The following is a 41,632-nucleotide window of genomic DNA, read 5'->3' as shown; positions in this document are numbered from 1 at the left end:
CGATTTTTCGGGGGGATTACCCTGTCCTTTTCAAAGTACAGGGCTTTTTGTTATTTATGTTTGTTATTAGTAATTAAAATGATAGAGGTGTGAACAGCATTTTTTCCGGTGTCAAAATAAACAACCAGGGCAGAGAAGCGTTGTCATATTGCGGTGAGATACGGCCACACTTACCACTATACCATTCATTTTTGGGGGAATACTTTTGGACAAACCGCCATTGCCAATCATCCATCGTTTACCCCATATTCACCGCTGGTCATCAGAGTCACCCGTAACCCTGATCATTCGTGAGGCAACTGAGGCTGCATCGGCTTTAGATGAAATTATCTTTGAATTGCTGGACGGGCAAGGGGAGAGCTGTCTGTTAGTCGCGAGTGCCGATGAGGCGAGTGTCAATTGCTGTCTGAAAAATAACGGTGTCGCGATTACCGAAAATTTCGCACGGCGCTAAACAGGTTCTGCAGAAATAAAAAAACGCTACTCATGGCAGCGTTTTTGTCTGGCTAAAGACTTTAAAGACTTAATGACATTAACTCTGAACGTTGTTACTTAAAACCCGTCTTGCTTCGCGATAGCGAGTTTTCCAGTAACTGTCATTAAGATTTGAAATCATTACCCCGCTGCTGGTTGATGCATGGACAAAGTTATTGTTGCCCAAATAAATCCCTACATGGCGACCGGTAGAACCTGCGCGGAACAAGACCAGATCACCCGGACGTAATTTATTACGTGCAATCTTAGAACCGGTATCCTGCTGACCTGAGGTCGAGCGCGGTAAGTCCAAACCAAACTGTTCGCGGAAGGTACGCTGTACAAACGCAGAACAGTCTATACCGCGTTTAGTATCACCACCCATCCGGTAACGTACACCTTTCCAGTCAGCGTACTGATCCATAATTTTGGTTTTAACATCCACATTACGGACCATCTGTGCAAATTCATCCTGAGACGCCTGAAGTAAAAAACCGCTTTGGTTTTTAACTTCATGCTTCTCTACTCTGGCCGTATTATTGCCAGGCGTACTACAGGCTGAAAGTAACGTTGCTAATGCAATTGCGGGCACAACCCGCCAGATATATCTCAGAGTCGGTTGAGATTTGACCATTATAGATAGTTTCCTTCAAAGTCCTTACGGCACAATGCCGCTAGCCAGATAACAGAACAGAAAGAGAAAAATCAGTGGGGATAATAAACATTATTCATTCAACTGCAGGCCAGATACAGCAACCCACGGGAAGATTAAGCGTTTATGTAAATGCAACCCCTGATATAAAAAGCAGATTACCGCATAAAATGACAACTGGCGAGAGCTTTTAAGCAATTTTTTGATATAGATTAATTCGAAAAATTCGCTAAATGACATTTTTCGTAATTTAACCGCTAAATCGGCCTTCAGCCTAGCCGGAATCTGGAGTGTTTTCCCGCCATAAAAATCACTTTTTTAGGTAAGAGTGTCAAAAAATAGTCGAAAATTCATGGGTGTATTCAGGATTACTTGTTCCGGTTATTCTCAGGGGGTTGCATTATCACGAAACGGGTAAATGTCTCAGAATGTAAAATTCGATAATATTTTCTGACTCAGGTCGCATCATGGTGCAATAAGCACTATAACAGCCCACAACAATGGGTCATTAAAGGTTTCTGCTGCAGGGGTTTCAGTCAGAAAAAATGGCTACCTGTAGTGGAGATATTGCAGTGTATTGTTCGGAAATTGACCATGCAGTCTTCTTAATTATATTTCTGGCATACAAAATGCTTTAGTTAATGAGGTGAGCTGAAAGAAAATAACTAAAGCATTGCTAACCAGACTTTATGTCGGGATACAACATTAAGAGGTATGTATGGCAAAGGGCGCATTTAAACAAAAATTAGGGCTGGTGGACCTGAGCCTGCTGGGGATAGGTTCAATGATTGGGTCAGGGTGGCTTTATGCCGCGCTGACCAGTTCAGGATATGCCGGCGCTCAGACAGGGTGGGCGTGGATCCTTGGGGCTATCATTGTATTACTGATCGGTCTGGTATTTGCCGAGCTTTCTGCGGCAATCCCACGGGCGGGCGGATTTGTCCGCTATCCAAATTTCTCACACGGTAATGTGGTAGGTTTTGTTATCGGTGTAAGTTCGTTGCTGGCTTATACCAGTACCGCGGGTGTAGAAGTGGAGGCAGTACGTCAGTATGCACAATACTGGTGGCCGGCAATCAGTAATCCCGACGGCAGTCCGACCGGACTGGGTTTTCTGGTACAAATTCTGCTTCTGGTAGGTTTTTTCCTGCTTAACTACTGGAGTGTGAGTGTCTTTGGTCGGGTAAATACCATTGTCACGACCTTTAAATTTATTGTGCCATTATTAACGATTGGTACGTTATTTATGTATTACCACGGGGCAAACCTCGATGTGCCCCCTCCCCCCCCCGGCGGAGCACACGGTATCTTCACCTCGCTGACCGGTGCCGGGATCGTCTTTGCCTATCTGGGATTCCGTCAGGCGGTAGACTTCGCCAGTGAAGCTAAAAATCCTCAGCGTAACGTTCCACTGTCGATTATGATCGCTATTGCTGTCAGCTTCGTTATCTATATCGCCTTACAATACGCTTTTATGGGAGCAGTGCCTTCTGAAGCATTAACTGCCCACGGTTGGGATGGACTGAAGCAAATCTTCCAGTCACCTTATGCCGATCTGGCTCGTAGTCTGGGGATTACCTGGCTTATCAACTTAATCCTGGTCGATGCTGTTATTTCTCCGGCAGGAACAGGGAATATTTATCTGGCGGGTGCCAGCCGGGTGTTATTTGCCTGGGCACGTAACGGACATTTATTTAAAGTTTTCGGTCAGGTGGATGCAAAATCAGGGGTACCTCGCGGAGCCTTGTGGTTGTCACTGATTCTGTCAATTGCCTGGACGTTACCGTCAGAATTCCAGGTATGGGGCGGTTTGATTGGCGCTGTGACATCGGCCACGGTGTTTACTTATATGCCCGGTCCTGTCACGCTCGGCGCGTTCCGTCGTCATCTGCCGGACATGGCACGCCCGTTCCGTCTACCGATCGCGGCAATTCTGAGTCCGCTGGCATTTGTGGCCAGTACGCTACTGATTTACTGGAGCGGCTGGTCAGTTAACGAATTACTGATTCCTATCCTGATCCTTGCCTGGCTGGGTTATGCCATCTTCGGTAAGAAAACAGTGACCTCGGCTCGTGACCTGAAATGTTCCTGGTGGCTGCTGGTCTATTATGTGCTGGTCTTGTTGGTGTCTTATCTGGGTACCTTTGGAGGTACCAATGCAATCAGCGCACCTATGGATATGATCCTGGTCGCGATTATTGCGCTGGCTTGTTATTACTGGGGTGTGATGACTAGTCTTCCGGTGCCGGAAATTGTTGACCATGAAGAACTGGCGGACTAACGGTTTATCACTGAGTTTACTGGCTGTTTATCGGTAATGAAAAGCGCCCGACAGGGCGCTTTTTTGTATCCAGAAAACCCCCGCCCAGGCTGGAGGTTTTGTGAAGCTTTCATCTTTGGGTCGTATATAAAAACCCCTTTTGATTTGTTAAAACACAATGCGATCTGGCAGCTGCAAAGGTTCCAGAGGAAATCAAAAGGGGGTCCCAATGAGGGACGAAAAGAGCTAAGCGCATACCCGATGGAACTGTAAATATCACATAGTTTTCGCACCTAAGTACCGAAGACAGGTCTTTTATGGAGAGCGGCGAAGGGCAATAGGGGGCATTTTAAGAAAGCTGTGTGAATGGAAAAATGTGAATATCCTGGAAGCAGAATGTTGTGCTGATCATATTCATATGCTTTTGGAGATCCCGCCGAAGATGAGTGTATCGGGCTTTATGGGGTATCTGAAGGGCAAAAGCAGTCTGATGCTGTATGAACAGTTCGGGGATTTGAAATTTAAGTATAGAAACAGAGAGTTCTGGTGCCGGGGATACTATGTAGACACGGTAGGCAAGAACACGACAAAGATACAGGAATATATAAAGCACCAGCTCGAAGCGGATAAAATGGGAGAGCAGTTGTCGATCCCATATCCGGGAAGCCCGTTTACGGGCCGTAAGTAATCCAAAATGCAAATGTCAGATTGCGACGCGCCTGTTAGGGCGCTGCTGGTAAGAGAGCCTTACAGGCGCATTTGAAAAACCTCCGGCTATGCCGGAGGATATTTATTTTACTAATAGAATTACTGGCGACGGCCTGGTAATTTCCTGTCGAGAAAATTCACCAGCCAGTCACTTCCTGATGTTAACAGCCACCAGCTCATCCCTACCAACACGACAGAAAGAGAGCCAACCGCAATATCGGTAAACCAGTGAGCACCGGCCATAACCCGTGGCAGTGCAAATACGAAGAAAATAATAGCGGCTTTAATAAAGGCGCGGCCACCAAAGTAGCGCCACATAAAACAGGCAAAAATCATCAGCATCATGCCATGATCGCCGGGAAAACTGTCTGATGAAGCATCTTTGGTCGGAATACCGGTGAGTTCACCCACGCGCTGAACATTTTTGAAGAATAATGTCGGGCTGGAATGAACCACAGGGATCTGATGCCCCAGTTGGTTCAAAACTACGGCGCTCAATAGCATAGTGACACCAATAGCCAGCATGCGATGGCGGCCTGCAATGGTATTTTTTTTCCAGTATGAGTAATACAGCAGGCCCATGGCGATGAGCGAGACCAGGTCAAATCCACGGAAATTAGTAATTGCTACAAATTTCGCGAACCACGGATGAGTCACCATACGGTTGTTAAAGTCGAAAAATATCGATTTATCAATGGCAAACCAAAAACCGTGGTGTTGTGGCAAAAACCACGAAAAGAACAGAGCAAAACCCAGAGCATTCAGCAACAGGATAGTCATCAGACGTGAAGTGCGCATTTTTTTAACTCGAATTGAAAAAATAACTTAGTAGATTATTACAGAAAAATTAAATGAATCTTCAACATTGTGAGATTATAACCGGAGAATTATCCTATACCGGCATCTCATTGCGGGAAGATAACTCCCGAAGCACGGCGATTATACCGGTTAATCAACAGAGGCATTGATCGAATCAGGTGATCGACTAATTAAAACTGTAACTGTATAACAACAGGGCGCAGAAAAGGAGTGGGCTTAAATATGGGAGCTTCCGGGCCATGAGTTTTGAATAGCGAAAAGTGGCCGGGAAAAAGTATTTACCGGTCCGAAGAACCGTTAAGCAGCCTTCCGCGGGATGGACAGGATGTCCGGCCCATCCCGGAATATAACAAATTAATCTGCTCTTCCCATATAACGACGTTCAGGAATGTGAATTTTGATTTTATCGCCATTGCTGAGGTACTCAGGAACCTGAATCACCAGCCCTGTGATCATTCCTGCCGGTTTGGTACGTGCACTGGCAGAGGCACCTTTAATACCCGGAGAAGTATCTGTGATTTCCATGTCTACCGTCTGGGGGAGTTCCAGAGCCAGAATTTGCCCGTCCATCGTCAGAACATGAATCCCCGGAATACCGTTTTCCGGGATAAAGAGCAGTTCTTCTTCGATCTGCTCTTTATTGAAGTGGTAAGGGGTATAGTCCTCATCATCCATAAACACATACTCTTCACCATCAATATAAGAGAAGGTGACAGCACGGCGGCTCAGGGAAATGGCATCTAGGATATCATCGCCTTTGAAGCGCTCTTCCACTTTCAAACCAGTACGGATATCGGTAAAGCGCATTTTGTACAGAGTTGCTGCGCCACGTGCACTAGGGCTCTGGACATCAATATCTTTCACCAACAGTAACTTTCCGTTCCAGGTCACTGCCATGCCACGTTTTATTTCATTCGCCTTTGGCATTGAATCTCTCTCTATGTAAGCAATACAGGTTTATGCGCGCAACGTTACCCGTGCAACCGGCGGCAGGCAATAGGGTAACAGAGAAATTATTTCATCGCGGCTGCCGGCACAAAGAATTAATGTTACTCTGACGGTTATTATCCTGCCTTGCCTGACCCGGAGTTCTGAGTGGAATGTCGTTCTCACTGTGGCGCTTGCTGTACTGCACCCTCCATCTCTTCAGCTATCCCGGGAATGCCCGCCGGTAAACCGGCAAATACTCCCTGCATACAGCTGGACGAAGCTTTACGCTGTCGAATTTTCGGCTCCCCCCTCCGCCCGAAAGTCTGTGCCAGTCTGCGGCCTTCAGCAGAGATGTGTGGTAATTCACGGCAACAAGCCCTGGTCTGGTTGCTGGATTTGGAACAGGCAACCACTCCCTGAACCGGTTTGCTGAAGCAATGCTGACACTCTCCCCCTGAATAATCGCTATCCGCAACACTTCAGCCCGGGGTCCGATTCACCGGTCAAAAAAATTATAAATTGTGCGTAGCCTCAAAATTTTGCGGCATAATTTCGCTTATTTGTTGCGGCTTAAATTTTTGCGGAGCACTATAACTGATACGTTTCAGCCTCATCCGGATCCCTGCGACTGTGCCATGGGATTTTTTTTATCACTGACAGCTGAAACGATTCATCAAAAGATAGCGAGGAGTCCTATGTTCCAGCTCGATGTTAAGGCGATACACACCGGCGCCAGCGCCAGTGATAAAACCGATGCTATTCGTCAGGTAGCTGCTGCGTTAGCGGCTGCCGGTAACGTGTCTGAAGCGTATGTCAGCGGTATGCTGGCGCGTGAGCAGCAAACTTCTACTTTCCTGGGCAACGGAATCGCGATCCCCCACGGAACAACAGACACGCGTGATCTGGTGCTGAATACCGGGGTTCAGGTATTTCAGTTTCCACAAGGTGTTAGTTGGGGGGATGAACAGCTGGCCTATGTGGTGATTGGCATTGCAGCGAAATCAGATGAACACCTGACTCTGTTACGTCAACTGACGCATGTATTAAGTGATGACAGTGTGGCTGAAACGCTGAAAACTGCGTCAGCAGAAGAGCTGCGAGCCATCCTGATGGGTGAGAAGCAGTCCGCTGAGTTTCGTTTTGATGCATCGATGATAGCCACCGGCGTTGCAGCGGAAGAACTGATGACTCTGCAGGCATTAAATGCGGGCAGGTTGAAATCAGCCGGCGCTGTGGATACATCCTTTGTCAGTCAGGTGATTTCCGAACGACCGTTGAATCTGGGGCAGGGGATCTGGCTGAATGATAGTGCCAGCGGAAATCTGTTCAGTGCCATTGCTGTCAGCCGACCGGCGACCGCCTTCACCACACCGGATAATGAGCCGGTAGCCATGCTTATCACCGTGGCGGCTGTTGATGATCAGCCACTGAGCGCACTGGGTTATTTGCATCAGTTACTGGTGAATAATAAGGCTGAACGGCTTTTGTCTGAAGATGCGGCCGGTATTCTGACACTGCTGACCAGTGAATATACCGAGGTCAGTGAGTCCGTCACCGCTGAGTTTGTGATCCGTAATGAACATGGGCTACATGCCAGACCCAGTACTGCGCTGGTCACCGTCATCAAGAGCTTTAACTGTGAAATCACCGTCACCAATCTGGATGGAAGTGGTAAGCCCGCCAATGGTCGTAGCCTGATGAAAGTTGTTGCCCTTGGCGTTAAAAAGGGTCACCGACTTCGTTTCACAGCCAGCGGCGAAGATGCAGCCGCGGCGATTGAAGCCATCAGACAGGCTATCGACAGCGGACTCGGGGAGGGCGCAGCATGAGCCGCCGGGTCGCAACAATTACGCTGAATCCTGCTTATGATTTAGTCGGCTTCACACCGGCTATCGAACGCGGAGAAGTGAATCTGGTAAAAACCGCGGGTCTGCATGCTGCGGGTAAAGGGATTAATGTGGCACGGGTCCTGAAAGATCTGGGGATCGATGTGACGGTGGGTGGATTTCTGGGCAAAGAAAATCAGGATGGTTTTCAGCAGCTGTTCAGCGAACTGGGTATTGCGAACCGTTTTCAGGTAGTGCAGGGGCGTACCCGGATTAACGTTAAACTCACCGAGCAGGACGGAGAAGTGACGGATTTTAACTTCTCCGGTTTTAATGTCACAGCCCAGGACTGGGAGCGTTTCAGCACCGACTCTCTGAGCTGGCTGGGACAGTTTGATATGGTCTGTGTGAGTGGCAGTCTGCCGGAAGGTGTAGAGCCCGCGGCATTCACTGAGTGGATGAAGGCACTCCGCCTGTTATGTCCATGCATCATCTTTGACAGCAGCCGCGCTGCGCTGGAAGCGGGACTGAAGGCTGCGCCCTGGCTGGTTAAACCTAACCGCCGTGAGCTTGAAATCTGGGCAGGCAAACCGCTGCCGACGTTGCCGGATGTGATAGCCAGTGCCCACCATTTACGCGAAGAAGGCATCGCCCATGTCGTGATTTCTCTGGGAGCAGAAGGTGCTTTATGGGTCAATGCCTCCGGAGAATGGCTGGCAAAACCACCGGCCTGTGAAGTGGTTAGCACTGTGGGGGCGGGAGATTCAATGGTGGGTGGGCTGATTTACGGGTTGCTGATGCGCGAGTCAAGTGAACATACCTTACGACTGGCAACCGCGGTGGCAGCTCTGGCGGTAAGTCAGAGTAATGTAGGCGTCGCTGACAGAACACAACTGGCAGCCATGATGGCACGTGTCGATTTACAACCCGTGCAATAACAGCAGAAGAGGAATAAATGATGAAAACGCTGCTGATAACTGATGCGTCACTGGGCAAAGCCAGTGCATTCATCGCCGGCAAAGCGGCACAGAGCGCTGCCGAAAAATGCGGACTGATATTCACAACTTCCCCGCAGGATGCTGAACTGGTGATTGTTGCCGGTGGAGCAGTGCCTTCAGACAATACACTATCAGGAAAAAAAATCTGGCGGGGTGAGTTACAGGCATTGCTGAATGATGCTGAAGCTTTTCTGAATCATGCGAAAGAACAGGCAGAATTTTGGCAGGCATCACAGGCGATAACCCCTGCCGTGGCTGATGCTGCTGCCAGCAATACCAGCGCAATACGCATTGTGGCTGTGACGGCCTGTCCGACCGGGGTCGCCCATACCTTTATGGCTGCTGAAGCCATTGAGGCCGAAGCGAAAAAACGTGGCTGGTGGTACAAAGTTGAGACCCGTGGATCCGTGGGTGCCGGCAATGCTATCACCCCGGAAGAAGTGGCTGCGGCGGATCTGGTGATTGTTGCTGCCGATATTGAGGTTGACCTGGCAAAATTTTCCGGAAAACCGATGTATCGTACCTCAACCAGTCTGGCCCTGAAAAAGACCGCTCAGGAATTTGATAAAGCACTGAGTGAAGCCAAAACATTCTCACCCGCGGGTAACAGCCAGGCGGCAGCGAACAGTGACAGCAATAAAGAAAAATCAGGGGCTTACCGCCACCTGCTGACCGGGGTTTCTTATATGTTACCTATGGTCGTCGCAGGCGGTTTATGTATCGCCTTATCCTTTGCCTTTGGCATTAACGCTTTTAAAGAGGCCGGGACTCTGCCCGCAGCCCTGATGCAAATCGGGGGGACCACTGCTTTTGCCCTGATGGTGCCAGTATTGGCAGGGTATATTGCTTTCTCGATTGCTGACCGCCCGGGGTTAACACCAGGACTGATTGGCGGGATGCTGGCGAGCAGCACCAATGCTGGTTTCCTTGGCGGAATTATCGCCGGTTTTATTGCCGGTTATGTCGCCAGATTTATTAGTACCCGGTTGAAATTGCCACAAAGTATGGAAGCTCTGAAGCCGATTTTGATCATTCCGTTGCTGGCCAGTCTGGTGACGGGTTTGTTGATGATCTATGTGGTGGGCAAACCCGTTGCTGCCATTATGGAATGGCTGACCCACTGGCTGGGTAACATGGGTACGACGAATGCCATTCTGCTGGGCGCGGTATTAGGCGGAATGATGTGTACTGATATGGGCGGGCCGGTTAACAAAGTGGCCTATGCCTTTGGGGTTGGGTTGTTAAGTACCAAAACCTATGGGCCGATGGCGGCGATTATGGCGGCAGGAATGGTCCCGCCGTTGGCGATGGGTCTGGCGACCTTACTGGCGCGTAGTAAGTTTACTAAAGGGCAGCAGGAAGGAGGCAAGGCCGCGTTGGTTCTGGGGCTATGCTTTATCTCTGAAGGTGCTATTCCGTTTGCTGCCCGTGACCCTATGCGGGTTATCCCATGCTGTCTGGTGGGCGGTGCGGTGACCGGAGCTATTTCGATGGCTATCGGTGCTCAACTGATGGCTCCTCATGGTGGGTTATTTGTGTTATTGATCCCCGGAGCCATTACGCCGGTACTGGGGTATTTGCTAGCTATCATTGTCGGTACTGTGCTGGCAGGTGTTGCCTATGCCATGCTGAAACGGCCGGAAACAGCCACTGCCTGACAGGCGCTGTGTGAAAAGGAAAAAGGGCGCCTGGCGCCCTTTTTTATACTCAGGCTGTCTGTTGTGCTTTCAGCCAGGCAATCTCGTCTTTCCAGATCTCCGGATCAACGGTCTCCAGAATTAAAGGGATGCCGTCAAAACGTGAGTCTTTCATTAACCAGCTAAAGACTGTTTCACCAATATTTCCCTGGCCCAGACTATGGTGCCGATCGACCCGGCTGCCAAATTCACTTTTGGCATCGTTGAGGTGCATGCCGCGTAGATAGTTAAAACCGACAATCCGTTCAAATTCACGGAATGTGGCTTCGCACTGTTCGACGCTGCGTAAATCATACCCTGCGGCAAAGGCATGGCAGGTATCAATACAGACACCCACCCGGCTTTTATCTTCGACATGATGAATAATCTCGGCCAGATGTTCGAAACGGAATCCGAGATTGCTACCCTGACCGGCAGTATTTTCAATAACTGCTGTTACACCCTGAGTCTGATCAAGGGCAATATTTATCGACTCCGCAATCAGCTTCAGACACTCTGATTCTGATATCTGTTGCAGGTGGCTGCCGGGGTGAAAGTTAAGCAGAGACAGGCCGAGCTGTTCAGCTCGTTGCATTTCATCAATAAACGCTAGCCGGGATTTCTCCAGGGCTTCATTCACCGGATGCCCGAGGTTAATCAGGTAGCTGTCGTGGGGTAAAATTTGTGCAGAGCTGAAATTGTATTTTTCACAGGCCTGGCGAAACGCGCTGATGGTCTCCTGCGTGAGTGCGGCGGCGCGCCATTGCCGTTGATTTTTGGTAAACAGAGCAAAAGCGGTTGCTTCCAATTCATGTGCACGCAGGACCGCATTCTCGACCCCGCCAGCAGCGCTGACATGCGCACCAATAAACTTCATAGCCGTTTCTCCTCAGTTTCGGGCTTCGTGACGATTTATAACACTATAATACCTGAGGAATTCATTCATAACATGCCATCAGAGCAGAATCCCGGGGGGTGCCGGACATGAACTGGCGTCTGACAACGCTATTTCCGGAAATTTAGACTGTAACGCCCCGTAACAGTCGTATGTTACGGGGCAGAGTGACGGGTTTAATTCGTTAGTTCATCAACCGCCATAACCCAAGATTGACCAGACCTCCACCGACAATCAGCCAGATAAACACCATTAAGCCCAGTAACAGTGGTTTCAGGCCGGCTTGTTTCAGTTGTCCTGCTTTGGTAGTCAGCCCCAGGGCGGCCATTGCCATCGCCAGCATCAGATTATCGGCCTGATGGATGACTGTCAGCAGGCGGTCAGGTAGCAGATGAAAAGAGTTAACACAGGCAACCAGGATAAAAATCAAAGCAAACCAGGGGAAAGTCACCTTGCCTTTCTCGCCTGCCTGGTAAGGTGAGCTTCTTCTCATCCACTGACCCAGTAGTAACAGGAAGGGGGCCAGCATCATTACCCGCAGCATCTTGGCAATTACCGCATTGTTTTCCGCATCAGTGCTGATGGAGTGGCCGGCAGCCACTACCTGCGCGACTTCATGAATAGTCGAACCGGTATATATACCAAACTGCGCGGCGCTCAGGCCCGGCAGCAGCGGGTGAACAATCTCCCAGATTAACGGGTAGATAAAGATAGCCGCTGTGCCAAAGATCACCACTGTCGCGACAGCAACCGACACATTTCCGGCATGAGCTTTTACCACCGGTCCGGTAGCCAGTACGGCGGCGGCACCACATATACTGCTGCCGGCACCAATCAACCAGACGGTTTGACGGTCCAGCTTCAGCCAGTAAATACCCGCTATACAGGTCAGAAAAAAAGTACTACTCAGCATAATGATATCGGTGAGCAAACCCTGATAACCAATATTACTGATTTGCTGGAAGGTCAGGTTGAAGCCGTAAAGGATAATCCCGCCACGTAACAGATAGTGTTTACTGAAGGTGATTCCGGCAGCACAGTGCTCAGTGAAAGATTCCGGCAGCAGATTGCCAATAATAATTCCTGCCAGGATAGCCAGCGTCAGGGCACCCAGCCCCAAACCGGATACCAGATGAAATTGTGACAGCAGGATAGTACCGGTAGCGATAGCCGTGGTCAGCAGAATTCCGCTCAGTTGTCGGAATCCGGTGTCAGGGAAAAATACAGGGTGTTGTGTGCTCATAGCCGTGCTCTCCTTGGGGGGACTGATGTCTATGGTGCAGCGATTTCCTTTAAAAGAGAAATCGATTATAATTTTATAACCAACCATTATAAGTGGTAAGTGAGATCAGCAACGGGCAGGAGAGAGGGACGATGCATATTACATTGCGGCAGTTGGATGTGTTCTGTGGGATAGTCAGATGGGGTTCTACCACCCAGGCAGCCCGACAACTGGCGCTGTCACAGTCAGCGGTCAGTGCTGCTCTGGCAGATCTGGAGAATCAGCTGGATGTACAACTGTTTGACCGGGCCGGAAAGCGGCTAATTGTTAACGAACACGGCCGGCTGTTATATCCGAAAGCAGTGTCATTGCTGGAACAGGCAAAAGAGGCGGAACAGTTATTCAGGGATGATGACGGGGCGATTCGTATTGGCGCCAGCAGTACTATCGGCAATTACCTGCTGCCGCAGATGATGGCAAATTATCGTCATGATTTTCCACAGGCTCCCCTGGAACTCACCGTAGGAAACAGCCTGGAGGTCATTCAGGCGGTCGCTGATTTTCGGGTGGATGTCGGGCTGATTGAAGGGCCATGTCACGTGGCTGGGATTGTTAGTGAGAACTGGCTGGAGGATGAGCTGGTCGTATTTGCCGCCCCCCGGTCAGAGATCTTCAGCCAGCCAGTGACCCTGCACAGTCTGGCCATGTCACCATGGATTTTGCGGGAGAGGGGGTCGGGGACCCGCGAGATTGTCGACTACCTGCTGTTATCCCATCTGCCAAATTTCAGTGTTGCGATGGAACTGGGAAATTCCGAAGCGATTAAGCACGCAGTCCGTCATGGGATGGGGACCAGTTGTTTGTCGCGGCGGGTGATTGCCGATCAGCTGGAGAATGGCACCCTGCGTCAGGTAGATATCCCCTTACCTTCACTGACGCGAACACTGTATCGCATTCATCATCAGCAGAAGCATTTATCCCGTTCACTGCTGCGGTTTCTGAGGTACTGCCATGAATAAATATCAGTGAAGAACCATAACCCGGGGCTGCTTCCGTGGCAGGCTCAGGCAGGTTTGCTAATAATTCCCGACGAATCATGAAGGTAACTAATAACACAAGTGGTAATGCTATACAGTGATGGCTTTGCTGGTACAATCGCGCCTCATTTTTATCCAGCATAGTGTTTACTGATGAATAATAATTCAAATACCACAGATAAGCCTGCCCTGAAGCGTGTACTAAAAGCCCGCCATCTGACGATGATTGCCATTGGCGGTTCAATAGGTACCGGTCTGTTTGTTGCCTCGGGTGCCAGTATTTCTCAGGCCGGTCCGGGCGGTGCGCTCCTCTCTTACGCGATTATCGGTTTGATGGTCTATTTTCTGATGACCAGTCTGGGTGAACTGGCGGCTTATATGCCGGTGTCCGGTTCATTTGCCACTTATGGTGCTAAATATGTCGAAGAGGGTTTCGGATTCGCGCTTGGCTGGAACTACTGGTACAACTGGGCGGTGACGATAGCCGTCGATCTGGTGGCCGCTCAACTGGTGATGGGCTACTGGTTGCCGGAAGTGCCTGGTTGGATATGGAGTTGCCTGTTCCTGGCAGTGATTTTTCTGCTGAATGTCATTTCGGTAAAAGGCTTTGGGGAAGCTGAGTATTGGTTTTCTCTGATTAAAGTCGTTACCGTGGTGATCTTCATTATTGTCGGCCTGCTGATGGTGACCGGGATTATGCGGGGTACCGACAGCGGGGGATGGCATAACTGGACGATTGGTGGCGCACCGTTTGCCGGTGGTTTTTCGGCCATGATTGGTGTGGCGATGATTGTCGGCTTCTCTTTCCAGGGCACAGAACTTATCGGCATTGCGGCGGGTGAATCGGAAAATCCGGGTAAAAACGTCCCACGGGCGGTTAGGCAGGTGTTCTGGCGTATCCTGCTGTTTTATGTCCTGGCGATCTTAATCATCAGTCTGTTACTTCCGTATACCGATCCCCGGTTGCTGCACAATGATGTGAAAGATATCAGTGTCAGCCCGTTTACCCTGGTGTTTCAGAATGCCGGTCTGTTGTCTGCCGCTGCGGTAATGAATGCCGTGATCCTGACTGCGGTGCTGTCTGCCGGTAACTCAGGGATGTACGCTTCGACCAGAATGCTGTTCACTCTGGCTCAGGAAGGGAAAGCCCCAAAAGTTTTCGCGCGTCTGACAGAGAATGGTGTGCCACGTAATGCGTTGATTGCCACCACCGTCGTTGCGGCATTGTGTTTCCTCTCCTCGAAGTTTGGAAATCAGACGGTGTATATGTGGTTGCTAAATACCTCAGGTATGACCGGCTTTATTGCCTGGCTGGGTATTGCGGTCAGCCACTATCGGTTCCGCCGTGGCTACATCGCCAACGGGCTGGATCTGTCCGCCTTGCCTTACCGTTCAGGGTTATTCCCTCTGGGGCCGGTGTTTGCTTTTGTCCTGTGCCTGTTAATTACCCTGGGGCAGAACTACCAGGCCTTTATGGCCGATACCATTGACTGGTATGGGGTGGCGGCAACCTACATTGGTATCCCGCTATTCCTGGTGATCTGGCTCGGATACAAGTGGACCCGTGGCACCCGGTTTGTACGATATCAGGACATGGAATTTCCGGCGGTCGAAAAAAATAATTACTGATTGTCTCGGACCACCCTGTTATGACAAAAACCCATGCTCAGCATGGGTTTTTATATGGGAAAACCGTCAGACTTCTGTCCGGAACGATTTTACTCAGAGGCTTATTCTTCCGGCAGACTGACCAGAAGATGACGGGCATGAAAACGCACGTGATCTTCAATCACGCTGGCGATAAAGAAATAACTGTGGTCATATCCCTGTTGCCAGCGCAGGGTAAAATCAAACTGTTGCTGGTGGGCAATCTCTTCCAGCACTCCCGGCTGCAACTGTTCAGGCAGAAAAGAATCTGCGCTGCCCTGGTCTATCAGAACAGGCAGGCGGTGTGCTGCCTGCTGCATCAGGACACTGGCATCATATTGATGCCAGTCTGCCGCATTTTCTCCAAGGTAGGCGGTGAATGCCTTCTGGCCCCAGGGCACCGAGCCCGGGTTAACAATCGGAGCGAAGGCAGAGACTGAAGTAAATCGTCCGGCTTCCCGTAATGCCAGCACCAGAGCGCCATGGCCCCCCATAGAGTGCCCCATGATGGCCTGTCGATCGCTGAAGGAGAAGTGTTCTGCCAGCAGAGCGGGCAGTTCGCTGGTCAGATAGTCATACATCCGGTAATGCTTATCCCAGGGGGCACGGGTTGCATTCAGATAAAACCCCGCCCCCTGGCCGAGATCGTACGCCGGGTCATCGGCCACATCCTCACCGCGCGGGCTGGTATCCGGCATAATCAGGGCAATACCGGCTTCTGCCGCCAGACGCTGGGCGCCGGATTTTACCGAAAAGTTCTCATCGGTACAGGTCAGGCCTGCCAGACACCAAATCAGGGGAACCGGCTGCTCACCGGCCTGAGGGGGCAGAAACACGCTGAATTTCATCGGGCATCCCAGTACCCCGGAGGTATGTTGCCAACGTTGCTGGCGACCGCCAAACATCAGATGTTCTTCACAGAGTGTCAGTTCAGACATGATAGCTCCTGTCATAGTTATCGAATGCAGATCTGCCCTTCACTGGCTGACAGTGCTGCGTATTGTAAGTGTAGTGCCCTTAAAGCGCTGTGACGTCAGGAGACTGAGATGTCGCCTGCTGCAGGCTGAGCGAAATATGTCAGCATGAGCTGTTTCATAGCATCGACATTTGGGGTGAATGCATCCCGCCGCCAAATCAGACAGGTGGATACCTTACCATATTGCGGGGGCAGGGCATGGGTTCGGATGCGGGTTCGGTCACTGATTTGTGCCAGAACCGAGGCCGGTGTAATCGCCAGCCCGGCACCGCCGGCAACACAGGCAATCATTGCATGATAAGAGTGGATTTCCATAATACTGCCAGGCTGAGCACCGCCGTCCCTGAACCAGTCCTCAAGTTTCATCCGGTAAGAACAACTGTTGCGGAAGGCAAAAAAAGTCTTACCCTGCACATCCTGAGGACAGGTGACGGTTTGGTGTTCGCTGCTGGTGATCAATACCAACTCTTCATCAAACGCGACACAACTTTCCAGTTCATCATAGCCTTCCGGGCTGTCGGCCAGTGCAGCTGCAACCGTACCTTCCCGGACATGATCGATAATCTCACCGGAAGTCCCGGTAATCAGTGACAAAGAGACGGCCGGATAGCGTTGGTGAAATGCCGAAAGTAGGCCTGGCAGCCGGGTCGCGGCCGTGCTTTCCATGGTGCCCAGCGCAAAATTACCGGCGGGTTCCCCCTGGCGGGTCATATTCAGTGCTTCTTCACTTAAGGCCAGGATTCGCCGGGCATAGCTGAGAAAATTATGCCCCATCGGTGACAGGCGAACCCGTTGCTTTTCACGGATCAACAGGTCAGCTCCCAGCTCTTCTTCCAGCTGTCTAAGCCGGGTGGTCAGATTGGAAGGCACCCGGTGCAGTAACTCAGCCGCACGGGCGACAGAACCGGTTTCGGCCACTGCACAAAACATCCGAAGCTGCACCAAATCCATAATGATTCTCTTTAGGTAATTCAGATAATGCGGGTCTTTCACCCGGATTGGGATTGTATGCGCTGTTACAGAGCCAGGCAACCGTGATATTTCCGCGGGGGACGGTGAAAAATTTTTTAGCAATGAACGATGATGATCATCGTAAGAGACTGGATAATCCGTGCCGACTGCTTCACAATATGCACTGTTTATGATGCTCCGTCCATGTAAGGGCAGAGAATTCACCTGCCGGAGAATAATGAATGTCCCCTTTTAGTCAGGAAGCGGTGCTGGTCCATGAAGCCCTGGTGGCACGCGGTCTTGAAACCCCGTTACGCAAACCTGCCCGTGAACTGGATGATCAGGCTCGTAAAACCCTTATCGCGGGTCATATGACCGAAATTATGCAACTGCTCAATCTGGATTTGCAGGATGATAGTCTGACTGAAACTCCGCATCGCATTGCCAAAATGTATGTCGATGAGATTTTTTCAGGGCTGGACTATGCTAATTTCCCGAAAATCACGGTCATCGAAAACAAGATGAAGGTCGATGAAATGGTGACAGTACGTGACATTTCTCTGACCAGTACCTGTGAACACCATTTTGTCACTATCGACGGCAAAGCCACCGTGGCGTATATCCCGAAAGATAAAGTGATTGGTTTATCTAAAATTAACCGCATCGTGCAGTTTTTTGCCCGCCGTCCTCAGGTTCAGGAACGTCTGACCCAACAGGTTCTGGTGGCACTGCAAACCTTGCTTGGCACCAATAATGTGGCTGTGTGTATTGATGCCGTTCATTACTGTGTGAAAGCGCGCGGTGTTCAGGATGCGACCAGTGCGACAACTACGACCTCACTGGGTGGGTTGTTCAAGTCGAGCCAGAATACCCGTCAGGAATTTTTACGCTCAGTCAGACATAACTGATTTTCCTGCCTGTGGAGACTGCTGAACTAACGACAGTCTCCTGTTTACTGATCCCCGTCAGGATACCTCATGCCGCGTTACCCTCAACTGGACTTTATTCGTGGTGTAGCCATCGCCGGAATTCTGTTGCTCAATATTGTCAGTTTTGCCCTGCCGTCAGCCGCGTATCTCAATCCCGCATGGTCGGGCAACATCAGCCTGCCTGACACCGTTAGTTGGGTGCTGACCGAAATCTTTGCCCGGCTGAAGTTTCTTAACCTGTTCGCCTTGTTGTTTGGTGCCGGTCTGGTGTTTCAGATACCCAAAGGAGGAGGATGGATCCAGTCACGGCTGGGATGGCTGATTGCTTTTGGGGTACTGCATGCTTTACTGCTGTGGGAAGGCGATATTCTGGTCGCCTGGGGGCTGGCGGGCATGCTGAGCTGGCGACTGATACGTGATGCCCGTTCAGCAGAACTACTATTGCGTACCGGGATGCTTCTGTATGCTTTTGGCTGTCTGATGTTACTGGTCTTTGGTCTGATTTCCAACGGGACGGGGGGCAGTGACTGGCTGCCTGGCCAGTCCGAAATTATCTATGAGCAGCAGATTAAGCTGCATGGCGGTATGCTGGCCTTTGATTACCGGCTTGATCATCTGGGCTCAATGCTGGTGTCTTTTTTTTGTCAGTACGGCTGGGAGTTATCGGGGCTGATGCTGGTGGGTGCGGCACTGGTGCACAATGGCTGGTTAATTGGCAAACGTAGTCAGGCTGACTATTTCCGTGACGCCAGACGGCTGCTGATCCCGGGACTGTTGCTGGAGTGTGCGGGCGCCCTGGCACAATGGCTGACCGGATGGTCATTCCGCTGGAGCGGTTTTTATCTGCAATTGCCAGGTGAAATTGCCAGTCCCCTGGTCAGTCTTGGCTACGCAGCACTGGTACTGGGCGGCTGGAAAAAAATATCCACGACCAGATTAAATACTGTGTTTTCTGCTATCGGTCGGTTGGCTCTGAGTAACTATCTGCTTCAGACACTGGTATGCACACTGATTTTTTCGGTCGGTGGTTTATTTATGCATTTTAGCCGCTGGCAACTGCTGATGATAGTACCCCTGATATGGCTGATTAACGGGATGTTTTCAGTTGGCTGGTTGCACTATTTCCGTCAGGGGCCAATGGAAAGATTGTGGCGCTGGCTGACACAAAAAACGGCCTGAGGTTGTGATTTACCCATCAAGTGTAATCGCTTCCATTCTTCTCCGTTGAAATCTGCGTTTCATTACTGCTTTAAGAGGCTTTCCTGTCCTGACAGAGGGGGGGGATTGTGACTGCGTGGCAAGCTGAATCGCCATGTATCCTGCTGTAATCCCCGTAAAATGTGTAGTGGATCACCCTTCATGATTCTGCCTGATGTAAACGGTTTCAATTTGTGACTAATTTCACATTAAGGCAACATCGCACCCCCTAGTATAAGCTCATTACCTGCATCAGTTGTCATGGCGCAGGGCTGTCAGCTATTACCTTATAAAACTGTACCGATATTTCACCCGGAATACAGGTAATAGACTGACCCTTTGGGCGGGGAACCGCAATATTTTTCAAGCCTTTAAGCATCGTCATTATTAATGATGCTGGCCTGTCGTTAACCGGAGTTGTTATGAAAACAAAGGTACTTGCTCTGACAGTATTAATGGCAGGAATGATGGCATCTTTTGCCAGTCATGCTGCTGACGCGCGTATTGGTGTGACGATTTATAAATATGACGATAATTTTATGTCAATGGTCCGCAAGGATATTGAGAAAGAAGCCAAAGCGGTCGGTGGTGTGCAGTTATTAATGAATGACTCGCAGAATGACCAGTCCAAACAGAATGACCAGATTGATGTATTAATGGCGAAAGGGGTTAAAGTGTTGGCAGTTAACCTTGTTGATCCGGCAGCCGCACCTACGGTGATTGATAAGGCCCGCAGTAATGATGTCCCCGTGGTGTTTTTTAACAAAGAACCAACGGCAAAAGCACTCGCCAGTTATGACAAGGCCTATTATGTAGGTACAGATTCTAAAGAGTCCGGCGTTATTCAGGGGCAGCTGATTGAAAAACACTGGAAGGCTAATCCTGGCTGGGATTTAAATAAAGACGGTGTATTACAGTATGTATTACTGAAGGGCGAACCGGGGCATCCTGATGCTGAAGCTCGTACCCGCTATGTTATCGAAACACTTAATAAAGACGGCGTAAAAACCCAACAGCTGGCGTTGGATACCGCTATGTGGGATACCGCGCAGGCGAAAGATAAGATGGATGCCTGGTTGTCTGGACCGAATGCCAACAAGATTGAAGTCGTTATCGCTAACAACGATGCGATGGCAATGGGGGCTGTTGAAGCCCTGAAGGCACACAATAAAGCGTCTGTTCCGGTGTTCGGCGTCGATGCATTACCTGAAGCCCTGGCACTGGTTAAATCGGGTCAGATGGAAGGAACGGTATTGAATGATGCGGAAAACCAGGCTAAAGCCGTAGTGGATATGTCTAAAAATCTGGCTGAGGGTAAACCTGCCACGGAAGGAACCGCATTTACTCTGAAAGATAAAATCGTCCGTGTCCCCTACGTAGCGGTTGACCGCGATAATTTATCTAAATTCGTAAAATAATCATCAGCAGGGCGCAGTCTCAGACTGCGCCCTTATTTTGTCTGTTGTCTGATAGCCGGAGATGAACTGGTGAGTGAACCCGATAATAACCATGGTGATTTTTTGCTGCAAATGCAGGACATCAGCAAAAGCTTCCCCGGCGTTAAAGCGCTTGACCATGTCAATTTAGATGTCCGGCCTTATTCTATCCATGCATTAATGGGCGAGAACGGTGCCGGAAAATCGACATTATTAAAATGTCTGTTTGGTATTTACAGCAAAGACAGCGGAAAAATATTATTCCGTGGCAAAGAAGTTAATTTTAAAAGCGCTAAAGAAGCCCTGGAAAATGGTGTTTCAATGGTACATCAGGAATTAAACCTGGTGACGCAGCGCAGCGTGATGGACAATATGTGGCTCGGCCGTTATCCGTTAAAAGGAATATTTGTCGACCAACATAAAATGTACCAGGACACGAAACAGATTTTTGATGAACTGGATATTAATATCGATCCACGGGATAAAGTCTCCACGTTATCTGTTTCTCAGATGCAGATGGTAGAAATCGCCAAAGCAGTCTCCTATGATGCACGGATCGTTATTATGGATGAACCCACTTCATCCCTGACAGAAAAAGAAGTTAATCATCTGTTTACTATTATCCGTAAGCTAAAAGATCGTGGCTGCGGAATTGTCTATATCTCTCACAAAATGGAAGAAATATTCCAGTTGTGTGACGACATTACGGTATTACGTGATGGCCAGTGGATTGCGACCCAACCACTGGCCGGGATGAATATGGAACAGATCATCGCCATGATGGTGGGGCGATCTCTGACTCAACGTTTTCCAGACAAACAAAATCATCCCGGCAATGTAATCCTCGAAGTGAGAAATCTGACTTCGCTGCGTCAGCCTTCGATCCGTGATATCTCCTTTGACCTGCATGAGGGGGAAATCCTCGGAATTGCCGGTTTGGTGGGCGCTAAGCGTACCGATATCGTGGAGACACTGTTCGGACTCCGGGAAAAATCGGGTGGCACAATCCGTTTGCATGGACGACCGATTAAAAATCACAGTGCTAATGAAGCCATTAATCATGGGTTCGCGCTGGTCACCGAAGAGCGGCGGACAACCGGCATCTATGCCTATCTGGATATTGGATTTAACTCGCTGATATCGAATATTAAAAAGTACAAAAACAGCCTTGGACTTCTGGATAACAGCCGGATGAAGAGTGATACGCAGTGGGTTATTGATGCGATGCGGGTAAAAACACCCGGCCATCATACCTCCATTGGTTCTCTCTCCGGGGGGAATCAACAAAAGGTCATCATTGGGAGGTGGCTGCTGACTCAGCCTGAGATTTTGATGCTGGATGAGCCCACCCGTGGCATTGATGTTGGCGCAAAGTTTGAAATTTACCAGCTCATTTCTGAGCTGGCTAAAAGAGGCAAGGGCATCATTATTATCTCTTCGGAGATGCCGGAGCTATTGGGGATCACTGACCGTATCCTGGTCATGAGCAATGGCAGGGTTGCAGGCATTGTCGATACAAAAACCGCGACACAGAACGAGATCATCCGTCTGGCATCGTTGCATCTTTAATGAAGTAAGGGCTGTGATAATGAAAGCAACCACTAAAAAAAATCTGCTGACATGGGTTAAGGAAGGGGGAATCTATATTGTCCTGCTGCTGTTGCTGGGCATTATCATTTTCCAGGACCCGACGTTTTTGAGCCTGATGAACCTCAGTAACATTCTGACTCAGTCTTCTGTCAGAATTATTATTGCTTTGGGGGTTGCGGGACTGATAGTCACTCAGGGAACTGACTTATCTGCCGGACGTCAGGTAGGGCTGGCGGCGGTGGTGGCTGCCACGCTGCTTCAGGCAATGGACAATGCCAATAAAGTCTTTCCCCATATGGCGGCATTACCCATTCCTTTGGTTATCCTGATCGTCTGTGCTATTGGCGCAGTCATAGGGTTAGTTAACGGAATTATCATCGCCTACCTCAAAGTCACCCCTTTTATTACTACGCTGGGAACCATGATTATCGTCTACGGAGTTAACTCTCTCTATTACGATTATGTGGGGGCATCACCCGTCGCCGGATTTGAGCATAATTTTTCACAGTTTGCTCAGGGCTTTATGCGATTTGGCGATTTCAAACTTTCCTATATCACTTTCTATGCGGTAGTGGCGATTGTCCTGGTATGGATCCTGTGGAATAAAACCCGTTTCGGAAAGAACATCTTTGCCATCGGTGGTAATCCTGAAGCGGCGAGAGTTTCAGGGGTCAATGTGCCGTTAAACCTGATACTGATTTATGCTTTATCCGGGGTATTTTATGCCTTCGGCGGTATGCTGGAAGCAGGACGAATTGGTAGTGCGACCAACAATCTGGGTTTTATGTACGAACTGGATGCGATTGCAGCTTGTGTCGTCGGAGGAGTCTCCTTCGCCGGAGGGGTCGGAACTGTCGCCGGGGTGGTGACTGGGGTAATTATCTTTACGGTGATCAACTATGGGCTGACTTACATCGGGGTCAATCCCTACTGGCAGTACATTATTAAAGGCGCAATCATTATTTTTGCGGTGGCACTGGATTCTCTGAAGTATTCCCGGAAGAAGTAGCAGAAATGGCCGGAGTTTCGGCCGGATCCTGCTTATCCGCGGCGGACGGTATCTGAGGGGTATCGTCCGCCGTTGATTTTTCTGTCGCTGCAGGCGGGTGGTCTTTATCATTCACCGTCACAGTTGCAGATTTACGGCTCAACTCATCCAATTGCTGAGGGGTAATTGCCGGATAACCCGGGCCATTTTCCGGGATTTCAGGCACTGCCGGAATAGGCACCAGTGGACCCAGGAAACGCGGCTCACTGCGGAAAATGTACAGGTCAGCCAGAGCAGCCAGCCGGGCTCCGACTTCGCGGATCCGGATACCCAGCATATTTTTTGGCGACGGAACGGCGTAGCACTGGGCCTGAATTCCCTGGTGCATCGCAATAAACAGCGCACGTTCGCAGTGAAAACGCTGGGTGATAATAATAAAATCGTTAGTATCAAATACCTTACGGGTGCGGATGATCGAATCCAGCGTACGGAAGCCGGCATAGTCCAGCACGATATCGGACGGGTCGACACCTTCCTTAATCAAATCTTTGCGCATGGTGCGGGGTTCATTATAACTTTGTAGCGCATTATCCCCGCTTAATAGCAGGTAATTCACCTTTCCGCTATTATAGGCATTCAGTGCGCCCTGAATACGATACAGATAATACTGATTCGGCTCACCTCCGCGGTAATACTTGGAGGTGCCGAGTACCACGCCCACTTCACGATGGGGTAAGTCACTGATGTTTTCGTAAATATAAGGCGCAGTTTTCCAGCTGATCCATCGATCAAGACCCAATGCAGTGATCCCTGCCAGCAGGATCAGGCAACAGATAATGGTTAAGATGCGTTTCAGCATGCGGCCTTATGACTCACTGGTTGATAGTTGAAAGTGACCCAAGGGTACTTGAGCCACTTGCGACAGGCAAGACTGATGTGTGACCCGACGAAAGACACGCGCTATTACCGGGTCACGGACATCAGATGGATGTACGGCGGTAATGGCGGTACTGAGGTTTCCAGAAATTATCTTCTACTGCCTGAGTCAGGACTTCTTCAGAGGTTTCTATAGCAACGCCTGCCGCCTGGGCGGCTTTAGCCACCTCAATGGCAATGTAGCGGGATACCTGCTGAATATCTTTCAGTTCCGGTAAGACCGGGCCTTCACCTTTGGTAGCCAGTGGAGAACAATCTGCCAGTGCACGGCTGGCGCTCATAAGCATGGAGTCGGTGATCCGGCTGGCTTTTGAGGCGATAACACCCAGTCCGATACCCGGGAAGATATAGGCATTATTACACTGGGCAATCGGGTAGGTTTTATCTTTCCAGCTGACCGGCGCGAACGGGCTTCCGGTAGCGACCAGTGCGGCACCTTCCGTCCAGGCGATCAGGTCTGCCGGGACTGCTTCAACACGGGATGTCGGGTTAGACAACGGCATAATGATAGGGCGAGGGCAGTGGCTGTGCATTTCACGGATAATTTCTTCTGTGAACAGTCCCGGCTGACCAGAAACCCCGACTAATACCGTCGGCTTCGCATTGCGGACTACATCCAGCAGCGAAATTGCGTCATTTTCTACCTGCCAGCCAGCCACATCCTCAGATGCCTGGATCAGACGGGTCTGGAAAGGCAACAGATTAGGTAGCTTATCGGTCAGTAAACCATAACGGTCGACCATCATCACCCGGCGACGGGCTTCAGCATCGCTAAGACCTTCGGCTTTCATTTCAATTATGATCTGCTCGGCAATCCCACACCCGGCAGAACCAGCGCCCAGGAAAACCACAGTCTGGTCAGAAATCTTGCCACCTGCAGCACGACTGGCGGCGATCAGCGTTCCCACAGCGACTGCTGCGGTGCCCTGAATATCATCGTTAAAACAGCACAGTTCATCACGGTATTGTTCCAGCAACGGCATGGCATTTTTCTGAGCAAAATCTTCAAACTGCAGCAGAACATTGGGCCAGCGACGTTTTACCGCAGAGATAAATTCATGAATAAATTCTGCATATTCCTCGCCCCCAATCCTTGGGTTGCGCCAGCCCATATACAACGGATCGTTTAGCAACTGCTGGTTATTGGTTCCGACATCCAGCGCGACAGGCAGCGTGTATGCCGGGCTGATACCCCCACAGGCGGTATACAGAGATAATTTGCCGATAGGGATCCCCATTCCGCCGATCCCCAGGTCACCCAGTCCGAGGATCCTTTCTCCATCGGTAACAACAATGACTTTGACGTTCTGTTTGGTCGCATTTTGCAGCATATCTTCGATATGCTCACGGTTGGGATAAGAAATAAATACCCCACGGGCGCGGCGGTAGATCTCGGAAAAGTGTTCGCAAGCGGCGCCTACCGTCGGGGTATAAATGATAGGCATGACTTCTTCAAGGTGGTCATCCAGCAGGCGGTAAAACAGGGTTTCATTCGTGTCCTGAATATTTCGCAGATAAACGTGCTTATCGTTGTTATTCTTGAACTCCTGAAACTGATGCCAGGCACGCTCAGCCTGTTCCTCGATGGTTTCCACGGTTTCCGGCAGCAGACCATTAAGATTAAATTCGTTACGCTCTTCCCGTGTAAAGGCACTGCCTTTGTTAAGTAACGGAAATTCCAGAAGAATAGGACCCGCGTAAGGGATGTATAACGGGCGTTTGCTTTCGTAGTCGAGTTCCATGTCGTGCATGCTCCTCAGAATAGACTCCGGTGACCGCACAGTGTCACCAAAGGTGTCAGTGTCTGACAAAAATATAGCGTTAACCGCCGAATGATAAGTATAAAAGATCAATAAATTGTTAATGATGACGCAAATTTAACCAACAACATTCAGGGCGCTGTCTGCAGAGCGACCACCAGCAGCTGGTGGCAACCCAGATCCTCGAGTGTTGCACGGGTAGCTCTGTGCTGACTCAGTTTGGCTCCGGCGTTTTCAGCCAGTACGGCCTGACGAATGGCAAGACAATCTCCGCCCTGTAAATTCATTAAAATCAGTGCAGATTGTAGCGGCGGTAACGACGGGTTATAGGCGGCATTTTCGGCGTAGCGTCCGGCGTAAACGGTACCTTCATCACTTAACAGAGCAACGCCACTGTAAGCGCCGGAATAGGGGGCATAGCTGGCAGCAGCTGCCTGAATCGCGGCATTGATCAGGGGATCCTGATGGCCGACAAAAGATTGTGTATCTTCATCCATCAGTACCTGACTAATTTGCAAATCAGCAGGACCGAAGGCTTCCGGCAGATATTCAGCCAGAGTCCGCGGCGGCCGGCCGGGCAGACATACCTGCAGCAATCCTCCGCTGTTAAGTTCGTTCATAAATTGCCGGCAATGCCCGCAGGGGGTGTAGTTGACCGTAATGGCGTTCAGTCGCTTTTCTCCGGAGAGCCAGGCATGAGTCACTGCACACTGTTCTGCATGAATGGTTTGTTGTAAAGGAGCGCCGCTAAACTCCATATTGGCCCCAAAGTACCAGTGACCACTAATGCCGCGTGCGATGGCCCCGACATTGAATTCAGATAACGGCGTCAGCGCACAACTGGCGGCCAGAGGCAACAGCGCAAGAGCCAGTGCATTTTCATCTAAGTCGCTGCGAGCCATGAGCCGTGAGATAGTTTGCGGATCAAGGGTAGCCTTAAATTGTGGGCTGTCGATGAGCGGCAATAATTCCTGCTGCAAGGTGGCATCGAGGTTCGCAAAAGCGGATCTGTATCGTGGGTGCATACCATGCCTCATTCAATGAACCTAAGTTGGGTAGGTTTTTATATGTGATCTCTGTCAAATGTACAATGTAACCGTCAGTTTTGATTACAACTATGCGGGACCTGTCGCAAAGTTACCCGCTGGTCAACCTGGCCTGAGGTAACAATAAAAATCTCAAAGAAAAAAAGCCGGCGAAGACCGGCTTTTAATCAACAGATGAGGCTGGTTGGGTTAGCGTACCGGCATTCCCGGTTGAGCGCCGCTGTCAGCAGAGAGGATAAACAGATCTTTGCCACCCTGACCGGCTGACAGTACCATCCCTTCGGAAACACCAAAGCGCATTTTACGTGGTGCGAGGTTGGCCACGATAATGGTCAGTCGTCCCACCAGAACTGACGGGTCAGGATAGGCTGCACGAATTCCGGAGAAAATCTGCCGTTTCTCACCTCCGACATCCAGCATCAGACGTAAGAGTTTATCAGACCCTTCGACCAGTTCTGCTTGTTCAATCAGAGCAACACGCATATCCACTTTGGAAAAATCATCAATGCCTATCACGCCTTCCGTCTGCTCTTCAGCCTTTTTAGCCGCTTTTTCGGTGGCGACTGAAGCTTTTTTATCCGCCTTAGCGGTGACCGGGGCAGGTGTCTGTGCGGCGTCTTCTTTCGATGCATCCACCAGGGCTGCCACCTTCGCCATTTCGATACGCTGGTAGAGCGCTTTAAATGGCGCAACGGTATGACCTGTCAGTGGTTGTGCCACGCTGTCCCAGGTCAGTTCACTGTTCAGGAAGGCTTCAGTCCGCTGAGCCAGTTCCGGCAACACCGGTTTGAGCCAGGTCATCAGAATACGGAACAGGTGAATACCCATTGAGCAGATAGCCTGCAGATCAGCCTCACGGCCTTCCTGTTTGGCGACGACCCACGGGGCCTGCTCATCCACATAGCGGTTTGCCAGGTCTGCCAGGGACATAATTTCGCGGATAGCGCGGCTATACTCACGGCTTTCCCAGGCATCGCCAATTTTTTCACTGGCATCAACAAAGGTCTGGTACAGCGCCGGGTCGGCCAGATGATCAGACAGTTTTCCGTTAAAACGTTTAGTAATAAATCCGGCATTACGAGACGCCAGGTTAACGACTTTATTGACAATATCTGCATTAACCCGCTGTACGAAATCTTCCAGATTCAGGTCAATATCATCAATACGTGAAGAGAGCTTGGCGGCATAGTAGTAACGCAGGCTGTCGGCGTCCAGGTGTCGTAACCAGGTACTGGCTTTAATAAATGTCCCGCGGGATTTAGACATTTTGGCACCGTTTACCGTAACGTAACCATGAACAAACAGGTTGTCAGGTTTACGGTACCCGCTGCCTTCCAGCATCGCCGGCCAGAACAGGCTATGGAAATAGACGATATCCTTTCCGATAAAGTGATACAGCTCAGTCGTCGAGTCTTTTTTCCAGTACTCCTCGAAATCGATATCACCCCGTTTGTCACACAGATTCTTAAACGATCCCATATAACCGATAGGCGCATCCAGCCAGACATAGAAATACTTGCCCGGAGCATCCGGAATCTCGAAACCGAAATACGGCGCATCACGCGAAATATCCCATTGTTGCAGACCGGAGTCGAACCACTCCTGCATCTTATTCGCGACCTGTTCCTGCAATGCCCCGGAGCGGGTCCAGGTCTGCAACATGGCGGAAAATGAGGGCAAATCAAAGAAGAAATGCTCAGAATCACGCATTACCGGAGTCGAACCGGAAATCACTGACTTAGGTTCAATCAGTTCAGTCGGGCTGTACGTTGCCCCGCAGACTTCGCAATTATCGCCGTACTGGTCAGGTGTTTTACACTTCGGACAGGTTCCTTTGACAAAACGGTCCGGCAAAAACATCCCTTTTTCCGGGTCATAAAGCTGAGAAATGGTACGGTTTTTAATAAAACCGTTTTGTTTTAGGCGACCATAAATTTGTTCAGACAGTACGCGGTTTTCTTCACTGTGAGTAGAGTGATAATTGTCATAACTGATGTTAAACCCGGCGAAATCTGTCTGATGTTCCCGGCTCATCTCACCAATCATTTGCTCCGGGGTAACCCCGAGTTGCTGTGCTTTCAGCATGATAGGTGTACCGTGGGCGTCGTCAGCACAAATAAACCACAGGGTATTGCCACGCATTCGCTGGTAACGTACCCAGATATCTGCCTGGATGTGTTCCAGCATATGCCCGAGATGGATTGATCCATTGGCGTACGGCAGAGCGCACGTTACCATTATTTTTTTAGCGAGCTGATTCATAGTTTGCGTAGCTTTCTGTTGGTTTGAAAATGAGTTCTGAATGGTAACCGAAGGCACCGTTAACGTAAACAAGCGCTGGGGGATAATGGCAGGATCGCAGGCCACAGGAGCGATCTGTTACACTAGCGGTTGAACAGCGGTTTATTGTGCGTTGTGGTTACCACGTAATCTGTCAGAAGGAGAAGGGATGATGTCAGATTCCCGTCAGCAATATTCACCGGAAGCCCTGTATCAGCAGGTGAGCGCCGTCGTACAACGCTTTGTACATCCGACCCTGCAACAGGATCTGGTCCGGCTGAATGCTGTGCATCATGTGGCGCTGCTGGACAACGTATTACATATCGAACTGGTGATGCCGTTTGCCTGGCAGTCCGGGTTTGAGGCATTACAGCAGGCGGTGAACGCCGAATTGCAACAGCTGTCAGGAGCCTCTCGCGTCGAGTGGCGACTGACCCACGACATCGCCACCCTGAAGCGGGTGAAAAATCTTCCTTCGGGGCACGGCGTAAAAAATATTATTGCAGTCAGCTCAGGCAAAGGGGGGGTAGGAAAGTCCTCGACAGCCATCAATCTGGCGCTGGCGCTGATGGCTGAAGGGGCCCGTGTGGGATTACTGGATGCCGATATTTATGGGCCATCAATACCTTTAATGATTGGGACGGAAGAGAGGCGGCCTTCCTCACCTGACGGCAAACATATGGCTCCTGTTATGGCTCACGGGCTGGCCACCAACTCGATAGGTTATCTGGTCACCGAAGATAATGCGATGGTCTGGCGCGGGCCGATGGCCAGTAAAGCATTGTTGCAATTACTTAACGAAACCCTGTGGCCCGAACTCGATTATCTGGTTATTGATATGCCTCCCGGCACAGGGGATATCCAGCTGACACTGGCGCAGAATATACCGGTAACGGCGGCGATGGTGGTGACCACGCCCCAGGATGTGGCACTGCTCGATGCCCGTAAAGGCATCGTGATGTTTAATAAAGTCGATGTCCCGGTACTGGGTGTGGTGGAAAATATGAGTGTTCATATTTGTAGCCAGTGTGGTTTTCATGAGCCAATTTTTGGCACCGGCGGTGCGGAAAAACTGTCTGAAGATTACGGTATCGAATTGTTGGGACAGATCCCGCTGCATATTTCATTACGTGAAGATCTGGATGCCGGAGAACCCACAGTCATCCGGCAACCGGACAGTGAATTTACTCAACTTTATCGCCGGATGGCTTCGACGGTGGCGGCGAAACTCTACTGGCAGGGTAAAGTGATCCCCGCGGATATCAGTTTCCGCGCCCTGTAATTCTGGTGTCTGCGTCATCATTGTCAACGCGGTGATGACGCGGATAGTGCATCAGAATATAGGGACCTTCTTCCGATTCTCCGCAGGCAATGTCCTCCCAGCCATGTTGCAGGTAAAACTGGTGGGCAGCATGATTTTTGGCCATGCATTTCAGACTGCCGGTCGTTGTAAACTGTTGCTGTACCTGTTGCAATAGTGCCGAACCTACACCGCCTCGCTGGTAATCCGGGCTGACAAATAAACTGTGCAGAAAATTATTGACCGGCGACCAGGCCGCGAAACCGGCACGCTCCTGATCTGCCATGGCAACGAACACCTGCTCACCGAGAATCAACGGGTCAAAATCCTCCAGCTGCCAGTTATCGCCGGTCAGCCAGTGCCAGTTACTCCGGCGACTGGACAGATACAGTGTTCTGAGAAACGGGCGATCGGCTTCGCAGTAAGGGCGTATGATAAAGCTCAGGGACTTTTCCATGGGCAAACTCTATACCGGATAACGGGTTAAATGAAACAGTCCAGCATATTATTCATCCACCGTTTAATAGATTTTAGTTATTAAATTGATAACGACAGAGTATTGGTGCTCTCTGAGCCGGCAGGGTACTTTAGAACTCAACTTTTTACGGAGGGCAACGAATGTCTATTATCAATACTAAAATCAAACCGTTTAAAAACAATGCGTTTAAAGATGGCCAGTTCGTCGAACTGACAGAGAAAGACACCGAAGGTAAATGGAGCGTTTTCTTCTTCTATCCTGCTGATTTTACTTTTGTCTGCCCGACTGAATTAGGTGATGTTGCTGACCATTACGACGAATTCCAGAAACTGGGAGTAGATATTTACTCTGTTTCTACCGATACCCATTTCACCCACAAAGCATGGCATGGCAGCTCAGAAACCATTGCTAAAATCCGTTATGCGATGATTGGCGACCCGACCGGTGCACTGACCCGTAATTTCGAAATCATGCGTGAAGACCAGGGTCTGGCTGACCGTGGAACCTTTATCGTTGACCCGGAAGGCGTCATCCAGGCAATCGAAATTACTGCTGAAGGTATCGGCCGTGATGCCTCTGACCTGCTGCGTAAAGTGAAAGCGGCTCAGTATGTGGCGACTCACCCTGGTGAAGTGTGCCCTGCAAAATGGAAAGAGGGTGAAGCGACTCTGTCTCCTTCACTGGACCTGGTGGGTAAAATCTAACCTTCCTGCCAGCCAATATTCTGTTTTATTCGGGTGCTACGGCACCCGTTTTTCTGCCAGGAGATCGATATGCTTGATACCACATTAAAAAACCAACTCAGTATTTATCTTGAAAAACTGACCCGTCCGGTGGAGTTAATCGCGACTCTGGATGACAGTAAGGCTTCCGGTGAAGTGCAGGAACTGCTGAATGAAATTACCGGACTGTCCGACAAGTTAACTCTGACGCTGGATAACAGCCTGGCAGTACGTAAACCCTCATTTATGATTTCTCAGCCAGGCCAGAACCATGGTCCGCGTTTTGCAGGATCGCCACTGGGGCATGAATTTACATCCCTGGTGCTGGCGTTGCTTCAGACCGGCGGCCATCCGTCGAAAGAGAGTCAGGAACTGTTATCTCAGGTTGCCGAACTGGACGGTGAACTGAACTTTGAAACTTATTACTCCTTGTCCTGCCACAACTGTCCTGACGTAGTACAGGCGCTGAACCTGATGGCTATCCTTAATCCTCAGGTCACTCATACGGCTATTGATGGCGGTATATTCCAGAACGAAATCGAACAACGCGAGATTATGGGTGTCCCGGCGGTGTTCCTGAATGGTAAGAGCTTTGCTCAGGGCCGTCTGACACTGAGTGAAATCGTCACTAAAGTGGATACCCGTGCCGGTCAAAAAGCCGCTGAGTCACTAAACCAGCGTGAGCCCTATGATGTTCTGATTGTCGGTAGCGGCCCTGCCGGTGTTGCGGCGGCCATCTATGCGGCACGTAAAGGTATTCGGACCGGGTTGATGGGCGAACGTTTTGGTGGTCAGGTGCTGGATACAGTAGATATCGAAAACTATATTTCGGTACCAAAAACCGAAGGCAGCAAACTGGCCGGAGCATTACGCCAGCATGTGTCAGATTATCAGATAGATGTTATTGAAGCTCAGACCGCCAGCCAGCTGCTGCCGGCTCAGGTTACTGGTGGATTGCATTCTGTGGCTACCGCCTCCGGTGCTACCCTGAAAGCCAGGTCGGTTATCCTCGCGACGGGTGCCCGCTGGCGCAATATGAACGTGCCGGGAGAAGAGCAGTACCGGACCCGGGGAGTGACTTACTGTCCACATTGTGATGGCCCGCTGTTTAAAGGCAAACAGGTTGCTGTGATTGGCGGCGGTAACTCCGGAGCTGAAGCGGCGATTGATTTAGCCGGTATCACCGAACACGTCACATTACTGGAATTTGCCAGCGAATTGAAAGCCGATAAAGTATTGCAGGATAAACTGCACAGCCTGAAAAATGTGGATGTCATTGTTAATGCTCAGACTCAGGAAGTCACCGGTGATGGCAGGCAAGTGACGGGTCTGCGTTATCAGGACCGTCAGACCAGTGAGCAGCATAATCTGGCGGTATCAGGGATCTTCGTACAGATTGGTTTGTTGCCTAATACCCAATGGCTGAGTGAAAACATCACTCTGAATCGTTTTGGTGAAATCGAAATTGACAGTAAATGCGAAACCAATCAGAAGGGAATTTTTGCTGCCGGTGACTGTACCACCGTACCCTATAAGCAAATTATCGTGGCCAGCGGTGAAGGAGCCAAAGCTTCACTAAGTGCTTTTGATTACCTGATCAGAACCATACAGGCTGACGAATAATCCGTTGCCACCCACAGGTGATTGTCCTGAATATCACCTGTGGTATTTTTTGTCAGATTTCTTTATCCGCCATTCTCTTCATACATCATTTTTGATGATCTTACTTTTCCTGTAATGACTCACTGGCAAATCGCCAGCCTCCATCCGGACGCTATACACAGAAAAACACCCTGCCTTTGCGGGCATTAAGTCATAAATAAGCATTTACATATCAGAATATATATAATAAATATTATTTAATTGCAGATTAATGGTCTGATAATTATTAATTGTTAGCACGTTATGCTGATAATTACCCGCAACTGTCCCGCATAATTCCATTCTTTTTGTAAGGGTAAATTTCCCTCATTTCCGGCAATGGCAGAACTTAAAACAATGAAAATCAGATATCAGGCTCTCAGTCTGTTCGCCCTCCAGGGCATGCTTTGTAACGCTTACGGTGCCACACCTCAGGATATTTCATCACTGTATCAACTCCCGGAGACGACGGTTTCCCCGCAAGCTCCTGTCAGCGCCAATCCGGCACCGCTGAGCGCAACTCCGGTAAAGCATTATGGCCGCTGGTTCCCGCTACTCGGGGACAAAGCCGTTCAGATGGGGTATGAACTGCCTGAGCCCTTCGGTATTGGTATCAACTATATGAATATCCGACAGAATATTGACGTTAGTTCGATCAACTTCACCGGACTCGGTCTGGGGAATATCGCCTTACCTCCCGGGATGTTCAAAATCGATGCCAGCAAAACGCGGCAGTACAGTAAAACCCGCACACTGAGGCTGGATGCCTGGGTACTGCCATTCTTGAATATCTATGGAATTTTGGGCAAGACCCGCGGCCATTCGGTTTCATCAATCGGGGTAGATTCTGATCCCGCCGATTTTAAAGGCAATATTCTGGACCAGCTGATTTCCAATGTGGTCCACAGCATGCACAACGCCGGTCAGTTCGATAACCTCAATTTTGAACTGAAATTTAAGGGAAATACCTATGGAATAGGGACTGTACTGGCTGGAGGGGTCGGTAACTGGTATGGACTGGTCGATTTTAACTATACCCAGACTCACTTTGATATTCTCGATGGCAGCATCAATGCGTTGACTGTCTCGCCGAGAATAGGTTACCGCTTTGACACACCGGGTATACGCAGGATAGGTCTGACCCCGGGAAAACTGAACGTCTGGATGGGAACGATGTACCAGAATGTTCAGCAGGAGTTTAAGGGAAATCTTAATGATTTGACGATGCCGGCTTCGTTGAAACAGTTGATGGCGATGGCGAATCGTAACGGAAACGGACGTTTTGATGTGAAACAGCGCCTGCAATCGCCGTGGAATGTTCTGATAGGTGCCCAGTACAGTATTACCCGCCATTTTAATATCGCCACCGAAATAGGATTTGCTGAGAGAAACAGTTTCTTCGTCTCCGGGGAATATCGTTTCTGATGTATTGCCGGTTACCGAAAATATTGGTGTTGGGGTGTTCACTGTGGTCATCGTTGACATCTGCGCAGGTTTTGCCCTCACGTCAACAAATTGACCATTGGCTGACTCCATTGGGAGCCAGCCGGACGTTTGACTCAAGCCACGGCATAGACTGGGGAATGATACCCGGCCCTTTTTATACCCCCGAGCTGGGGATAGGTCTGGGGATGGTGGTGGCCGGATTGTACCGTCCGGATGTTAATGATCATATCAGCCAGAACTCCTCGGTCACGCTCAGTGGCTACGCCAGTAGCACCGGGGCTGCCGGATTACATCTGAACAACTACAGCTTCTACGACAATGATCGCTGGCGGTTATTTATCGAAGCGACCTTAAGTCATACCCCAACCTGGTACTGGGGGAAGGGGTTTGCAGCCGGTCGTCAGAACCGAAACCGGATAAGGTATATTTCTCAGGACATCAGTGTGATACCTCAGGTTTTACGTCAGATTGCTCCGGACACGTATCTGGGCGCTGGCTGGTCACTGAATAATATGCAAGCCGGTGGCATCCGGAATAAACACAAGCCAGGACCGGAACAGCAGGCTGACGGGCAGGGAGTATTCAGTAGCGGCCCACTGTTCAGCCTGAGCTATGACAGTCGTGACTTTGTGCCTAATCCGCATCGGGGAATAGATGCCAGCCTGCAGTATATTCGTTACCGGCGTCAGACTGGAAGTGATACCGGATTTGATGCCTGGACGGCCCATTTCAGTGCTTATCATGCCCTGGATGATAAACGGGTGATTGCCTTTGAAATTAACGGTGCATTCACCAGCGGGCAGGTACCCTGGAATATGCTGCCGATGTTGGGGGACAGTAATCATTTCAGAGGGTATTACCCGGGACGTTACCGGGACAGGAATGTGATTACTGCGCAACTGGAATACCGTCATGCGCTGAGCTGGAGGAACGGCGTTGTCGGCTGGATTGGCAGCGGCACAATGGCACCGCGTTTTTCGGCATCTTTAGCTGAACGCTGGTTACCCACTGTCGGCGCCGGATATCGCTTTGAATTTAAACCCGGGATGAATATCAGACTGGACTATGGCATCGGCAGAGGCAGCAGCGCATTTTACTTTCAGGCAGGAGAGGCGTTTTGAAAACAGGGATGGGTGTTTTATTACTGGCGCTGTTACTTTGTGTTACGTTGGCGGAAGCAGTAGTGCCTGTCAGTATCGATTTTTCTCATCAGCCGCAACAACAAGCCAGCGAAGCCTGGCCGGTAGTGAAGCCGTTATCTCCTCCGGAGGGGCTGCGCCCATGCTGCGCATTTGGTTATGATCTGAAAACCCGGTTGGCGGGTATACCTGTGCCCGGGTACCGGATTAATAATGTGATTGATGCCGAAAATACTGGCCAGCACAGTTATAACGACAGCCACTGGGGGGCAGTGCTGGCACTGACGGGCCTTGACCCGGAGTACAACGGCATTATCTACACCAGGCTTGGCGGTTTTATCGATACTGCGCATATCCGTGACAGCGCAGATATGACGTTCTGGATATTCAGCCAGCTCTACCCCGGACTGGGAAAAGCATTTACTATTTCACCGGGTGAGGACGAGCTGGCAAAGCGGGAAATAGTGTTCAGTGCTTTTCGTCCACCAGATGATCCCGCTACTGCCTATACGCTGGCGGTTTGGATATCGGCGAGGATAGCCTTTGAAATTGCAGCCTGGCACGAAATTGCGCAATGGTATGGGTTTGAATCGGTTCCCGGATTTTCCGAGGGTATTTCCGCATTCTCTCCGGAAGATCTCTATTCTAATCTGGTCGGGGTTCGTCTGGCTGCTACCCTCCTGCTTACAGGGCATGGTTACAGTAAAGGTGGTTTTAACACTGCAATGAGCGCGCTGCTGCCGGAAGCTTTGCAGCGGCTCGAAGCTGAATCCCCGGAAGGGACTCGTTTTCATTTTGATATGCTGGATGGCAAATGGTGGAACAGCCGCAGAGCCGTCCCTGAAAAATTCTTAGTGCTGAAACGTAACTATCTGACCGGCAATGATCGAATTCCGACTCCGGTTCCCGGTCAGCCGGAAGCTAGTCTGGCACTTACCTTGCCAACGGTCTATGCGGGGGAATCGTTGGCCGCTTTGGGTGAATTACGTCTGTTCACGGGGCAGTCGATGCAACAGTTACCCGTATCGAAATGTTACTACCACTGGCCTGACTTTCAGACACTGGCCAGCGCGGCACAGCTCAGTGACAGCCAACAATGACTTCGGTTGAAAGTTAAGGTGCAATGAAAAAGGAAACACAGACATTACCGCAACCCGCTGATAAGCCACAGGGCAGTATTTGGCGCGCGACTTCATTTAAAGAGGGTCGCTGCCGTCGGCAGGTAAACGGGAAGACGGAAAACTGTCATTCCGGGAGGCCCTGTTCAGTAAGACCTCCTGCCACGGGTTACCTGAGCACTCTGATTTTACAATTTTTCCCTTTAACCTTCACCTGTTGCAACTGGCGAAAAGTCTTGCTCAGCGCAGCTTTACGGAGTGCAACATAGGCATGCATCGGAAACAGATCTATTTTTCCGATATTATCGGCGTTCAGCCCTGCCTCTCCGGTCAGTGCACCCAGAATATCTCCTGGCCGGATTTTCGCTTTCCGTCCGCCATCAATACACAAAGTTACCATTGTCGCTTCCATCGGGGCGGCGGAGGAGGCGGATAAACTGCTGGCCTGCAACCATTGAGGCTTCAGGCTAATATAATCTTCAAGCGCGTTTGCCCGCTGAATTTCAGACGGGGCAACCAGGCTGACCGCCAGGCCCTTCTGACCTGCACGAGCGGTACGGCCAATACGGTGAACATGGACTTCCGGGTCAAAAGAGAGTTCGTAGTTAACCACCATAGCCAGTTCTTTAATATCCAGTCCACGAGCTGCCACATCAGTAGCAACCAGTACGCGGCAGCTCTGGTTAGCAAAACGAACCAGCACCTGATCCCGGTCACGTTGCTCCAGATCACCATGCAAAGCCAGTACGCTGATGCCGGAGTCGGTCAGTGCATCATATACTTCCTGACAGTCGCGTTTGGTATTACAGAACACGACACAAGAGGCTGGCTGGTGGTGGCTTAGCAGCGTCTGTAGCAGTGGTAGTTTTTCACCGCGGGTAGCTTCATAAAACTGCTGTTCAATATCCGGTAATGCGGAGACCTCACCGGTGGTGATACTCACCGGTTGCTGTTGTACCCGCGCACTGATGCTTTCGATTCCCTGAGGGTAAGTGGCAGAAAACAGCAATGTCTGGCGTTGTACCGGCAGATAACTGATAACATCTTCGATAGCTTCACTGAATCCCATATCCAGCATCCGGTCAGCTTCATCCAGCACCAGCACTTTCATCTGCCCCGCATCCAGAGTTTTTCTGCCCAAATGCTCCTGAATGCGTCCCGGGGTGCCGACGACAATATGCGGCGCATGAGCCAGTGATGCCAGTTGCTGTCCCATGGGCTGGCCACCACACAATGTGAGAATTTTGAGGTTTGGAATATAGCGTGCCAGGCGGCGCAGTTCTTTCGTCACCTGATCCGCCAGTTCACGGGTCGGACACAGAACCATCGCCTGAGGAGTGAACTGTGATGCATCAATGTTAAGCAACAGTCCGATACCAAACGCTGCAGTCTTGCCGCTGCCAGTTTTGGCCTGCGCACGAACATCGCGACCTTGCAGGATTTCCGGCAGGGCTGCGGCCTGAACTGGCGTCATGGTGGTATAACCAAGTTCAGCAAGGTTTTCGAGCTGCGCGGCAGGCAGCGACAGGGAAGCAAAAGGTTGGGTCACAGGATTTACTCTCAGACGATTAACAGGGGCAGGCCAGCCGGTATGGCAGTGCAGCAACACTGATGTTGCCGTCAGCCTGTATACAGATAGCCCTATAATAACAGAGATAACACGGGGGCGGCAGCGCTAAAATCAGCCACATTGTCAGACTGACACGGGCAGAAGTCCGCAACAGGATTTGGGAGGAAACTGTCTGCATTTTGTTCATGCCTGATGCAATAACTGGCTAAAGTGCGGCCTGATAAATTTTAAATCATCAATGATGTCCATCCATCGCTGTCTGATATTGTCAGGCCAGAGCTCTCCCCGGAGGGAATCCGGCAATCTCCCGACATTTACAATGCTTCTGTCTGACATTACTATCTGTTGTTAAGGTTAGTTAACAATAATGACCGTAAAATTTAAATCCAATGACTCGGGGTGCCCTTTACGGCTGAGAAATACCCGTTGAACCTGAACCGGATCATACCGGCGGAGGGAAGTCTGATACCTGAATAGTGGTATCCGTTTCCTGATGCCCGTCAGGAGCGTTGAAATGTCTGAAGTCACTTCTGTTTTTTCCGCCCGTCAGTCTGCTGCATCCTGGCAGCAGTTCTCAGCGTCCCCACCGCTGGTACATTGCATGACAAACCTGGTAGTACAGGCCCAGACCGCGAATATTTTACTGGCAGCCGGTGCGTCTCCCGCGATGGTGATTGATCCGGAAGAAGTTCCGGTGATGGCCCGCCATGCGGGAGCTCTGCTGATTAATGTCGGCACCATAACACGGGAACTCAGCGAAGCGATGCAGTTAGCAGTGAATGCGGCCAGTGAAGCAGGAGTTCCGTGGACTCTGGACCCTGTTGCCGTGGGCGTGTTGCCGTTACGAAGCGATTTTTGCCGTCGTTTACTGGATGCCTCACCGGCGGTGATACGGGGTAATGCTTCTGAAATACTGGCGTTGGCAGGGGAAGGAGTGGGGGGCCGGGGAGTAGACAGCCTGGAGGACTCATCACGGGCCGTGGATGCCGCTATCCGGCTGGCAGCAGACTACCGGACCCTGGTGGTGGTTTCCGGAAAGACAGATTATGTGACGGATGGTCACCGGATTATCAGAGTGCAGGGGGGATCACCGATGATGACTGCGGTCACCGGAACGGGTTGTGGTCTCTCGGCACTGGTCGCGGCTTACAGTGCGCTACCGGGCGACAGGATTCACCACGTCGCTGCCGCCTGCCAACTGATGTCGCTGGCCGGTGAACAGGCTGCCCGCCGGTCTGCAGGACCCGGGAGTTTTGCTGTCAGGTTGATTGATGCTCTCTGGCAATTACGCCACGGCACGTGCCAGGAGGTGACTGATGCTGCGTATTAATGCACTGACTATCGCAGGAACGGATCCCAGCGGTGGTGCCGGGATTCAGGCCGATCTCAAAACATTTTCAGCGCTGGAAGCCTACGGCACCAGTGTGATTACCGCACTGGTGGCGCAAAATACCTGTGGTGTTCGTTCGGTATTTCCGGTGCCGGCAGAGTTTGTCCGTCAGCAACTCCGGGCCGTGCTGGACGATGTCAGGATTGATACCCTGAAACTCGGTATGCTGCATAACGCAGAGATTATCCGGATGCTGGCGGACGAACTGCGGAAAACGACCGTGTCGTGGCGGGTTCTCGATACGGTAATGCTGGCGAAAAGTGGCGATCCGTTGCTGGATCCGCAGGCGGTGGCTCTGCTCAGGGACTCACTGTTGCCGGAAGTGTCGTTGATCACTCCGAACCTGCCGGAAGCCGCTGCACTGCTGGGATGCAGGGAAGCTACCAGCGAACAGGAAATGTTGAACCAGGCGAAGCAGTTGCTGAACACCGGCTGTCAGGCGGTATTGATTAAAGGTGGGCACCTGCGGAGTGACGAAAGCCCTGACTGGCTGGTCAGTCAGGGAGTTCAACAACGTTTTACCACGACACGTATTGATACCCGTAATACCCATGGTACCGGCTGCACCCTGTCGGCGGCACTGGCCGCATTACGACCACGCAATCCAGACTGGGCAGCCACCGTGTTAGCCGCTAAACAGTGGCTTTCCGGAGCCATTGCGGCGGCCGATAGCTTGCAGGCAGGGCAGGGTAACGGACCGGTACATCATTTTTATCGCTGGTGGTAATCACTCAGTAAACTGCGCGGTGGTAGCGCTGAGTAGCGGGCAGTGCTCCGGAAGCCGGCAATTCACTGCTTTAGGTAACAGCTCGAACCGAAAATGGTTACCCTGCAACGGCTCTCCGTCCAGGTTAAAGGTCATATTGTGGCGGGCCTTGATCTCCAGTTGATGACACCGGCCGGTGATCACGCCCGGATTGCCGGGAGTACCCGCCAGATTATGCAACAGCGAGGGTAGCCACTGTTCGGCAGTGACAATGCTGATATCGAGGATCCCGTCATCAATCAGGGCCGTCGGGCACAACTGCTGGCCACCGCCAGCCTGACGGGCGTTACCGATACCAATAACCAGAGCGTCGCCCTGCCAGCTAAAATCATCGCTGATGATTTCGCACCGGTCAGGTTGCAGCGTATCCATCCGTAATAAGCCATGGACAACATAAGACATCCCCCCCAGGGCAGCTTTGAGCTTATCGGGGGTTTCGGTGGTGATCCGGGTGCCAAATCCGCCGGTCGCCATGTTGATAAAATAACGCTGACCGTTCACTCTCACCAGATCAACCGCCGTCACTTCACCCTGCAAAGCCAGCCGCAGAGAGGCTTCCAGAGACTCCGGAATGGCGGCGGAACGGGCAAAATCATTGGCGGTGCCAAGTGGTAATATTCCCAGCGTCGGGCGGGCATGGAGGGGGAGGCTGGCCAGTGCAGTCGTCAGTTCGTTGATGGTACCGTCACCCCCGGCAGCAATCACCGTATCGGCATCAATCGCAGAGGCTTCGTCCAGAAAACGGCTAATATCACCATGTTCCCAGGTAACACGGACGTCAATCAGATGTCCTTCACTCCGCAGACGATAAACTGCCTGACGTAGCGGA

General features: G+C 50.7%; 36 protein-coding genes and 1 riboswitch (1 of these 37 only partly in view). Of the genes, 22 read left to right on the top strand and 14 right to left on the bottom strand.

Annotated elements, in window-relative coordinates; genetic code table 11:
* Positions 1 to 205: 205 nt before the first annotated feature.
* Positions 206 to 454, top strand: coding sequence for a hypothetical protein (locus B3Z23_RS05730; RefSeq protein WP_294902844.1), 249 nt, complete (start codon positions 206 to 208; stop codon positions 452 to 454).
* A gap of 78 nt (positions 455 to 532) precedes the next feature.
* Here B3Z23_RS05730 and mepS read toward each other — a convergent pair whose 3' ends face one another.
* Complete coding sequence (mepS, locus tag B3Z23_RS05725; protein ID WP_294902842.1) at positions 533 to 1,108, bottom strand: bifunctional murein DD-endopeptidase/murein LD-carboxypeptidase; 576 nt, start codon at positions 1,106 to 1,108, stop codon at positions 533 to 535.
* Positions 1,109 to 1,844: 736 nt separating this feature from the next.
* On the opposite strand from mepS, the gene B3Z23_RS05720 reads away from it, so the two are divergent.
* Both B3Z23_RS05720 and tnpA read left to right on the top strand, forming a co-directional pair.
* Positions 1,845 to 3,407, top strand: coding sequence for an APC family permease (locus B3Z23_RS05720; protein WP_294902840.1), 1,563 nt, complete (start codon positions 1,845 to 1,847; stop codon positions 3,405 to 3,407).
* Between the two features lie 259 nt (positions 3,408 to 3,666).
* Positions 3,667 to 4,074, top strand: coding sequence for an IS200/IS605 family transposase (tnpA, locus tag B3Z23_RS05715; protein ID WP_294902871.1), 408 nt, complete (start codon positions 3,667 to 3,669; stop codon positions 4,072 to 4,074).
* Positions 4,075 to 4,193: 119 nt separating this feature from the next.
* Here tnpA and B3Z23_RS05710 read toward each other — a convergent pair whose 3' ends face one another.
* Both B3Z23_RS05710 and yeiP read right to left on the bottom strand, forming a co-directional pair.
* On the bottom strand, positions 4,194 to 4,892 hold the full coding sequence (locus tag B3Z23_RS05710; protein WP_294902838.1) for a phosphatase PAP2 family protein: 699 nt from the start codon (positions 4,890 to 4,892) through the stop codon (positions 4,194 to 4,196).
* Positions 4,893 to 5,267: 375 nt separating this feature from the next.
* A complete protein-coding gene (gene yeiP / locus B3Z23_RS05705; protein ID WP_294902836.1) occupies positions 5,268 to 5,840 on the bottom strand; it encodes an elongation factor P-like protein YeiP in 573 nt (190 codons plus the stop codon).
* A gap of 168 nt (positions 5,841 to 6,008) precedes the next feature.
* On the opposite strand from yeiP, the gene B3Z23_RS05700 reads away from it, so the two are divergent.
* From B3Z23_RS05700 to fruA, 4 genes are all read left to right on the top strand, one after another.
* Positions 6,009 to 6,263 carry a YkgJ family cysteine cluster protein gene (locus B3Z23_RS05700; protein WP_294902834.1) on the top strand — a complete coding sequence of 85 codons (255 nt, stop codon included), beginning with the start codon at positions 6,009 to 6,011 and terminating at the stop codon, positions 6,261 to 6,263.
* A gap of 275 nt (positions 6,264 to 6,538) precedes the next feature.
* Positions 6,539 to 7,672 (top strand): fused PTS fructose transporter subunit IIA/HPr protein, encoded by a 1,134-nt coding sequence (gene fruB / locus B3Z23_RS05695; RefSeq protein WP_294902832.1) that lies wholly within the window; start codon positions 6,539 to 6,541, stop codon positions 7,670 to 7,672.
* Positions 7,669 to 8,607 (top strand): 1-phosphofructokinase, encoded by a 939-nt coding sequence (gene fruK, locus B3Z23_RS05690; RefSeq protein ID WP_294902830.1) that lies wholly within the window; start codon positions 7,669 to 7,671, stop codon positions 8,605 to 8,607. The genes fruB and fruK overlap by 4 nt, the downstream gene beginning before the upstream one ends.
* 20 nt (positions 8,608 to 8,627) lie before the next feature.
* Complete coding sequence (gene fruA / locus B3Z23_RS05685) at positions 8,628 to 10,325, top strand: PTS fructose transporter subunit IIBC (protein WP_294902869.1); 1,698 nt, start codon at positions 8,628 to 8,630, stop codon at positions 10,323 to 10,325.
* 49 nt (positions 10,326 to 10,374) lie between these two features.
* On the opposite strand, the gene nfo is transcribed toward fruA, so the two are convergent.
* The gene (gene nfo, locus B3Z23_RS05680; RefSeq protein WP_038021599.1) at positions 10,375 to 11,220 is read right to left on the bottom strand and encodes a deoxyribonuclease IV; all 846 of its coding nucleotides are present in this window, start codon (positions 11,218 to 11,220) and stop codon (positions 10,375 to 10,377) included.
* Between the two features lie 202 nt (positions 11,221 to 11,422).
* Positions 11,423 to 12,481 (bottom strand): YeiH family protein, encoded by a 1,059-nt coding sequence (locus B3Z23_RS05675; protein ID WP_294902827.1) that lies wholly within the window; start codon positions 12,479 to 12,481, stop codon positions 11,423 to 11,425.
* Between the two features lie 131 nt (positions 12,482 to 12,612).
* On the opposite strand from B3Z23_RS05675, the gene yieE reads away from it, so the two are divergent.
* On the top strand, positions 12,613 to 13,479 hold the full coding sequence (yieE, locus tag B3Z23_RS05670) for a DNA-binding transcriptional regulator YeiE (protein WP_294902825.1): 867 nt from the start codon (positions 12,613 to 12,615) through the stop codon (positions 13,477 to 13,479).
* A gap of 171 nt (positions 13,480 to 13,650) precedes the next feature.
* Positions 13,651 to 15,126, top strand: a complete 1,476-nt coding sequence (locus B3Z23_RS05665; protein WP_294902823.1) for an amino acid permease — start codon at positions 13,651 to 13,653, stop codon at positions 15,124 to 15,126.
* A 101-nt stretch (positions 15,127 to 15,227) separates the two neighbouring features.
* Here the strand turns inward: B3Z23_RS05665 and fghA are convergent, their stop codons facing one another.
* Entirely contained in the window at positions 15,228 to 16,085 is an 858-nt protein-coding gene (gene fghA / locus B3Z23_RS05660; protein WP_294902867.1) for an S-formylglutathione hydrolase, read from the bottom strand.
* A gap of 92 nt (positions 16,086 to 16,177) precedes the next feature.
* The gene (gene ptrR, locus B3Z23_RS05655; protein WP_294902821.1) at positions 16,178 to 17,071 is read right to left on the bottom strand and encodes a putrescine utilization regulator PtrR; all 894 of its coding nucleotides are present in this window, start codon (positions 17,069 to 17,071) and stop codon (positions 16,178 to 16,180) included.
* A 242-nt stretch (positions 17,072 to 17,313) separates the two neighbouring features.
* On the opposite strand from ptrR, the gene folE reads away from it, so the two are divergent.
* The 5 genes from folE to mglC all read left to right on the top strand — a co-directional run bounded on the left by folE (position 17,314) and on the right by mglC (position 23,232).
* The gene (gene folE / locus B3Z23_RS05650) at positions 17,314 to 17,979 is read left to right on the top strand and encodes a GTP cyclohydrolase I FolE (protein ID WP_294902819.1); all 666 of its coding nucleotides are present in this window, start codon (positions 17,314 to 17,316) and stop codon (positions 17,977 to 17,979) included.
* A 69-nt stretch (positions 17,980 to 18,048) separates the two neighbouring features.
* On the top strand, positions 18,049 to 19,179 hold the full coding sequence (gene yeiB, locus B3Z23_RS05645) for a DUF418 domain-containing protein YeiB (RefSeq protein WP_294902817.1): 1,131 nt from the start codon (positions 18,049 to 18,051) through the stop codon (positions 19,177 to 19,179).
* A 440-nt stretch (positions 19,180 to 19,619) separates the two neighbouring features.
* Positions 19,620 to 20,615: a galactose/glucose ABC transporter substrate-binding protein MglB gene (gene mglB, locus B3Z23_RS05640; RefSeq protein WP_294902815.1), complete on the top strand. Its 996-nt coding sequence runs from the start codon at positions 19,620 to 19,622 to the stop codon at positions 20,613 to 20,615.
* 69 nt (positions 20,616 to 20,684) lie between these two features.
* Positions 20,685 to 22,202, top strand: a complete 1,518-nt coding sequence (gene mglA, locus B3Z23_RS05635; RefSeq protein WP_414716463.1) for a galactose/methyl galactoside ABC transporter ATP-binding protein MglA — start codon at positions 20,685 to 20,687, stop codon at positions 22,200 to 22,202.
* A gap of 19 nt (positions 22,203 to 22,221) precedes the next feature.
* A complete protein-coding gene (gene mglC, locus B3Z23_RS05630; protein ID WP_038021587.1) occupies positions 22,222 to 23,232 on the top strand; it encodes a galactose/methyl galactoside ABC transporter permease MglC in 1,011 nt (336 codons plus the stop codon).
* Here the strand turns inward: mglC and sanA are convergent.
* From sanA to metG, 4 genes are all read right to left on the bottom strand, one after another.
* Positions 23,183 to 24,070: an outer membrane permeability protein SanA gene (gene sanA, locus B3Z23_RS05625; RefSeq protein WP_294902812.1), complete on the bottom strand. Its 888-nt coding sequence runs from the start codon at positions 24,068 to 24,070 to the stop codon at positions 23,183 to 23,185. The genes mglC and sanA overlap by 50 nt on opposite strands.
* Before the next feature lie 121 nt (positions 24,071 to 24,191).
* A complete protein-coding gene (locus B3Z23_RS05620; protein WP_294902863.1) occupies positions 24,192 to 25,889 on the bottom strand; it encodes an NAD-dependent malic enzyme in 1,698 nt (565 codons plus the stop codon).
* A 149-nt stretch (positions 25,890 to 26,038) separates the two neighbouring features.
* The gene (gene cdd / locus B3Z23_RS05615) at positions 26,039 to 26,932 is read right to left on the bottom strand and encodes a cytidine deaminase (protein ID WP_294902810.1); all 894 of its coding nucleotides are present in this window, start codon (positions 26,930 to 26,932) and stop codon (positions 26,039 to 26,041) included.
* A gap of 210 nt (positions 26,933 to 27,142) precedes the next feature.
* Positions 27,143 to 29,215 carry a methionine--tRNA ligase gene (gene metG / locus B3Z23_RS05610; protein WP_294902808.1) on the bottom strand — a complete coding sequence of 691 codons (2,073 nt, stop codon included), beginning with the start codon at positions 29,213 to 29,215 and terminating at the stop codon, positions 27,143 to 27,145.
* Positions 29,216 to 29,402: 187 nt separating this feature from the next.
* Between metG and apbC the strand changes: the two genes are divergently transcribed.
* On the top strand, positions 29,403 to 30,515 hold the full coding sequence (gene apbC / locus B3Z23_RS05605; RefSeq protein ID WP_294902806.1) for an iron-sulfur cluster carrier protein ApbC: 1,113 nt from the start codon (positions 29,403 to 29,405) through the stop codon (positions 30,513 to 30,515).
* On the opposite strand, the gene B3Z23_RS05600 is transcribed toward apbC, so the two are convergent.
* Positions 30,496 to 30,990, bottom strand: coding sequence for a GNAT family N-acetyltransferase (locus B3Z23_RS05600; protein ID WP_294902804.1), 495 nt, complete (start codon positions 30,988 to 30,990; stop codon positions 30,496 to 30,498). The genes apbC and B3Z23_RS05600 overlap by 20 nt on opposite strands.
* 161 nt (positions 30,991 to 31,151) lie before the next feature.
* Between B3Z23_RS05600 and ahpC the strand changes: the two genes are divergently transcribed.
* The 5 genes from ahpC to B3Z23_RS05575 all read left to right on the top strand — a co-directional run bounded on the left by ahpC (position 31,152) and on the right by B3Z23_RS05575 (position 37,059).
* Positions 31,152 to 31,715 (top strand): alkyl hydroperoxide reductase subunit C, encoded by a 564-nt coding sequence (gene ahpC, locus B3Z23_RS05595; protein ID WP_038021575.1) that lies wholly within the window; start codon positions 31,152 to 31,154, stop codon positions 31,713 to 31,715.
* 69 nt (positions 31,716 to 31,784) lie between these two features.
* Positions 31,785 to 33,356, top strand: coding sequence for an alkyl hydroperoxide reductase subunit F (gene ahpF / locus B3Z23_RS05590; protein WP_294902801.1), 1,572 nt, complete (start codon positions 31,785 to 31,787; stop codon positions 33,354 to 33,356).
* Between the two features lie 381 nt (positions 33,357 to 33,737).
* Entirely contained in the window at positions 33,738 to 34,799 is a 1,062-nt protein-coding gene (locus tag B3Z23_RS05585; RefSeq protein WP_294902861.1) for a hypothetical protein, read from the top strand.
* Complete coding sequence (locus B3Z23_RS05580; protein WP_294902799.1) at positions 34,799 to 35,941, top strand: BamA/TamA family outer membrane protein; 1,143 nt, start codon at positions 34,799 to 34,801, stop codon at positions 35,939 to 35,941. The genes B3Z23_RS05585 and B3Z23_RS05580 overlap by 1 nt, the downstream gene beginning before the upstream one ends.
* A complete protein-coding gene (locus B3Z23_RS05575) occupies positions 35,938 to 37,059 on the top strand; it encodes a DUF4056 domain-containing protein (protein WP_294902797.1) in 1,122 nt (373 codons plus the stop codon). The genes B3Z23_RS05580 and B3Z23_RS05575 overlap by 4 nt, the downstream gene beginning before the upstream one ends.
* 187 nt (positions 37,060 to 37,246) lie before the next feature.
* Here B3Z23_RS05575 and dbpA read toward each other — a convergent pair whose 3' ends face one another.
* On the bottom strand, positions 37,247 to 38,626 hold the full coding sequence (gene dbpA / locus B3Z23_RS05570) for an ATP-dependent RNA helicase DbpA (protein WP_294902795.1): 1,380 nt from the start codon (positions 38,624 to 38,626) through the stop codon (positions 37,247 to 37,249).
* Positions 38,627 to 39,032: 406 nt separating this feature from the next.
* Positions 39,033 to 39,123: riboswitch (TPP riboswitch) on the top strand.
* Positions 39,124 to 39,161: 38 nt separating this feature from the next.
* On the opposite strand from dbpA, the gene thiM reads away from it, so the two are divergent.
* Positions 39,162 to 39,977, top strand: a complete 816-nt coding sequence (gene thiM / locus B3Z23_RS05565; protein WP_294902793.1) for a hydroxyethylthiazole kinase — start codon at positions 39,162 to 39,164, stop codon at positions 39,975 to 39,977.
* Positions 39,964 to 40,764: a bifunctional hydroxymethylpyrimidine kinase/phosphomethylpyrimidine kinase gene (gene thiD, locus B3Z23_RS05560; protein ID WP_294902791.1), complete on the top strand. Its 801-nt coding sequence runs from the start codon at positions 39,964 to 39,966 to the stop codon at positions 40,762 to 40,764. The genes thiM and thiD overlap by 14 nt, the downstream gene beginning before the upstream one ends.
* Here the strand turns inward: thiD and yegS are convergent, their stop codons facing one another.
* On the bottom strand, positions 40,765 to 41,632 hold the 3' portion of the coding sequence (yegS, locus tag B3Z23_RS05555) for a lipid kinase YegS (protein ID WP_294902789.1). The gene runs 56 nt beyond the window's last position; the window shows 868 of its 924 coding nt (coding positions 57-924); its start codon lies beyond the right edge, outside the window; the stop codon is at positions 40,765 to 40,767.

This window comes from Tatumella sp. UBA2305 (genome assembly GCF_002345795.1).
GTDB lineage: Bacteria > Pseudomonadota > Gammaproteobacteria > Enterobacterales > Enterobacteriaceae > Tatumella > Tatumella morbirosei.
This window is presented reverse-complemented; position numbering and strand designations above follow the sequence as displayed.

Coding starts and splice junctions, on each gene's coding strand:
- sanA (WP_294902812.1), bottom strand. CDS start 24,070: ATGCTGAAACGCATCTTAACCATTATCTGTTGCCTGATCCTGCTGGCA.
- apbC (WP_294902806.1), top strand. CDS start 29,403: ATGATGTCAGATTCCCGTCAGCAATATTCACCGGAAGCCCTGTATCAG.
- fruB (WP_294902832.1), top strand. CDS start 6,539: ATGTTCCAGCTCGATGTTAAGGCGATACACACCGGCGCCAGCGCCAGT.
- B3Z23_RS05620 (WP_294902863.1), bottom strand. CDS start 25,889: ATGGAACTCGACTACGAAAGCAAACGCCCGTTATACATCCCTTACGCG.
- metG (WP_294902808.1), bottom strand. CDS start 29,215: ATGAATCAGCTCGCTAAAAAAATAATGGTAACGTGCGCTCTGCCGTAC.
- B3Z23_RS05580 (WP_294902799.1), top strand. CDS start 34,799: ATGTATTGCCGGTTACCGAAAATATTGGTGTTGGGGTGTTCACTGTGG.
- yeiB (WP_294902817.1), top strand. CDS start 18,049: ATGCCGCGTTACCCTCAACTGGACTTTATTCGTGGTGTAGCCATCGCC.
- mglB (WP_294902815.1), top strand. CDS start 19,620: ATGAAAACAAAGGTACTTGCTCTGACAGTATTAATGGCAGGAATGATG.
- yieE (WP_294902825.1), top strand. CDS start 12,613: ATGCATATTACATTGCGGCAGTTGGATGTGTTCTGTGGGATAGTCAGA.
- B3Z23_RS05720 (WP_294902840.1), top strand. CDS start 1,845: ATGGCAAAGGGCGCATTTAAACAAAAATTAGGGCTGGTGGACCTGAGC.
- B3Z23_RS05675 (WP_294902827.1), bottom strand. CDS start 12,481: ATGAGCACACAACACCCTGTATTTTTCCCTGACACCGGATTCCGACAA.
- B3Z23_RS05600 (WP_294902804.1), bottom strand. CDS start 30,990: ATGGAAAAGTCCCTGAGCTTTATCATACGCCCTTACTGCGAAGCCGAT.
- cdd (WP_294902810.1), bottom strand. CDS start 26,932: ATGCACCCACGATACAGATCCGCTTTTGCGAACCTCGATGCCACCTTG.
- ahpF (WP_294902801.1), top strand. CDS start 31,785: ATGCTTGATACCACATTAAAAAACCAACTCAGTATTTATCTTGAAAAA.
- mepS (WP_294902842.1), bottom strand. CDS start 1,108: ATGGTCAAATCTCAACCGACTCTGAGATATATCTGGCGGGTTGTGCCC.
- thiM (WP_294902793.1), top strand. CDS start 39,162: ATGTCTGAAGTCACTTCTGTTTTTTCCGCCCGTCAGTCTGCTGCATCC.
- ahpC (WP_038021575.1), top strand. CDS start 31,152: ATGTCTATTATCAATACTAAAATCAAACCGTTTAAAAACAATGCGTTT.
- B3Z23_RS05710 (WP_294902838.1), bottom strand. CDS start 4,892: ATGCGCACTTCACGTCTGATGACTATCCTGTTGCTGAATGCTCTGGGT.
- ptrR (WP_294902821.1), bottom strand. CDS start 17,071: ATGGATTTGGTGCAGCTTCGGATGTTTTGTGCAGTGGCCGAAACCGGT.
- nfo (WP_038021599.1), bottom strand. CDS start 11,220: ATGAAGTTTATTGGTGCGCATGTCAGCGCTGCTGGCGGGGTCGAGAAT.
- B3Z23_RS05665 (WP_294902823.1), top strand. CDS start 13,651: ATGAATAATAATTCAAATACCACAGATAAGCCTGCCCTGAAGCGTGTA.
- fruK (WP_294902830.1), top strand. CDS start 7,669: ATGAGCCGCCGGGTCGCAACAATTACGCTGAATCCTGCTTATGATTTA.
- folE (WP_294902819.1), top strand. CDS start 17,314: ATGTCCCCTTTTAGTCAGGAAGCGGTGCTGGTCCATGAAGCCCTGGTG.
- mglC (WP_038021587.1), top strand. CDS start 22,222: ATGAAAGCAACCACTAAAAAAAATCTGCTGACATGGGTTAAGGAAGGG.
- fruA (WP_294902869.1), top strand. CDS start 8,628: ATGAAAACGCTGCTGATAACTGATGCGTCACTGGGCAAAGCCAGTGCA.
- yeiP (WP_294902836.1), bottom strand. CDS start 5,840: ATGCCAAAGGCGAATGAAATAAAACGTGGCATGGCAGTGACCTGGAAC.
- thiD (WP_294902791.1), top strand. CDS start 39,964: ATGCTGCGTATTAATGCACTGACTATCGCAGGAACGGATCCCAGCGGT.